This window comes from Parabacteroides sp. AM08-6, from assembly GCF_003473295.1.
GTDB lineage: Bacteria > Bacteroidota > Bacteroidia > Bacteroidales > Tannerellaceae > Parabacteroides.
This window is the reverse complement of the sequence record NZ_QRMP01000014.1, coordinates 1-57,671: the sequence shown is the minus strand read 5'-3', so window position 1 is coordinate 57,671 and position 57,671 is coordinate 1. Positions and strand designations below refer to the sequence as shown.

Annotated in this window: 51 protein-coding genes and 1 riboswitch (1 of these 52 running past the window's edge); of the genes, 32 read left to right on the top strand and 19 right to left on the bottom strand. The window is 42.2% G+C overall.

Annotation, left to right across the window (positions count from 1 at the left end; all coding sequences use genetic code 11):
- From DW103_RS10600 to rho, 7 genes are all read left to right on the top strand, one after another.
- On the top strand, positions 1–835 hold the end of the coding sequence (locus DW103_RS10600) for a family 20 glycosylhydrolase (RefSeq protein ID WP_122275950.1). Its footprint begins 1,340 nt before the window's first position; the window shows 835 of its 2,175 coding nt (coding positions 1,341–2,175); its start codon lies beyond the left edge, outside the window; it ends in the stop codon at positions 833–835.
- Positions 836–859: 24 nt separating this feature from the next.
- Positions 860–3,103, top strand: coding sequence for a GH92 family glycosyl hydrolase (locus DW103_RS10595; protein ID WP_122275902.1), 2,244 nt, complete (start codon positions 860–862; stop codon positions 3,101–3,103).
- An 84-nt stretch (positions 3,104–3,187) separates the two neighbouring features.
- Positions 3,188–4,945 (top strand): aspartate--tRNA ligase, encoded by a 1,758-nt coding sequence (aspS, locus tag DW103_RS10590; protein ID WP_122275900.1) that lies wholly within the window; start codon positions 3,188–3,190, stop codon positions 4,943–4,945.
- Positions 4,946–5,057: 112 nt separating this feature from the next.
- The gene (locus DW103_RS10585; protein WP_122275898.1) at positions 5,058–6,155 is read left to right on the top strand and encodes a Nif3-like dinuclear metal center hexameric protein; all 1,098 of its coding nucleotides are present in this window, start codon (positions 5,058–5,060) and stop codon (positions 6,153–6,155) included.
- Position 6,156: 1 nt separating this feature from the next.
- Complete coding sequence (locus DW103_RS10580) at positions 6,157–6,921, top strand: zinc ribbon domain-containing protein (RefSeq protein ID WP_122275896.1); 765 nt, start codon at positions 6,157–6,159, stop codon at positions 6,919–6,921.
- 4 nt (positions 6,922–6,925) lie between these two features.
- Positions 6,926–8,260: a tRNA lysidine(34) synthetase TilS gene (gene tilS / locus DW103_RS10575; RefSeq protein WP_122275894.1), complete on the top strand. Its 1,335-nt coding sequence runs from the start codon at positions 6,926–6,928 to the stop codon at positions 8,258–8,260.
- A 179-nt stretch (positions 8,261–8,439) separates the two neighbouring features.
- Entirely contained in the window at positions 8,440–10,467 is a 2,028-nt protein-coding gene (gene rho / locus DW103_RS10570; RefSeq protein WP_122275892.1) for a transcription termination factor Rho, read from the top strand.
- Between the two features lie 146 nt (positions 10,468–10,613).
- Here rho and DW103_RS10565 read toward each other — a convergent pair whose 3' ends face one another.
- The 4 genes from DW103_RS10565 to proS all read right to left on the bottom strand — a co-directional run bounded on the left by DW103_RS10565 (position 10,614) and on the right by proS (position 16,270).
- Positions 10,614–11,264: an HAD family phosphatase gene (locus DW103_RS10565; protein WP_122275890.1), complete on the bottom strand. Its 651-nt coding sequence runs from the start codon at positions 11,262–11,264 to the stop codon at positions 10,614–10,616.
- A 6-nt stretch (positions 11,265–11,270) separates the two neighbouring features.
- Positions 11,271–13,034, bottom strand: a complete 1,764-nt coding sequence (locus DW103_RS10560; protein WP_122275888.1) for a glycosyltransferase family 39 protein — start codon at positions 13,032–13,034, stop codon at positions 11,271–11,273.
- A 95-nt stretch (positions 13,035–13,129) separates the two neighbouring features.
- On the bottom strand, positions 13,130–14,689 hold the full coding sequence (locus DW103_RS10555) for a DUF4435 domain-containing protein (RefSeq protein ID WP_122275948.1): 1,560 nt from the start codon (positions 14,687–14,689) through the stop codon (positions 13,130–13,132).
- A gap of 99 nt (positions 14,690–14,788) precedes the next feature.
- On the bottom strand, positions 14,789–16,270 hold the full coding sequence (proS, locus tag DW103_RS10550) for a proline--tRNA ligase (RefSeq protein WP_122275886.1): 1,482 nt from the start codon (positions 16,268–16,270) through the stop codon (positions 14,789–14,791).
- A 103-nt stretch (positions 16,271–16,373) separates the two neighbouring features.
- On the opposite strand from proS, the gene DW103_RS10545 reads away from it, so the two are divergent.
- Positions 16,374–17,477 (top strand): Gfo/Idh/MocA family protein, encoded by a 1,104-nt coding sequence (locus DW103_RS10545; RefSeq protein WP_122275884.1) that lies wholly within the window; start codon positions 16,374–16,376, stop codon positions 17,475–17,477.
- A gap of 129 nt (positions 17,478–17,606) precedes the next feature.
- On the top strand, positions 17,607–17,963 hold the full coding sequence (locus tag DW103_RS10540; protein WP_122275946.1) for a lipocalin family protein: 357 nt from the start codon (positions 17,607–17,609) through the stop codon (positions 17,961–17,963).
- Between the two features lie 13 nt (positions 17,964–17,976).
- On the opposite strand, the gene DW103_RS10535 is transcribed toward DW103_RS10540, so the two are convergent.
- The 6 genes from DW103_RS10535 to DW103_RS10510 form a co-directional block, all read right to left on the bottom strand.
- Positions 17,977–18,447, bottom strand: a complete 471-nt coding sequence (locus tag DW103_RS10535; RefSeq protein ID WP_147381202.1) for a hypothetical protein — start codon at positions 18,445–18,447, stop codon at positions 17,977–17,979.
- 209 nt (positions 18,448–18,656) lie between these two features.
- Positions 18,657–19,058, bottom strand: coding sequence for a D-Ala-D-Ala carboxypeptidase family metallohydrolase (locus tag DW103_RS10530; RefSeq protein ID WP_122275880.1), 402 nt, complete (start codon positions 19,056–19,058; stop codon positions 18,657–18,659).
- Between the two features lie 7 nt (positions 19,059–19,065).
- Complete coding sequence (locus tag DW103_RS10525) at positions 19,066–19,248, bottom strand: hypothetical protein (protein ID WP_370453477.1); 183 nt, start codon at positions 19,246–19,248, stop codon at positions 19,066–19,068.
- Positions 19,249–19,262: 14 nt separating this feature from the next.
- A complete protein-coding gene (locus DW103_RS10520) occupies positions 19,263–19,472 on the bottom strand; it encodes a DUF4248 domain-containing protein (protein WP_199653004.1) in 210 nt (69 codons plus the stop codon).
- 45 nt (positions 19,473–19,517) lie between these two features.
- Positions 19,518–19,970 (bottom strand): HU family DNA-binding protein, encoded by a 453-nt coding sequence (locus tag DW103_RS10515; RefSeq protein ID WP_122275876.1) that lies wholly within the window; start codon positions 19,968–19,970, stop codon positions 19,518–19,520.
- Positions 19,971–20,082: 112 nt separating this feature from the next.
- Entirely contained in the window at positions 20,083–20,451 is a 369-nt protein-coding gene (locus DW103_RS10510) for a hypothetical protein (protein ID WP_122275874.1), read from the bottom strand.
- Between the two features lie 782 nt (positions 20,452–21,233).
- On the opposite strand from DW103_RS10510, the gene DW103_RS10500 reads away from it, so the two are divergent.
- Genes DW103_RS10500 through DW103_RS10475 form a run of 6 tightly spaced genes read left to right on the top strand, consistent with a single transcriptional unit; the run spans position 21,234 to position 24,675 of the window.
- On the top strand, positions 21,234–21,968 hold the full coding sequence (locus DW103_RS10500; protein ID WP_122275870.1) for a hypothetical protein: 735 nt from the start codon (positions 21,234–21,236) through the stop codon (positions 21,966–21,968).
- Between the two features lie 39 nt (positions 21,969–22,007).
- Positions 22,008–22,526 (top strand): hypothetical protein, encoded by a 519-nt coding sequence (locus DW103_RS10495; protein WP_122275868.1) that lies wholly within the window; start codon positions 22,008–22,010, stop codon positions 22,524–22,526.
- A 1-nt stretch (position 22,527) separates the two neighbouring features.
- Positions 22,528–22,830: a hypothetical protein gene (locus DW103_RS10490; RefSeq protein ID WP_122275866.1), complete on the top strand. Its 303-nt coding sequence runs from the start codon at positions 22,528–22,530 to the stop codon at positions 22,828–22,830.
- The gene (locus DW103_RS18460; RefSeq protein WP_233545667.1) at positions 22,805–23,128 is read left to right on the top strand and encodes a hypothetical protein; all 324 of its coding nucleotides are present in this window, start codon (positions 22,805–22,807) and stop codon (positions 23,126–23,128) included. The genes DW103_RS10490 and DW103_RS18460 overlap by 26 nt, the downstream gene beginning before the upstream one ends.
- A 12-nt stretch (positions 23,129–23,140) precedes the next feature.
- On the top strand, positions 23,141–23,989 hold the full coding sequence (locus tag DW103_RS10480; RefSeq protein WP_122275864.1) for a DUF4373 domain-containing protein: 849 nt from the start codon (positions 23,141–23,143) through the stop codon (positions 23,987–23,989).
- The gene (locus DW103_RS10475; protein ID WP_122275862.1) at positions 23,980–24,675 is read left to right on the top strand and encodes a hypothetical protein; all 696 of its coding nucleotides are present in this window, start codon (positions 23,980–23,982) and stop codon (positions 24,673–24,675) included. Before DW103_RS10480 ends, DW103_RS10475 begins: the two co-directional genes overlap by 10 nt.
- On the opposite strand, the gene nrdG is transcribed toward DW103_RS10475, so the two are convergent.
- The 3 genes from nrdG to pgk all read right to left on the bottom strand — a co-directional run bounded on the left by nrdG (position 24,644) and on the right by pgk (position 28,923).
- Positions 24,644–25,117 (bottom strand): anaerobic ribonucleoside-triphosphate reductase activating protein, encoded by a 474-nt coding sequence (nrdG, locus tag DW103_RS10470; protein WP_122275860.1) that lies wholly within the window; start codon positions 25,115–25,117, stop codon positions 24,644–24,646. The two genes, DW103_RS10475 and nrdG, sit on opposite strands and share 32 nt — an antisense overlap.
- Complete coding sequence (nrdD, locus tag DW103_RS10465) at positions 25,101–27,194, bottom strand: anaerobic ribonucleoside-triphosphate reductase (protein ID WP_122275858.1); 2,094 nt, start codon at positions 27,192–27,194, stop codon at positions 25,101–25,103. The genes nrdG and nrdD overlap by 17 nt, the downstream gene beginning before the upstream one ends.
- A gap of 123 nt (positions 27,195–27,317) precedes the next feature.
- Positions 27,318–27,532: riboswitch (cobalamin riboswitch) on the bottom strand.
- Positions 27,533–27,651: 119 nt separating this feature from the next.
- Entirely contained in the window at positions 27,652–28,923 is a 1,272-nt protein-coding gene (gene pgk / locus DW103_RS10460) for a phosphoglycerate kinase (RefSeq protein WP_122275856.1), read from the bottom strand.
- Between the two features lie 276 nt (positions 28,924–29,199).
- Here pgk and DW103_RS10455 point away from each other — a divergent pair, with 276 nt between their 5' ends.
- From DW103_RS10455 to DW103_RS10445, 3 genes are read left to right on the top strand one after another with little or no spacing between them, the layout of a single operon-like run.
- Positions 29,200–30,351: an NEW3 domain-containing protein gene (locus DW103_RS10455; protein ID WP_199653006.1), complete on the top strand. Its 1,152-nt coding sequence runs from the start codon at positions 29,200–29,202 to the stop codon at positions 30,349–30,351.
- Between the two features lie 3 nt (positions 30,352–30,354).
- Positions 30,355–31,092, top strand: a complete 738-nt coding sequence (locus DW103_RS10450; protein WP_122275852.1) for an ABC transporter ATP-binding protein — start codon at positions 30,355–30,357, stop codon at positions 31,090–31,092.
- Positions 31,089–32,054, top strand: coding sequence for an ABC transporter permease (locus tag DW103_RS10445; RefSeq protein ID WP_122275850.1), 966 nt, complete (start codon positions 31,089–31,091; stop codon positions 32,052–32,054). Before DW103_RS10450 ends, DW103_RS10445 begins: the two co-directional genes overlap by 4 nt.
- 63 nt (positions 32,055–32,117) lie before the next feature.
- Here DW103_RS10445 and DW103_RS10440 read toward each other — a convergent pair whose 3' ends face one another.
- Positions 32,118–32,582 (bottom strand): hypothetical protein, encoded by a 465-nt coding sequence (locus DW103_RS10440; RefSeq protein ID WP_122275848.1) that lies wholly within the window; start codon positions 32,580–32,582, stop codon positions 32,118–32,120.
- A 37-nt stretch (positions 32,583–32,619) separates the two neighbouring features.
- Entirely contained in the window at positions 32,620–33,696 is a 1,077-nt protein-coding gene (locus DW103_RS10435) for a GNAT family N-acetyltransferase (RefSeq protein ID WP_122275846.1), read from the bottom strand.
- Between the two features lie 119 nt (positions 33,697–33,815).
- Between DW103_RS10435 and panB the strand changes: the two genes are divergently transcribed.
- Positions 33,816–34,643 (top strand): 3-methyl-2-oxobutanoate hydroxymethyltransferase, encoded by an 828-nt coding sequence (gene panB / locus DW103_RS10430; RefSeq protein ID WP_122275844.1) that lies wholly within the window; start codon positions 33,816–33,818, stop codon positions 34,641–34,643.
- Between the two features lie 136 nt (positions 34,644–34,779).
- Here the strand turns inward: panB and DW103_RS10425 are convergent, their stop codons facing one another.
- From DW103_RS10425 to kbl, 3 genes are all read right to left on the bottom strand, one after another.
- On the bottom strand, positions 34,780–35,631 hold the full coding sequence (locus DW103_RS10425) for a histidinol-phosphatase (protein ID WP_122275842.1): 852 nt from the start codon (positions 35,629–35,631) through the stop codon (positions 34,780–34,782).
- 116 nt (positions 35,632–35,747) lie between these two features.
- Positions 35,748–38,180 carry a family 16 glycoside hydrolase gene (locus DW103_RS10420; protein ID WP_122275840.1) on the bottom strand — a complete coding sequence of 811 codons (2,433 nt, stop codon included), beginning with the start codon at positions 38,178–38,180 and terminating at the stop codon, positions 35,748–35,750.
- Positions 38,181–38,558: 378 nt separating this feature from the next.
- A complete protein-coding gene (kbl, locus tag DW103_RS10415; RefSeq protein ID WP_122275837.1) occupies positions 38,559–39,749 on the bottom strand; it encodes a glycine C-acetyltransferase in 1,191 nt (396 codons plus the stop codon).
- Between the two features lie 204 nt (positions 39,750–39,953).
- On the opposite strand from kbl, the gene DW103_RS10410 reads away from it, so the two are divergent.
- From DW103_RS10410 to DW103_RS10395, 4 genes are all read left to right on the top strand, one after another.
- A complete protein-coding gene (locus tag DW103_RS10410) occupies positions 39,954–40,907 on the top strand; it encodes an NAD-dependent epimerase/dehydratase family protein (protein ID WP_122275835.1) in 954 nt (317 codons plus the stop codon).
- 335 nt (positions 40,908–41,242) lie between these two features.
- The gene (mgrA, locus tag DW103_RS10405) at positions 41,243–42,238 is read left to right on the top strand and encodes an L-glyceraldehyde 3-phosphate reductase (protein ID WP_122275833.1); all 996 of its coding nucleotides are present in this window, start codon (positions 41,243–41,245) and stop codon (positions 42,236–42,238) included.
- Positions 42,239–42,268: 30 nt separating this feature from the next.
- Positions 42,269–43,090 carry a polysaccharide deacetylase family protein gene (locus DW103_RS10400; RefSeq protein WP_122275831.1) on the top strand — a complete coding sequence of 274 codons (822 nt, stop codon included), beginning with the start codon at positions 42,269–42,271 and terminating at the stop codon, positions 43,088–43,090.
- A 44-nt stretch (positions 43,091–43,134) separates the two neighbouring features.
- The gene (locus DW103_RS10395; protein ID WP_122275829.1) at positions 43,135–46,032 is read left to right on the top strand and encodes a PD-(D/E)XK nuclease family protein; all 2,898 of its coding nucleotides are present in this window, start codon (positions 43,135–43,137) and stop codon (positions 46,030–46,032) included.
- 8 nt (positions 46,033–46,040) lie between these two features.
- Here DW103_RS10395 and DW103_RS10390 read toward each other — a convergent pair whose 3' ends face one another.
- The gene (locus tag DW103_RS10390) at positions 46,041–47,009 is read right to left on the bottom strand and encodes a GNAT family N-acetyltransferase (RefSeq protein ID WP_122275827.1); all 969 of its coding nucleotides are present in this window, start codon (positions 47,007–47,009) and stop codon (positions 46,041–46,043) included.
- Positions 47,010–47,244: 235 nt separating this feature from the next.
- Here DW103_RS10390 and DW103_RS10385 point away from each other — a divergent pair, with 235 nt between their 5' ends.
- The 9 genes from DW103_RS10385 to DW103_RS10345 all read left to right on the top strand — a co-directional run bounded on the left by DW103_RS10385 (position 47,245) and on the right by DW103_RS10345 (position 57,505).
- Complete coding sequence (locus DW103_RS10385) at positions 47,245–48,051, top strand: helix-turn-helix domain-containing protein (protein ID WP_122275825.1); 807 nt, start codon at positions 47,245–47,247, stop codon at positions 48,049–48,051.
- Positions 48,052–48,071: 20 nt separating this feature from the next.
- A complete protein-coding gene (locus DW103_RS10380) occupies positions 48,072–48,923 on the top strand; it encodes a helix-turn-helix transcriptional regulator (protein WP_122275823.1) in 852 nt (283 codons plus the stop codon).
- 152 nt (positions 48,924–49,075) lie between these two features.
- On the top strand, positions 49,076–50,455 hold the full coding sequence (locus DW103_RS10375; protein WP_122275821.1) for an FAD-dependent oxidoreductase: 1,380 nt from the start codon (positions 49,076–49,078) through the stop codon (positions 50,453–50,455).
- 11 nt (positions 50,456–50,466) lie between these two features.
- Positions 50,467–51,918 (top strand): decarboxylating NADP(+)-dependent phosphogluconate dehydrogenase, encoded by a 1,452-nt coding sequence (gene gnd / locus DW103_RS10370; protein ID WP_122275819.1) that lies wholly within the window; start codon positions 50,467–50,469, stop codon positions 51,916–51,918.
- 13 nt (positions 51,919–51,931) lie between these two features.
- The gene (gene zwf / locus DW103_RS10365) at positions 51,932–53,401 is read left to right on the top strand and encodes a glucose-6-phosphate dehydrogenase (RefSeq protein WP_122275942.1); all 1,470 of its coding nucleotides are present in this window, start codon (positions 51,932–51,934) and stop codon (positions 53,399–53,401) included.
- 18 nt (positions 53,402–53,419) lie between these two features.
- Positions 53,420–54,124, top strand: coding sequence for a 6-phosphogluconolactonase (pgl, locus tag DW103_RS10360; RefSeq protein WP_122275817.1), 705 nt, complete (start codon positions 53,420–53,422; stop codon positions 54,122–54,124).
- Between the two features lie 126 nt (positions 54,125–54,250).
- The gene (locus DW103_RS10355; RefSeq protein WP_122275815.1) at positions 54,251–54,616 is read left to right on the top strand and encodes a BlaI/MecI/CopY family transcriptional regulator; all 366 of its coding nucleotides are present in this window, start codon (positions 54,251–54,253) and stop codon (positions 54,614–54,616) included.
- Positions 54,617–54,638: 22 nt separating this feature from the next.
- Complete coding sequence (locus tag DW103_RS10350; RefSeq protein WP_122275813.1) at positions 54,639–56,249, top strand: M56 family metallopeptidase; 1,611 nt, start codon at positions 54,639–54,641, stop codon at positions 56,247–56,249.
- Positions 56,246–57,505, top strand: a complete 1,260-nt coding sequence (locus tag DW103_RS10345; protein WP_122275811.1) for a DUF4934 domain-containing protein — start codon at positions 56,246–56,248, stop codon at positions 57,503–57,505. Before DW103_RS10350 ends, DW103_RS10345 begins: the two co-directional genes overlap by 4 nt.
- The last annotated feature ends 166 nt before the right edge of the window (positions 57,506–57,671 follow it).

Below are 57,671 nucleotides of genomic sequence, written 5' to 3'. Positions count from 1 at the left end.
GACCCCTGAACATCTGGAATATATGATGTTTCCGCGTGCATTAGCCCTTGCCGAAATAGGCTGGACTCCGCAGGAAGCACGTAGTTGGAAAGATTTTAAACCTCGCATGAATGCCCATATCCCAGTATTACAACAAATGGGATTGCACCCGTTTACTCTTTCCGACGAATTGGAAGTGACGATGCATGTCGATACCTTGAAAAAACAGATAGAAGTTATGCTGGATGCCGAGAAGTATCCGGAGGAAATTCACTATACGACTGATGGTACTATTCCGACTTCCTTGTCTGCGTTGTATGAGGGAGCGATTATAGTGAAGGATTCGGCTTATATAAAAGCTGCCCTATTCAAAGAGGGACAATTACAGGGCAGTCCGACAGAAAAGAAAGTGGATTATCATCGCGGTATCAATAAGCCTATACATTATAATAGTAAGTTGTATAAAGGTTATATGGCAGGCGGTATGAATGCCTTGCTGGATGGTTACCGAGGTGGTCTTACCTATTTGGATGGTCGTTGGCAGGGATACCTGAACGATTTGGACTGTGTGGTTGATATGGAAGAGATGACGGATATTCATAAAGTCTCCATCCGTTTTATGCAACTGACAGGTCCGGGCGTTTTCCAACCGGGACAGGTGGAATTGTTCATTTCCGGCGACGGAAACAACTTTACCTCCTGTGGAATTGTTCCAACAACATTATCCAATACAAATCCGGATTTGTTATTTCAGGAATATACTTTTAACGGTGATTGGAAAGCCCGCTATATACAAGTAAAGGCAACAGAAGTAAATAATGGCTTTATTTTTGCGGATGAAATAGTAATTTGGTAAGTAAAACAACAAAATAATCGTCAGATGAAGAAGCAATTAATAACTATCCTGCTCTGTTGTGGCGCGATAACGGCATTGGCGCAACAGCCGGTAGAGTATGTGAATCCGTTTATAGGAACTAGTAATTATGGTACGACAAACCCGGGTGCCATTTGTCCGCAGGGGATGATGAGTGTGACTCCTTTTAACGTAATGGGTTCGAAAAGTAATAAGTTTGATAAAGACAGCCAGTGGTGGTCTACGCCTTATTCGGCGGATAATCATTTCTTTACCGGCTATGCCCATGTCAATCTGAGTGGGGTTGGTTGTCCTGACCTCGGCAGTCTTTTACTGATGCCTACAACCGGACCATTGATTGTTGATTATAAAGAATATGGAAGTGAATATAGAGATGAAGTCGCCCATCCAGGTTATTACAGTAATATACTGACAAAGTATGCTATCAAGACTGAAGCTACGGCTAGTATGCGAACAGGTCTTATCCGTTTTACTTTTCCGAAAGGAGAGGGGAATATCCTGCTGAATTTAGGTGAAGGGTTGACAAATGAAACCGGTGCGACCGTCCGTATGGTGAGTGACACGGAAATAGAAGGTAGTAAACTGCTGGGTACTTTCTGTTATAATCCGCAAGCCGTTTTCCCAATCTATTTTGTGATGAAGGTAAGTAAAGCCCCGAAACAGATAGGTTACTGGAAGAAACAGCGTGAAATGAAAGGTCCGGAAGCCGATTGGGATATCTATTCCGGTAAGTATAAACTTTATACTAAATATACCCGAGAAATGAGCGGGGATGATATCGGTGTTTGGTTCACTTACGATACGGACGAAAATGAAGTCATAGAGGTCAAAATGGGTGTCTCTTTCGTCAGCATTGAAAATGCCCGTCTGAATATGAATACGGAACAGCCGGACTTCAATTTTGACAAAGTGCGTGCAGCTGCTTCTGCCATGTGGAACAACGACCTTTCCCGCGTGAGAGTGGAAGGTGGAACTCAAGACGATAAGACTATCTTTTATACGGCGATGTATCATCTGTTGATACATCCGAATATTATTCAGGATGTAAATGGTGAGTATCCGATGATGGAAAGCCTGAAAGTGGGCCATACGACCGGTAACCGCTACACCGTATTTTCCTTATGGGATACTTATCGTAATGTTAGTACACTTATGACCCTGCTTTATCCTGAAAAACAGCTTGATATCATTCGTACCATGATAGATATGTATAAAGAAAGCGGTTGGTTGCCCAAATGGGAGCTGTACGGACGAGAAACTTTGACTATGGAAGGCGACCCATCTATCCCGTATATCGTGGATGCCTACAGGCGTGGCTTGCGTGATTATGATGTCGAGACGGCCTATGAAGCTATGCGGAAAGGGGCTACCACTCCAGGGGAATTCAATTTGCTCCGTCCCGATAATAATGACTATATGAGTAAAGGTTATGTTCCCCTGCGCGAACAATATGACAATTCTGTTTCGCATGCTCTCGAATATTATATAGCCGACTGGAATCTGTCTCTCTTGGCGGATGCGTTGGGGAAGAAAGAAGATGCCAAACTCTTCCGCGAACGTGCAATGGGCTACAAACATTATTACAGCAAGGAGTTTGGGACGTTGCGCCCCATTCTTCCCGATGGGACCTTCTATTCGCCTTTCGACCCGAAGCAAGGGGAAAACTTTGAACCCAGTCCTGGTTTCCATGAAGGGAATGCTTGGAATTACACATTCTATGTTCCCCACGATATCAATGGATTGGCTAAGTTAATGGGTGGTCAGAAGCCGTTTGTGGATAAGCTTCAAATGGTTTTTGATAAAGGTTATTACGATATGGCGAATGAACCGGATATTGCCTATCCTTACCTCTTCAGTTATTTCAAAGGCGAAGCTTGGCGTACGCAGAAGCTGGTTCGTGAACTGTTGTCCAAATATTATCATAATGCTCCGAACGGTCTGCCCGGTAATGACGATACCGGGACGATGTCTACTTGGGCTATTTTCTCGATGATGGGTTTCTATCCTGCTTGTCCAGGTGATTTGGATTATGTACTTACTTCGCCTACCTTCAATAAGGTAACTATCTTGTTGGATAAGAAATTCTATCCGAAGGGCGAACTGGTAATTGAGTCACAACATCAAACTCCTCAAGATATTTACATCAAAGAAATCACGGCTGATGGCAAAAAGCTGAAAGGCTATACTATTTCTCAAAAGGACTTGGTGAATGCCGGAACACTTCGCTTTATATTGAAAGATACGCATTAAATACAAAAAGACTTTGCAGTGACCAATGGAGATTATTACTATCTTTGCAGCCATGATTTGTATAAATAGATAAAATAAAATTATATGTACAGAACAAGAACTTGTGGCGACTTACGCCTGGCTGATGAAGGGCTGGTGATAAAGTTGGCCGGATGGGTACAGAAAACCCGTAAGATGGGGGGAATGACGTTTGTGGATATCCGTGATCGGTATGGCATTACTCAGTTGGTATTTAATCAGGAAGTTGATGCCGCACTTTGCGAAAAAGCAAATCATCTGGGACGTGAATATGTCATCCAGATAACCGGAACTGTTCGTGAACGTTCCAGTAAAAACCCAAATCTGCCTACGGGAGAAATCGAAATTATCGTTTCGGAACTGAATATACTGAATGCGGCAGTCACTCCTCCTTTCACTATCGAAGATGAAACGGATGGGGGGGACGACCTGCGTATGAAATACCGTTATCTGGACCTGCGCCGTAATGCTGTTCGCAAAAACCTCGAACTTCGTCATAAGATGGCTTTCGAAGTGCGTAATTACCTCGACAAGCAAGGTTTTCTGGAAGTGGAAACGCCTGTATTGGTGAACTCTACACCCGAAGGTGCCCGCGACTTTGTGGTTCCTTCCCGTATGAATCCCGGGCAGTTTTACGCGCTTCCGCAGTCTCCGCAGACTTTGAAACAGTTGTTGATGGTATCTGGTTTCGACCGCTATTTTCAGATTGTAAAGTGTTTCCGTGACGAAGACTTGCGTGCGGACCGTCAGCCTGAATTTACACAAATAGACTGTGAGATGAGCTTCGTTGAGCAGGAAGATGTACTGAATATCTTTGAAGGAATGGCCAAACATTTGTTTAAGGTCATTCGAGGCATTGATATAAAAGAACCGTTCCTGCGCATGAGTTGGTATGATGCGATGAAACTATACGGTAGTGATAAACCGGACCTGCGTTTTGGTATGCAGTTTGTCGAATTGATGGGTATTATGCAAGGACACGGTTTTTCCGTATTCGATAATGCTGCTTATATCGGAGGTATCTGTGCCGAAGGGGCAGCAAGTTACACCCGTAAGCAACTGGATGCTTTGACAGAATTTGTGAAACGTCCGCAGGTGGGTGCCAAAGGAATGGTGTATGCCCGTGTGGAAGCCGATGGAAATGTGAAATCAAGCGTTGACAAATTCTATACACAGGAAGTATTGCAACAGATGAAGGAAGCTTTCGGAGCTAAACCGGGTGACCTTATCCTGATACTTTCCGGTGATAACGCGATGAAGGTACGCAAACAACTTTGCGAACTCCGTTTGGAGATGGGAAGCCAGCTGGGCTTGCGCGACAAGAATAAGTTCGCTTGTCTTTGGGTTGTCGATTTCCCTTTATTTGAGTGGAGCGAGGAAGACAATCGTTTCTATGCCATGCATCACCCGTTCACTTCTCCGAAGCCGGAAGATATTCCGTTGCTGGATACTGATCCGGGAGCTGTACGTGCTAATGCATACGATATGGTCATTAATGGCGTTGAAGTGGGTGGCGGCTCTATCCGTATCCATGACAGCAAGTTGCAGAATAAAATGTTCCAATTGTTGGGATTTACCGACGAACAGGCTGAAGCGCGTTTCGGCTTCCTGATGAATGCTTTCAAATATGGAGCACCTCCACATGGGGGTTTGGCTTATGGCCTTGACCGTTGGGTATCGCTCTTTGCAGGCTTGGATTCCATCCGCGACTGTATTGCCTTCCCGAAAAATAATTCCGGACGCGATGTGATGCTGGATGCACCGACGCCGATTGACGATTCTCAGTTGGAAGAACTGAATATTGTAGTAAACGTAAAGGAATAATTCGAAAACAATATAAACAAGGGTCCATTTCAAAGCATATATGTTTTGCATTTAAAAAACACCTATGTTTTGAAATGTTAAGACCTTGGTTCTTTTTGGGATAGATGATGAGATGCTAAAAATTAAAGAAATACTGAAAGAAATCGAACAATATGCTCCCCTGCCATTGCAAGAGAGTTTCGATAATGCCGGTGTACAGGTGGGGAATGTGAACCAGTATGCGACCGGTGTACTGCTTTGCCTGGATGTAACTGAAGAGGTGATAGACGAGGCTATCGAACGGGAGTGTAATCTGATTATCTCTCATCATCCTTTAGCTTTCAAATCATTTAAATCGTTGACAGGCTCCACTTATATCGAACGTTGTATGATGAAAGCGTGTAAATATGACTTAGTTGTTTATGCCGCTCATACTAACCTCGATAATGCAGCGGGTGGTGTTAATTACCGTTTGGCTGAACTTATCGGTTTGCAAAATGTCCGTATCCTGAGTCCACAGAAAGGGACTCTGCTGAAACTTGTCACTTTTGTTCCCGAAGCATACTCCGAACTGATGCGCAACACCTTGTTTAACGCGGGTGCGGGTTCGATTGGAAATTATGATTCATGTAGTTTCAACCTGCAAGGAGAGGGTACTTTCCGTGCAAATGAAAGTTGCCATCCATTCTGTGGTGAGATTGGCGAACTGCATTTTGAAAACGAAACGCGTATCGAAACAATTCTGCTGGCTTTTAAAAAAGCAACTGTCACTCGTGCCCTTCTTTCCGTGCATCCTTACGAAGAGCCGGTATTCGATTTTTATCCGCTTGATAACACTTGGGAACAAGCTGGTTCTGGTGTGGTCGGAGAATTACCTGAAGGCGAAGATGAACTGACTTTCTTACAACGCATCAAGGGGCTTTTCCAAGTTGGCTGTGTCAAACATTCACCTCTGACCGGCAAACAGATACGCGAAGTTGCTATATGTGGAGGTAGTGGCGCTTTTCTCATCAAGGATGCAATTAATTATGGCGCAGATGTTTTCATTACCGGAGAGGCCCGTTACAATGATTTCTATGATGTGGAAGACCGCATTTTGCTCGCTGTTATCGGACATTACGAAAGTGAAGTCTGTACAAAAGATATATTTTATAACATAATATCGAAAAAATTCCCTACCTTTGCCGTACATTTTTCGAATGTTAATTCAAACCCCGTAAAATATTTATAGAATGGCTACAGATAAACAATCAGCTGAAAAAGAGATTACGGTTGAAGAAAAGCTCTCGACACTGTATCAGCTTCAGACGATGATGACCGAAATTGATAAAATCAAGACGCTTCGCGGCGAACTTCCTTTGGAAGTACAAGACCTTGAAGATGAAATTGCCGGTCTGGAAACACGTCTCCAGAACTATCAGTCGGAGATTGTGGATTTTGAAAACGCTGTCGTGGAACAGAAACACAGAATTACGGAATCTACCCGGTTGATTGAAAAATATAAGACCCAGCTGGATAATGTCCGCAACAACCGTGAATTTGACAACCTTTCCAAAGAAATCGAATTCCAGGGATTGGAAATCGAATTTTCAGAGAAGAAAATACGTGAGTTCGGCGAAGCTGTCAATCAGAAGAAAGATGAGATTGCAGAATTGACTGAACGTCTGGACGGACGTAAGGCTGACCTGGTTCAGAAGCAGGGAGAATTGGAACAGATTATTTCTGAAACCAAGCAGGATGAAGAAAAATTGCGCGAAAAAGCAAAAAAACTGGAAGCGAATATCGAACCGCGTCTGTTGACAGCTTTCAAACGTATCCGTAAAGGTGCGCGTAATGGTTTGGCTGTAGTTTATGTACAGCGTGGTGCCTGCGGTGGTTGTTTCAATAAAATTCCACCTCAGAAGCAGATGGATATTAAGATGCGTAAGAAAGTTATCGTTTGCGAGTATTGTGGTCGTATCATGATAGACCCTGAACTGGCAGGTGTAGAAGAATAAATGTATGCGCGACCTTGTCCGTGCATATATAGAAAAATATCAGTTGCTTACGGAAAACCGTCCTGTGCTGGTCGGAGTAAGCGGCGGAGCAGATTCAATAGCCTTACTCACCATTTTGGTGAAGTTGGGCTATTCCTGTATTGCGGCACACTGTAATTTCCATCTTCGGGGAGATGAGTCCTTGCGTGATGAGCAGTTCACTGCAGATTATGCCTGCGACTTGGGTGTTCCGTTCCTGAAGGCCGATTTCAATACCGGACAATATGCAGCGGAGCGACATATTTCCATCGAAATGGCTGCTCGTGAATTGCGTTATAACTGGTTCGAAGAACAGCGTTTGGCATTGGGAGCACAAGCGATTGCTGTGGCCCATCATCGGGATGATAGCGTTGAAACCCTGTTGATGAATCTGGTACGCGGGACCGGTATTCGCGGTTTAAGCGGAATCCGTCCGAAGAACGGCTATGTGGTGCGCCCTTTGTTATCTGTCAGCCGTAATGAAATCTTGGATTGGCTTACTGTCCGGCATATCTCTTATATAACGGATAGTACAAATCTTTCCGATGACTACACTCGTAACTTTATCCGTCTCCGTGTACTTCCTTTGCTGGAAGAGATAAATCCTGCGGTCAAAACGGCTATTGCCCGTACTTCGGATCATCTGAGTGCTGCCGAAAACATTTATTTGTATGTGGTGGAACAAGCCAGGAGAGAAGTTGTCCTTTCAGGGAATCGTATTTCTATCGAAGCTCTGATGTGTTATCCTTCACCGGAAACTATTCTATATGAATTGCTGAAACCTTATGATTTCAGTCCGGTTATTGCAAATGATATTTATTCAGCTCTCTCGAAAGAATCCGGTAAAATTTTTTATTCTTCGACTCATCGGTTGGTGAAGGATAGGAAATGCCTTCTTTTGTCTTCCGTGGAAAAAGAATCTGTTTGCGAATATGTCTTGTCGGGAGATGAGGAAAAATGGGAAGGACCTGTTGAACTATCTTTCGACAAAGTTGTTATAACTGAAGACTTCTGTATTCGGAAAGATAAAAATATAGCCTATTTAGACTATGATAAGCTAAGATTTCCTCTTATATTGCGGACTTGGAAAGAAGGAGATTGGTTTATCCCTTTTGGCATGAAAGGACGTAAAAAGCTGAGCGATTATTTTTCGGACCGTAAGTTTAGCCGTTTGGATAAAGAACGAATCTGGTTACTTTGTAGTGGCGATGATATTCTGTGGATTGTAGGAGAACGTCCGGATAACCGCTTTTGTATTGATAAAGCAACTAAAAACGTGTTAGTTGTGAATTTTTTTCCGACAAAAGTATTGAGTGTGTGAAAATATTCTTACATTTGCAAAGATTTCACTCCGCTGATGTATCACTAATTAATCATATTAGCTGAACAATCCGGTTTTCATAAGAAAAATATTAATTATCAAATTTAAAGATACAATGAGGGCGTTTTCACGTGCAGTCTTAGCCGTGTCTACACCATTTATTTTATTTACTTCGCATTATGCAAAAATATAACATTCTAGAACTAAATGAAAAACTCCTTCCTGAATTGCAGAGTATAGCGGAAGAGTTAGGTATAAAAAAAGTGACTTCTTTGAAAAAAGAAGAACTTGTTTATCGGATTCTTGACGAACAGGCTATTTCGTATGCCGGAATTCATGCTGAAAAGGAGAAGGAACAAAAAAAGGAAAAGCAGACCAGGGCAAAGAGAACACCGAAAGCTACAGCCCCAAAAGCTGAAAAAGCCGAAAGTAAAACAAAAATAGCTACGGCTGATGTTCCTGGCGAACCTGTAGTCGAACCTAAAGAACAACCGGAACGTAAGAGACGGACTCGTATCGATAAGAAAGAGAAAGTTGCAGGCGCTGCTGTTCCGACTGCTGACACAAATGAAGTTGTCGTAACAAAGACTGACGCTCCGGTATCGGCAAATGTTCCTGTTTCTGCAAATGCCCCGGTATCCGCGAATGCTCCGGTTGTAACTGAAACTGTTGTTCCGGAGGAAAAGACTCCGGTGGAGAAACCAATAAAAAAAGTAATCAAGAGAGTAGAGAAGCCATTGCTTCCACCGGTTGTTGCTGAGGTTGAAACATCAGAACTTCCTTTTGAAGAGCTTCCTGAAGTCGCGGTGGAACCGATTGCTCCGGAAATACCGACAACCCCTCCGGCAGAAGAAGAACCGAAACGGGTTGTATTCAGACATCCGGATACGAAGTCTGTGCTCGACCAACTTTTCCCCTTCTCTTCCTCAAAGCCGGAATCGAAAGTTCAGGTACAAAATGAACCGAGTAATGCTCCGCAACAAAATAATGCTCGGCAGAACAATAATCGACAGAACAACCATAATAATCAACGTAATAATCAAAACAATAATGCTCCTCAGGAGAAGCCATATGAATTTGACGGTATTTTGATTGGCACAGGTGTGTTGGAGATGATGCCTGATGGTTACGGCTTCCTGCGTTCGTCAGATTATAACTATCTGACCTCTCCGGATGATATCTATGTATCACAGTCGCAAATCAAGCTGTTTGGTTTGAAGACGGGTGATGTAGTAGAAGGGTCTATCCGTCCGCCGAAAGAAGGCGAAAAATATTTCCCGTTGGTAAAGGTTGACAAAATCAATGGCCGTACTCCCGAAGAAGTACGCGACCGTGTCCCGTTTGATCATCTGACTCCGCTTTTCCCAGACGAAAAGTTTATGTTGACCGCCCGCAAATCAGCCAAAGTTTACGATAATATATCTGTACGTGTAGTCGATCTCTTCTCACCGATAGGGAAAGGACAGCGCGGCCTGATTGTTGCTCAACCCAAGACTGGTAAAACAATGTTGCTAAAGGATATCGCTAATGCAATTGCAGCCAATCATCCGGAAGTTTACATGATTATTTTGTTGATTGATGAACGCCCTGAAGAAGTAACCGATATGGCTCGTAGCGTTGATGCTGAAGTAATTGCTTCTACTTTCGACGAACCGGCCGAACGCCATGTGAAAATAGCTGAAATTGTATTGAATAAGGCTAAACGCATGGTAGAGTGTGGCCACGATGTAGTAATCCTGCTTGATTCAATCACGCGTCTGGCACGCGCATACAATACAGTACAACCAGCTTCCGGGAAAGTACTTTCAGGAGGTGTGGATGCCAATGCATTACAGAAACCTAAACGTTTCTTCGGTGCTGCCCGTAATATAGAGAATGGGGGTAGCTTGACTATCTTGGCAACAGCTTTGACGGAAACAGGTTCGAAGATGGATGATGTTATCTTTGAAGAATTCAAAGGCACTGGTAACATGGAGTTGCAGCTCGACCGCAAATTATCAAACAAGCGTATCTATCCGGCTGTGGATATTATGGCTTCCAGTACTCGTCGCGACGATTTATTGCAGGATGAAAGTACATTGAATCGTATGTGGGTGCTTCGCAAATACTTGTCGGATATGAACTCCATCGAAGCAATGGAATTTGTCAAGAAACGTATGGAACAAACTTTCGACAATATGGAATTCCTCGCATCTATGAACGGATAATCAGTTCCATTATAATATAATAAAAAGAAGGTCTATATTGCCTATTGGCGACATGGACCTTCTTTCTTTTAAGAGCTTCGATTTCTTGTCTGAAAATATTATCGGTTGTTTTCTATTTCATACAACGGAAAAGAAATGAAACTTCTCTACCACTCTTTATATTGATTGATGGTTATGTTTTCAAAGTTGGGAATAACTTTGTATACTTTATCTTGTAAAGACTCTTGGCTATTGGTCGTACTGAGTCCGATTACCCGCATACCGGCACTGCTCCCAGCTTGTACTCCGGCAAATGAATCTTCGAATACCAGACATTCGGCAGGAGAAACTTTCAAATCGGAGGCGGCAAGAAGGTAGCACATCGGGTCTGGTTTTCCCCGGGTAATGCGGTCTGCCGTCACAACCGTATCGAAAAGGTTATCCAACTGAAGTAGGTGAAAAGCGCGTTTTACTTTCACATCATCCGAACTGGTGACTAAACCTGTTTTAACTCCATTGTCTTTCAACAGGTGAATGAAATCCATAGCTCCGCGAACAGGAGGAAAAGGCATTTGACTTTCAAATTCCATTGATTCGCGTAACACCATTTCCTTAAATTCTTCTGAATAACCGGAGAAATATTTATCTAAAATATAAGGTAATGTCGTGCCTTTGATATGAGAGGCGAAGTTTTTTATACCCAAGCCATAGCGTTCACCTGCTTCGTTCCAGTAAATATCGTAGATGGGTTCTGTATCGACAATTACACCATCAAAGTCGAAAAGCGCTGTTTTTAGTTGTGTCAATTGTTTGAGCATAATGATTTACTTTCGTGAGAAACTGCAGAGTATAATTTTATAACGTACATCGGCAATCACATTCTTTGTGGAAGTAAGCGGACTGAATGTGTACTTATCTCCATAATTTTTTTGTACGGTTTCAAAATCCCGTCCGGTTGTAAAGAAATATCCGCCTGCAGGCTGTTCTTCTTCAAAATTATGGAATTTGTTGCCCAGATAGAAGTTTAGTCCATACATGTTCAAATAACATTTCAGATTGTTCATCACATACATGTTGGTTTCGTTCAGCGGGTAATCTTTCATCACTTGTTCAGCGAAAGGACGCGATGAACTTCCCTGACGTATACCCCGCATGACAGCTCCGTCTATTAGCAGGTTGATAGCAAAGGATAGCGCAATGGTCGCATATAAAATCTTGATATTGATTTTCTTGAACATCTGGTAATAGACAGTCGCTAAGAAGACCAATAATATAATCAGGATACAAATGGTCAGCCAGTCAGGAGAGGCAAACATATTGGAAACCAATGCTACCGACTCCAATGTAGACTGGCGTTGGGTATATTGGCCGGCGATAGCTACCGGGTCTATTACTCCCGTCATAGTCAGACTTACCACAATCAGCACGACTGCGACGATTGATGCCAGAAAAGCCGCAAATATACGTGTGACTTTCGTTCGGTATTCCGTAATATAAAGCGTGTATTGAGCCAGGAATATCGCGATAAACGGATAAGCCGGCATCAGGTATACGCTTCTTTTACTGGAAGGTATCGAATAGAAGAAAATGATGCAAACGAGTGCAACCAAGCTGAACAACTTCTCCTTTTCCATTGCCCTGATATTGGCCCAACAGTCTTTCGTTATTTCTTTGAACGATTTATCCGGTTTGTGCAATTTGAGTCCGAACAAAGTAAAAAAGAAAAATATCGTCCAAGGGATGAAGCCGGCGGCAAGCGTCATAAAGTTGTACCAAACTCCGTTTTCATGCCCTAAATCATAGTTGACTCCCGGAGTGTCGAAATGGAAGAAACGGCCGAAGTTTTCAGCCAGTACGACATTAAGGAAACGCTCGCCTCCCTGTTTGTAAGCGGCCAGATACCAGAGTAACGGCAGGAATAAGGACGATACCCCGGAATATAACAAAGCCTTGAATATGACCAATAGCGAATATTTACGCAACATCAGCAGATAGACGCCGAATACGAACAAAGGTAAAATAATCCCTACCGGGCCTTTGGTCAACACCGCGCATCCCAATAATATAGGTATTGTAACCGGCAATCCTTTTAATTCCAGTTTATCCTCCCATCGGAATAGTTGGAACAGGCCGATGACAATAAAAGTAGTCAGCAGCATATCCACCCGTGTAGTCATGGCCGCCCGGTGTATTTCAACGCAGGTTATCAGCAACAACGTTGCTATGAAAGCTTGCTGGAACTTGATACGCTTACCGAAGAATACGAGCACGAATCCGATTAGCGTAATAAAAGCTAAAGTCGATGGCAGCCGCGATGTGAATTCGGATACATGTCCTTGCGGATAAGAAAAAATAGTCATCAACCAATGTGCCATAGGAGGTTTGTATGCAAATTCATTGGCATAAACTTGCGGCAAGACCCAATTGCCTGTCTCCAGCATCGAAATAGCGACGGCTGCCTCTCTCGGTTCTCCCTTGGTTGAAAAGTCTCCCAGTCCAATCCAGGGAAGAACGGATATGATACAAATAATAATAACCATCGTTACCGGCTTTTGCAGATAAAGATATTGAAGAGTAGGTGTACGCATATTCTAAAATGAAGGGCTTTGGCCCATTTACTCGTTTATTTTAAAACACAAAAGAACGATTTTTTACGGACTTTTTCTTCATTTTTTCAAACTTTTTATGTCCCTAAAGATTCTTTGATGGAAGAACGGATAATCTCTGCATCTTCTTTGTTTTCTTTCAGGATGCAAAGAATCAGGTTCAAGTAGCTTTCTTTGTTACTGATGCCGCATAAATTGCAGAGCCTGGATTGAGGCAGTATGCCTTTCTGGTTGTAGACGCGGAGGATGTTTTTATAGTCGCCTGTTTCTGCATACTGTATGAATTTCTCTTTGATTCCCTTATAAATTTCCTCCACGTGGACATTCTCCCGGATACTTTCCACGTGTTCGGTCAGCTGTTCGACTGTCGTGATTTTCCGGTCGACGGTTGTTTCCAGCTTCTTGCGAACCCGGTGTTTGGCATGAAGGATGACTTGGCTTTCCAGGTCTTTCAGGAATAACTTGATGATATTATCCTTCGTTTGGGCAAAAATATTTTCCGGGTCTTTCATCAGTCGCTTGGCCACGGTTTTGATAACGGGTTCCAGAAGCAGGAGATTTTCTACTTCGGCAACATCCGGTACATATATGTGTTGTTCGCGCAGATAATCGATTTCTCCTTGTGTGCGCCGGTCGCGGTCGACAATCCCTTTTGAGTCGAGCGTATGGAAATCTTTCAGTTGGGCAAAAGCTTTTGTTGTTTCGATTACTTTCTGGCAACCTCCCATCGGTTTCACCATATAGTCGGGAAATATAAGCGGATAGAGGCGGCTGTCTATACTATTATTGTCGGTCCCTTCGATAAAGAGGATGGGCTTACGGCTACCCAGAATTTCCATGTAGACCTCTTCCGGGAAGCTGTCGTTGCTTTCTATCAGCTCGTAATCCCAGATTCGCGCGTCTGCATTGTAAGAACGTATCCAAATTCGTTTGCTATCCTGACGGGAAGCGGCAAAGTCGATGTCGTGAGTCAGATAGACATAAGTACAATCCGGCCGCATGTTTTCTATTTCGTCCCATAGAAGATTTTTGATGGAATCATGCAACAATATTTCCGGCTCTTCGATAATAAGGAGTGCATCGGGTGGGGCACATAATACAGCCCCGATTAGATAGAATACTAACTTTTCGCCGTCACTCATACGCCCGGCCGTGTAGGAATTTCCGTCACGACTTCTGGATACTAATTCAATGAAACCGGATTTCCGGAGAAGCCTGTTGTGTGGGAACATTTTCTCCCAGATAGCTTGTATGCGGTCTATTTTTGTTACCGGAGGTTGGAGGTCGGGAGTTAGCTTGCAATCTTCCTTATATTGTACGGCAGCTTCAAATTCTTCTGTTTGCAGATGGAGGATTAGTTTTTCGTATTCCGACATGCGCGGCATAAAGATACGTTCGGCAATCATGGACTGAAGCCGTGCCAGTTCGTTTTCTTCTGTCTGGCTATCTTTTTCTTCACTGGTGATGAAGAGAGAATGCATTCCTGAAATACGAATACATTTTTCTTTGTATTGTTCGTACAAGTTTCTGCCGAACGAACTTTTTCCGGCTCCGTTGGCTCCGATTACCACCAGCACCTTCGTGTCTAAAACAACCGGCTCGGATATGTTTTGCTTGGTTGGGAGAATAAGTTCCATACAAGTATCAATTTGTTTCCTTCCCAAAGATAAGAAAAAAAGCATGCCAGTATAAAGACCGGCATGCTTTTTATAAATTTCAATTTTCTATTTCAAATATTAATATGCGCGTGCAAATAATACGCGTTGTGCAGACGGTTTGCCTGTCACCATACATTTTCCCGGAGTTTTGTCGCCGGCGAGAGGAATACAACGGATGGTCGCTTTTGTTTCATTCTTGACCAATTCTTCCGTTTCGGGCGTGCCGTCCCAATGTGCCATGATGAAGTAACCTTCTTCGATTTTTTCTTTGAACTCATCGTACGTATCGACCGTTATCGTATTGGCTGTACGATGCTCGAAAGCTTTCTTGAAGATATTCTTCTGGATTTCTTCCAGGAGGTTTTGCACATACGTTTCGATGCCGTCGCAAGTGACCGTTTCTTTTTCCAGTGTGTCACGGCGCATGACTTCGATGGTGTTGTTTTCCATGTCGCGTCCACCCATGGCCAAACGTACGGGAACTCCTTTCAGTTCGTATTCGGCAAATTTCCATCCCGGTTTTTTATTGTCGGCGTCATCGTATTTAACGGAGATGCCCAATGCCTTCAACTTGGCAACGATACCGGCTATTTTTTCACTGATTTCTGCCAATTGTTCGGCACTGCGATAGATGGGAACGATTACCACCTGGATAGGAGCGAGGTGAGGAGGCAATACCAGGCCGTTATCGTCGGAGTGCGACATGATGAGAGCACCGATTAAACGAGTGGAAACGCCCCATGAAGTAGCCCAAGCATAATCGCTTTTCCCGTTTTTGTCGATAAACGTCACGTCGAAAGCTTTACCGAAGTTTTGTCCCAGAAAATGGGAAGTTCCGGCTTGCAAGGCTTTTCCATCCTGCATCATGGCTTCAATCGTGTACGTATCCAAGGCGCCGGCAAAACGTTCGCTGGCCGACTTCACACCTTTGATGACAGGCATTGCCATATAGTTTTCGGCAAAATCCGCATATACATCCTGCATTTTCTTTGCTTCGACTTCCGCTTCTTCACGGGTTGCATGGGCAGTATGTCCTTCCTGCCAGAGAAATTCGGCAGTACGCAAGAACAGACGGGTACGCATTTCCCACCGCATCACGTTGGCCCACTGGTTGCAGAGGACAGGCAGGTCGCGATAGGAATGTATCCAGTTGCGGTAAGTATTCCAAATGATTGTTTCCGACGTAGGACGAATAATCAGTTCTTCTTCCAGTTTGGCAGCGGGGTCTACCACGACTCCCGTACCATCGTGGTTCGTTTTCAGACGATAATGTGTGACAACGGCGCATTCTTTGGCGAATCCTTCCACATGTTCGGCCTCCTTGCTCAGGAACGATTTGGGGATAAGGAGCGGAAAATAGGCATTTTGATGTCCGGTTTCCTTAAACATATCGTCGAGGATACGTTGCATCTTTTCCCAGATTGCATACCCGTAAGGCTTAATCACCATACAGCCGCGTACGGCAGAGTTTTCCGCCAAGTCCGCTTTGATTACCAAATCCTGATACCATTGTGAATAATTTTCACTTCTCGGAGTCAGTTCTTTCAGCTCTTTTGCCATTTTCTTTTTAATCTATGATAGTTGTTTTTATTAATTCAAAATAACGACGGGCAAAGGTACAAAAATATTTATATCTTTGTAGAAACATATTTATATATAGACCATGAATACTTATCGATTAATTTGTACAGTTGTGATTTCTCTGTTGTTTTTCCTCCCTTCGTTTTCGGATGCTCAGAATAGCAAACCTTTGCGTTTGGGTGTAGCCGGTGTTTCTCATGGACATTTGCATGAAGTGATTGTCCGGATGGATAGGGGAGACTTTGAAGTTGTCGGCGTTGCCGAACCGGATGCCCGGATACGTGAGAATAACGGGCTTCGTAAAAAGCTGGATGCCTCGTTGTTTTACGCTGATTTAGGCGAAATGTTGGATAAGACGAAACCGGAGGTTGTAGTGGCCTACGGTTCCATATACGACCATCTTGCTGTTGTGGAAGCTTGTGCGCCGCGTGGCATTCATGTGATGGTAGAGAAGCCTTTAGCTGTGAATATGGAACATGCTAACCGGATGGCTAAGCTGGCTCGTAAAAATAATATCCTGTTGTTGACAAATTATGAAACGACTTGGTATCACACGAACCATGAAGCTTACCGATTGATTAAAGACCAAAAAGAAATCGGCGAAATCACCCGCATAAATGTATATGACGGCCATCAAGGTCCGTTCGAAATCGGTTGTGGAAAAGAGTTTACCGACTGGCTGACGGACCCGAAATTGAACGGGGGCGGAGCTGTCATTGATTTCGGTTGCTATGGCGCCAACTTGGCCACTTGGTTGATGGATGGGCAGAGGCCGATTCGTGTTTATGGCGTATTGGAACATCAAAAGCCTTATTTATATACGAAAGTGGACGACGATGCCACGATTGTTGTCGAGTATCCTTCGGTCGTCGTGCAAATCATGGCTTCGTGGAACTGGCCGATAAACCGGAAAGATATGCATATTTACGGAAGTAGAGGGTATATTTACCAGGACAATTCGGATGAAATGCGTATCTATGCCAATCGGAAAGAAGTAAAAGAGCAGGCACCTAAACTGCAAGCTCCGTATAATGACTCTTTCTATTACCTGAAAGCCGCTGTTCGTGGTGATATTCAGGTATCACCCAAAGATTTGTCTTCGTTGGAGAACAACCTGATTGTGGTTGAAATACTGGAGTCGGCCATTAAGAGTGCTAAAACTGGAAAGCCTGTCCGGTTGAAGTAATAATATTCTCTTTTATAGGAGATAAATTGGGATGTTGTTTAAAATGAATTTGGTATGGTTTTCCGGGATGGTGGCAACACGAACGGAAGCTTGCTTTTTAATAAACTAATCAATAAATATTTTAAAAACATGAAAACGAAAATTGCGTTAAAAAATGTATGTGGTATTATTGTTTTAATGGCTTTTTCTGCTTGTAGTGAAACAAGCTTGGAGGGGGCATGGGTGGAACCTATACCTGGGATGGAAAATACAACACAAGGCATTAAATTAGAGCGTGGTGGTAAAGCTTCTTCGATTAATATGGCAACCCTTCAATATGAAACTTGGGAAAAGAAAGGGGATAAATTAGTTTTGACCGGTAAAAGTATAGGAAATCATCAAACCTTGTCTTTCAGAGATACGTTGATGATTGAGAAACTAACGAATGATAAGTTAGTCTTGAAACAAAAAAACGGAAGTGTTCACAACTATCAAAAACAAAAATAAAAAACCAGAGCCCCTAACATATTTTGTTGGGGGCACATTTGCTTCGTATGGTATGTTTAAAATATCTCCACAAAACAAACAAAAGAACCGCCAATAGTCCCATAAATCCCCATTTATAAGAATAAACCGAGCGTTCTTTCGATACCGTCTGCGTGCTATTATTAAGTCGTTCAATTTCCTCCGCATATTCATAAACTAACATTTGTAAACTATCGCATGACGCCGTTACAAAAAGCGTATCGTGCAAAAAACGGATGGAGGCTGTAGCTTGGCCGTCTTTTTGCATATAAACAGCTTTTTCCGGTAATTCCCGCAATTCGGTGGAAGGAATAGCTAAACAGGCATGGCTTTCCGGAACGGTAGCAGCGCGAATAGATAAGGTTTCTTTCTGTTTTATGTCTTCGGAACGGCTTGTTTCTATGCTTTTTGATGAAGAACAAGAGATAAATGAGAAAAAAATAAGAAGTAAAAAATTGTATTTCATGCTATTGGAATTTCTGTTGAATTTTAACATATTTATTCTCTGTTGTAGAACATTACTTATATCCTTTGATTATTAAAAAAAAGAGCCTACCTTTACAATATTAAAAAATTTAAATATTTGGTCATCATTAGTTGACTAATCTTTTGAATTCTTTAATTTTTTCATAGTTAAGGTTTTAGTATGGCTCACCGTGAGGCGAGCCATATTTTTTACTTATATAACACCCGTCCCCGATTAAACCCTTCTCGGAAAGAAAGATGCAGGAAACATTTCCTGCGGTAGACAATTGCTTGGTCGAAAGCAAGGCCGGAAGCCAGCAACACAGACAGCAGATGTTCAGGGCCTTCAGCCGTGTAACAGTCGGCAGCTTCCCCTTTTGTGTGCTGGGAAGACGGGACACCTCCGACAAGTAAATTAACATCGGGGCTGCGATAACCGCTGGTAATCGCTATCGGAGCATTCAGGCAGTCGCGAAGCGGTTGTAAAAGGTTTACGACGAGTGATTTCAGTGCGACTGTTTCCCGATAGCCGGGCACATTGTTGAGCGCATGCTCGATTGCAGTGCGGCTGTAAGTAAATTCCTCAAGCGAGAAGTTGTTAGTTATTTTCATGATTGTTTTAACGATTGTTTTTATATTTGTAATCCACTCCGAAAAGAGCACCGGAAAAAGTGCAAGTTTCACCGAAAGCAACCAACACAGACGGATGGATTTCGCCGGCTGGAGGGAAGAAAAAGCCAGAAAAGAGCAGTGCCAACCCTGCAAAGGTCAGCACTGTTGCAATGAATAATTGTAATTTCAATGTAAATACTTGTATTACGGTTCACCTAAATACTGGAAAATTAAAGACACCTGAAGCGGAGTAAGTAATTTTTGTCCGTTACGATAACCAGCTTCGATTAAAGCTTGGTTTAATTTGTCATTGTAATTAATCCAGCGCTTTAACTGAACGCCAGCCGAGGCTTGGGTATTGTGCGGAAAATACATCGCGCAAATTTCCTTCATAGAATAAGTAGTAGCTTTCATTATTACAAAGTTAACGAATTAAACGGAGATTAACAACTTTTCGGCCTATAGAATATCCGGATTTTCATCGCCTCCGGTGTTGTCTCCTTCCGGTTTGGCGGGGTCTTTCTTTTCGGCAGAAACAAAATTGACAATAGAACCCAGATTTTTCAACGCACTGCCCGGTGAAAAGAGAACACGCGCTTTCTTGATGTCCGAACGCGTAAACGCATCTTTGGTTTCGCTGCCCGTGCTGGACATGGAAAGGCGGAAATTTCCAAGCTCGCCGACTTGAATGATGCGACCCGCTTTGAGTGCCATGGCTACTACGCAATTCAGGTTGTCCAGAATTGACTTTACATCGGCCGAGGACATGGCAGAACGCATTTCGATTAATTCGCACAACTCGTCGATATACATGTAACCATTGTAACTCGGGATTGCGTAAACCTTTTCTTTGGCTGCTCCGCCCTTCAAGTCGGAGACTTTTCTAATGACTAATTTATACCCTTGTGACATTCAATGAATAATTTAATAATAAGTGATTAATTTGATTGACAATGCAAAGTTACGCCAGCCTGAAAAGTCACAGTTGGGTTTTGTTGGCTTTTGTATACGTCTATTCGCATAATTAAGGAAACAGCATGCAGCGCGTATAAAATATCCAAAGGATAAAATAAACATAGCATCGGTTGTGGTTATTAATGCTAATAGTCTTGCGTCGTTTGTTTAAGTAAGAGAGGAGGAGCACACTTCCATCGCGGAATAAGATAAAAAAAGAACTGTGATATTTCCCATACTCTATGATTTCCTGAAAACTAAAACGTATCTCATTCTTGCAATCCTGCCCGATAATAACTCCATTCTCCACATAATGTATTGAATGGAAAGCCGCAAAAGCCCTTAATTCCCACATCAAGTCCGAAATGTACAGGCTGTCAGCCGCTGTACCTTTACTGTATTTGTATTTAAGGTCACTGTAATTAAACTTTGTCTGCATATTGCTGTTTTTTTTAGCGTATGATAAAAACAACGTCTATTCATCACGAACCGGCGTTGCCACACTTAACCGAAATGTACATCCGGTATCTTTCAAACCTTTTTATAGTGTTTATTAAAAGAGGCGGCAGGACACAAAAAAAGGCGTGAAACTGCCGCCACATTATCCTGGTTCAGGCATATCCCGTGCCCACATACGGATAATAGACAACAGCTCACGCCATATCATAAAATACACTCCGTGTATATATACAATCGACGTGAGCATTTTGTTGCTATCATCTCGGTATGCAAAAAGACTTGGGATAATTTGAACCACGAGATAATATCGTAAAATGCTTATTTTGACACATCGCACCGGATTGTCGCTACAACCCTTAATTGGCAATGATGTAACAAAGATATACATATTTTGCGAGAAACAAGAATAAGAAAATTTTTATTTCATTCGAATGTATTTTTTTTTCTTTCGAAAGAAAATTGAAATCCATCCGAAAGAATTTTAAAATCCATCCGAATAGTATAATCTTTACATGTTGTATTATATTGTTATAAAACATGTATATACATTATTATATAGAAAGATTAATCATTTATGTACTTTTGTGTAATTAATAGTTAAGTGTTTGTAAAAATATATTTGTAATTGAAATATATTTGTTTATTATGAACATTTTAATGACCTTTGTATATCGATATGACTAAAACATGATGTAGCTACATTGTTTTTCTAAATAAATTTACAAACAGGACTTTATTAGTCCATATATACATCTATTAATTATGTTAAATGATAAAAGTAAAAGTACCGAAATCGCAACATCAATGACAAATGGCCTTACCACCTTAAAGTCTAATGCAGAAAGCAGTCTTGCTGTGATTAAAACCGGAAAACGTATGATTGAATCAATCGGACGCGAAGGAATGAACGAAGTGTTGGCCGACCAAGTACGTGCCTACATCAGCTATTGCAATGGAGAAATGCAGCGGCTTCACAACCTCCGCAAGCCATTCACCACCCGCCTGACGGAAATCCAGAAACAGTTTGTCAAACTTGAAAAAGACATCGACCCGAATGTGTCCGGAAGCCCGGCATTCGAAGCCTCATCCTTGCTGCGTGGCTATTTGCATAAACAGATAGACGACGCGATGGCAGCCGAGCAGCGTCTTGTTAAAAACCGTCAGGCTACAGAAAACCGCCTTCGCAAACGAGACGACATCGACGAAACCCGGCTGGAAACCCTTCTTCAGCGTGCGGACAACCGCCTGCTGAAAGGACAATCTGAAATTAGACTGGCCGAAGTGCCGGTAGACCTTATTCCTGTTGTAACCGAGCCGGAAGGATACATTGATTTACTGCGCTATTGGTGGCAAGAAATCGGCCGCAACCTGCCTGATAGCGACCTTGAACGCATTTTCCGTCCGGCTATTTCATTCGCAAAAAAGCAAGCAAAAAAAGGAAACAAAGTGGAAAGTATTTACGTAGAATATCGTCCCGAACCGAAAATTGCCGCATAATTTTTATCAAACCAATATTTACCCTCTAATAATTTAATAATGAACGAAATTACAAAATCATTTGAGTTGATTTCCATCAAAAACAATCACCTTAAAACGCGTTATGAAGAAAACGTTTTCGCAACAAACGATACGCATGTTATCACTTATGAGAACACTGCACCGATACATCCGGATTTATTTAATTCCATGCAACGTCTAACCACGCATGTTGCCGCGATAACAGGTATGATGATTTTCGACGACAATATACGCGTTGGCGGTTTCCAGCGACAAAACATCGGTGATGCGCAGTTGGTAACCATATACGCCTACATTATTTTATCGGCCGCAAACCGAAAGAAAGCAGAAGACACCGAACCGAAGACAACCGGAAATATGGCCGTACGTCTTTACATCGGCCGCGATGAATACCCGGATATAGACCTCCTGCTTGAAGACCTCTCGCAGTGCGAACGCGAAGCTAACCTGTACATTTCGCAAGGCAAATCCTTCGCGCAGGAAAAATCAATAAAATTGGACAACGAAGATATGAACCTTTTAAACCCGGCAGCTTGACATGAAAAACACAAAACATGAAAAACACGTTTTACCCCCTCCAAGCCTGAAAACATTGCATTTGAACGGTTTGTTGTTGGGTGACCAAGCAGCCGAATGCCTTTATCATCTAATTGCAGGCGAACGGGGTTCACGCAATTATGTCTTCTCTAAATTCAATGAATACGGCTATTTCTACGAACCGTTTATCCGTCGCTGGATAGTGTTCGACAACCGCGCGGGTGACTGTTACGTGGAAGTCTGCGACACGGACAAGCAAGCGGCCAAAATACTTGAAGATGGCGAACAGCTACTCGCCGCTTAGCGCGTTGGTTAAAAAACATACGGGGTACGAAGTGGTAGCAGAATACCGCTTCCACCCCTCGCGCGAATGGCGTTTCGACTTTGCAATACCTGCGCAGCGCGTAGCGATAGAAATGGAAGGAGGCGTCTTCAACGGAGGCCGCCACATCCGTCCAGACGGTTTCTTTAGAGACATGGAAAAATACAACGAAGCCGCGGCATGCGGCTGGCTGCTCATCCGGGTTGTTCCTTCCGAACTGCTCACTCTCAAAACTTTACAACTAATTGTCCGGGCCTGTAAACGAACCGGAAACCTATAAATCGTTATCATTATGGCACGTCCTATAAAGAAAGGGCTGGATTATTTCCCTTTCGATACTAATTTTTTTAGCAATATACGTGTGCTTCGCCTGATGAATTGCTATGGGGCAGAAGGAATAAACACGTACATCGCCCTCCTCTGCGATATTTACAGGGGAGACGGTTATTTTTTGAAAATTTCCGATGATTATTTCTTTATCCTTTCCAAGCAAATAGAGATAAAAGAAGAAGTTATTAAAATGATTATTCAAAAGTGCGTCGAACTGGGATTGTTTGACGAGAACCTTTATCAGACATTAGGAATACTGACGTCCAAAAGTGTGCAGAAACGGTATTTAGCGGTCACAAAACGCTCTGCAAATCCGATTATACCGGAATTCAACTGCATTAATGGTGAAAATATTGGAGTTATTGCATCAAAAACCCCTGTTTCTGCAACAGAAATGCGACAAACAAAAGAAAACAAAACAAAAGAAAAGGAAACAAAACAAAACTCTCTCACTTCGTTCATTCCTGTCTGTGTGCGCGGGAAATGGCCAGAATGGAAAGATGAACTTTTAGGAGATGAAGATTGGCGTGCGGCGGCAACACGCCAGTCGGGGGGAGGATTGGAGTTCAACAATTGTCTTCCTTCGCTATTGGATGAGTTTTGCGATTATCTTGTTTCCAGCTCGGAAGAAGACAGTGTCGAAACAAAGAAAGATTTCGCACGCCGCTTTCATTACTGGTGGCAATATCATAAGATAAAAAAAATTTCCGCCCGCGCAGAACCATCGACAAAGCTTTCGCGGATTGAAGAAATAAATAGAGTTGGCGATGCATCGCTGGAAATAGCAAGAAAACTATTAAAATGTGCATAGAGTCGCGTTTGGCGTTGGCTTTGCAAGCGGAGCGGGTGTGTAATCTTCCGGGCGAAACGTTGTTGGTACGCACATCTGCTCTGCTCCGTCAAGTGTATATTCTCTGCGGTTTCCGTATGCCTGATGCGAAAGATTTCGGTATTTTCACGGCTAAATTGGCCTCAGACCTTTTTGAGTCTTTTTCCTTCTTGACTCTGGAAGAAATAAGACTCTGTTTTGAATGGGGTGCAAAAGGCGAATATGGCGAGTTTATGGGATTGAACCTTCGCACACTGACACACTGGCTGAAAACGTACAAGACGAGCGACATCCGCTATCGTGCCGTCGTCAGCCTTGAGAAACAACGGGCGAAGACCGCCTTACCACCTGTCAGCGAGGCGTATAAGGAAGAGCGCGAACGTGTCTTTTTGCAACAGATATTCGAGCAATATCGCAACGGTTACCCGCTGGAACGGCTTTACCCGTCACGCGTCTATCTTTCGCTTCAAAAACGAGGCATTCTTCGCAACACTCCTGCCGAGAAACACCATGCAATGCAGGTCTGTGCCGGCTGGCGTCCGGCCAGCAACTTAAAGATGGACGAGGATACACGGCAAACAATCGTCAAACAGCAGGCCATGGCATGGTTGCTGAAAGGCTTCTTTGACGGGTTGATTAAGGAAGGGAGAGGGCTAAGCGCCGGGTGATGTCTTCCATTTTGCCTTTTTCAATACGATAGAGACGCTGATTTGTCTCTGCCGATTTCAATCCGCCCAGATGTTCGACGTAGGGACCTAATTTGATATAATTAAAAAAGTTCAAAACGATATCCGGAGGAAGTTCGGGCTTGCCTGAGTACCAGCCGACTTTTACCGGAGCAATGGATTGACGGTACAGGTATTCTGCCAAATGCTCTATTTCGGCAGGCGACGCATCTCCTCCCATGAAACAGATACAGGTGATGGCCTTTCCGTACTTCCGCAGAAGCAGGGAAAGACTTTCTTCTGTCAATGGTTCGCCGACATCTTCCATCAGATGCGGACTGTGGCAACCTTTACAACGGTTCGGACAGTTGGATAGGTTGACTGCCAATGTTATCTCGTCCGGTATTTCTTGGAAGACGATGTCATAATCAGCGTATCGAAGCATAATATCTGTGAGCGGCCTCCACTTGCCGGGGTTGTGAGAAATTACTGATACGTTTCATATAACCAATCACGCGGGTCAGATAGTCTATGTTCCGGCTGTGACAGACGGGACATTCTTGCAAATATCGTTTGTCTATATGGTTGCAGTCGTTGCATACGGTGTTGGGGATATTGAAGGTGAAATAATTGCAACCTTCCGTCGCGGCGACACGAAGCAACTGGCGGTATTGTGCCTGGTTCAGGTGTTCTTCCAGATTCATGTGCAAGGCTGAACCGCCGGTCAGATGCTCGATATAGCGCCGGCCGTGGAGACGGAATTTGTCGATGACGTTCAAGGAGGTGTCTTCCACGATATAGAAATAGCTGTTGTAGCATTCGCGGAATGTCTGGAAACCGGCTTCTTTATCCCATTTGGCATGTTTCACGCCAACGTTCTCGGCCGGTATCATTTCGCAGTTGAACAGTATTTCCTTGCTGCGGTATTTCTTGTTATACTTTTCTATCATGCCGAGTATTTCCTGGACAAAGGCTTCGTATTTGGGGTTGTCGTTGATGTCGATTCCCATGAATTGAGCGGCTTCCACCAAGCCGTTGACTCCGATGGTCAGATACTGGCGGTCCATATTGATGTAGCCGGCATCGAACAGGGGAAGCATGCCTTTGGCGTGCAACTGTTTCAGGTTCTCATTGTAAGCCAGTTGTACTTTGTGAACCAAATCGATGACTTCTTCCAAGAAGAAAGGATAAAGCAGACCTGATTTTACGGCGTGCTGGATACAGCGGTTCAGGTTGATTGTCAGTACGCTCTTGGAACCGGTAGATACGCCGCCGGCTCCAAGTGTGTAGCTGAAACCGTTGTCTTGTATCTCGTTGCGCAGGCGGCAACAGCTACTCAGTGAGTCGGCATTGTCGCTCATGTAGGTGAAGAAGGAGTGGCCTTCGGCATACATTTCGGCTGTGAAGTCACCATATTCCTTGTCGAGGACATCGCCGTCTTTTGTCAGAAGTGCCATTGTCTCGACCGGGAATGTGAGGACGTTGCGGGTTCGTTCCTTATTGAACCATTTCATGAAACGCTTTTGCAGCCAGTTGAGAGAGTCCCAGTCGGGCTTGCTTCCGTCGGGGAATACAAAGTGCTCGAAAAGGCTGTTGAAATAATATTTGTCGTAATAAGCCACATTCCAGAAAACGGCTTGGAAGTTTCTGGCTCCGGTGGGCTGGTTGATGGAATAAACAATCTGTTCGAAACAATCGGTAATCATTTTATCTATCGTGCGATGCTTATTGGACAGGTCGACCTCTTTGCCGGCATATTTATAATATTCTTTCCCGTATTCCAGTCCGATGAAATAGTTCATATACATCAGGAATTCCGGTGTAGCGCATGCGCCGCTCAGCATGCTTGAAACGATAAATACCATGTTGATGAAACCTCCGCAGAAGGATTTCAGGTTGGTGGGAGCGGTGGAGTTGCCGCCTACGGCCACCGTCCCTCCTATCAGCCAGGGATACATGGTGATGCTGGCGCAATAGTTGGCGAGGTTTGTCTCGTCGTTTTTATAAATGAAATGATGGTTTAGCAGTTCCAGATAACGGTCGGAGACTTCCTTGCCGTACATATCCTTCAACCGGTCGGTCAGCAGACGGCGGTTCAAACGGATAAAGTTCGATTTCGGCAATTCACCGATAAGCGTGGCGATATTCTTGTTTTCCACATTGGCGTTCGCATCATACTTGCTTCCTGTGGCCGGATTGGCGGCATCGCAATAATCCAGCAAGAAACGGAGCTTATCCCTTACTTCCCGGTCTTCCAGATGTTTCTGGCGATACAACATGTACGACTTGGCCACGGCGTAATAATGCTCCGCCATCAGAGCTATTTCTACTTGGTTCTGAATGTCTTCCACGCTTGTCCCGTCATTGATACTGATACGGCTGAGGATGTTTGTTATTACTTCCTGCGTTGCGAAACTCCCTACTGATAAAAATGCTTTCGATATTGCATTTTTGATTTTGTCAAGAGAAAATACTTCTTTCTTCCCGTCTCTCTTGATGATAAATATTTCTGTATTAATCATACTTATATTTTAAGATTTAACGATTATCGTTCAAGTACAGTCCGGAAGCTGATGCGCGTAGGTGAGTAATAAAATGGATCTTATAAAGGATTCATTCCACTGCTTTTCGCCCGAAAGCTCTGGATCATGTATGATTGATACGGCAGGTCTTCTGACTTGTTTCAGTTGCAACACCTTCCCGGCTTTTTAAACCAGTGGCAAATAGATTGTTACAACATTCTCCCATTATAAGGAGTAAAACTTACAGCTACGGGGATAGTCCCTGATTTTCACAGGATTCCCTTTTAATTCTTCCTCACGGCTGGCGTGATTCGGAAACCAGTATCGGCAACAAAGGTAAACATTAAATTGAGCTTACAAAGAAGAGAACAGAAAAAATAGTAGTGATTTAAAACAAGAAACTCCAGCGAAGTGATTTCACCGGAGTTTCGTATTTAAAAATGGATTTGTATCTGAATTATTTGTACGGTTCGCCTTTTATTGCAGCAATACCCGGAAGAACTTTGCCTTCGATAGCTTCCAGCAAAGCACCACCACCTGTTGAAACGTAGGATACACCGCTTGCCAGACCGAACTTGTTTACACAAGCAACGGAGTCGCCGCCACCTACTAATGAGAATGCTCCGTTCTTGGTAGCTTCTACGATAGCTTCGCCTACTGCACGGGAGCCGTCTGTGAAGTTTTCGAATTCGAATACTCCGGTAGGACCGTTCCAAAGGATAGTCTTCGATTTTTTGATAACGTCGGCATAGATTTCGATAGTTTTCGGACCTATGTCGAGACCTTCCCAATCGTCAGGTATTTTGTCTACGTCTGCATAAGCTGTTTTGGCATCGTTGCTGAAATCGTCGGCGATTTTAGCGTCTACTGCCAATACCAGGTTGACACCTTTTTCTTTTGCTTTCTTCATCAGGTCGAGGGCCAAATCCAGTTTGTCTTCTTCGCAGATTGATTTACCGATTTTGCCGCCCATGGCTTTTGTGAAAGTGTAGGTCATACCACCTGTGATAATCAGGTTGTCTACTTTGTTCAACAGGTTTTCGATGATTTCAATTTTGGAAGAAACTTTAGAACCACCCATGATAGCAGTAAACGGACGTGTAATGTCGTTCATTACTTTTTCAACGGCTTTTACTTCTTTTTCCATCAGGTAACCGAACATCTTGTGGTCGGCGTCGAAATAATCAGCGATAAGAGCTGTGGAAGCGTGCGCACGGTGAGCTGTACCGAATGCGTCGTTTACATAGCAATCGGCATAGGAAGCCAATCTTTTTGTAAACTCTTTCTGGCTTTCTTTCACTGCTTTCTTGGCAGCTTTCTTTTCTTCGTCGGTTGCATCTTCAGCCAAACCTCTGGGTTTGCCTTCTTCTTCTGCATAGAAACGAAGGTTTTCAAGTAATAAAGCTTCACCCGGTTGGAGAGCGGCAGCTTTGACACCGGCTTCTTCACCGATGCAGTCGTTGGCGAACTGAACGTCTACACCCAACAGTTCGGAAACATGTTTCAGGATGTGTTTCAGTGAATATTTATCCGTAACGCCTTTCGGACGTCCCAGGTGAGAACCGATAATGACACTGCCACCGTCAGCTAAAATCTTTTTCAGAGTAGGAAGGGCGGCACGGATACGAGTGTCGTCTGTGATGTTGAAATTTTCGTCCAATGGAACGTTAAAGTCAACTCTAACAAATGCCTTTTTGCCGGCAAAATTGAAATTGTCAATTGATTGCATAACTCTTATATTTAAGTTTTGTAGTAAAATATCACGCTTAGCGCTCGCAAACTTACACAAAAATATTTTATTTCAATGTTACATTTAAGTAATAATTCAGTTGAAAATCCACATTCAGAGATTGTTTGTGCGAAGTTCTTTTATATTCGGGTGCATGTAATATCTTAGTTGCGCATACTGTAATAATTTTTTTTTAAAACTTTTAATAGACAGTAATAGAGTCTGTCTTTATATTTGCAATCTGCTATTGATAATCATTTTTGTATAAAAATTTTTATAACAATGCAAACAAGAAAACTTAATCTACTAATTGTACTCCTATTTGTATTATTGCCTTTGAGTACGCGCGCCAACGGTGCAGAGAAAAACATGATGTTGTACACTCCCTACACGAAAATTACTGTTCCACCGGGAGAATCTATTAGTTACAGTATTGATGTCATCAATAATTGTGACGAAGTGAAAAACGCTACTATTTCCGTTGAAGGAATGCCTCGGGGATGGAAATACGAAGTAAAGGCCGGTGGCTGGACTCTAAATCAGTTGTCTGTATTACCGGGAGAAAAGAAGACTTTTACCATGACAGTGGAAGTGCCGATGAAAGTAAACAAGGGAACTTATCATTTCACGGTTGCTGCTTCCGGCTTGGCGGAGTTGCCGCTTACGGTAACTGTTTCCGAACAGGGTACTTACCAGACCGATTTTACTACCAAGCAGCCGAATATGCAAGGCAATTCGAAATCGACTTTTAACTTTAATGCGACATTGAAAAACCAGACAGGCGACCAGCAATTATATGCTCTTATGGCAACTGCCCCGCGTGGCTGGAATGTTATTTTTCGGGTTGGGGGCAAGCAGGCGACTTCTGCTCAGGTAGAAGCGAATGCCACGGAAAATATTAGTATTGATATAACACCGCCGGCCAATGTTAAAGCCGGAAGCTATAAAATTCCTGTTCATGTGACGACCAGTTCGACTTCAGCCGATTTGGAACTGGAAGTGGTGGTGACCGGTTCGTATGAAATGGAGTTAACCACTCCTCAAGGACTTTTGAGTTCGGAAATCACGGCCGGCGAAACGAAGCGTATAGATTTAATTGTACGAAATGACGGTTCGGCGGAATTGAATGATATATCCTTATCGGCCAATAAGCCTGTAGACTGGGAAGTTTCCTTTGAACCTTCTAAAATAGAAAAATTGCCGGCCGGTAGTTCTGTAAATGTAAATGCGACGATTAAAGCTTCGAAAAAAGCACTTCCCGGCGATTATGTAACAAAAATGACGGCGAAGACACCGGAAGTAAATCAAACGGTTGAATTTCGTGTCATGGTTCGTACCCCGATGATTTACGGATGGTTGGGGATTTTAATTATAGTCGTTGTGTTGGGTGGTGTTTATTACCTGTTCCGTAAATATGGAAGGAGGTAAGCCATGTGTCAGCATGTGATTGAGCTTGCAGGTTTGACGAAAAAGTATGGTGATTTTACGGCTGTAGATAATTTAAACCTAAATATCCGTCAAGGAGAAATCTTCGGATTGTTGGGACCGAATGGTGCCGGAAAGTCAACAACCATACTGATGATGTTGGGATTGACGGAACCTACATCCGGCTCGGTGAAAGTTTGTGGTGTCAACTCCACGACCCAGCCGATAGAGGTAAAACGAAAAGTCGGATATTTACCTGAAGATGTCGGTTTTTATGATGATATGACCGGTATCGAAAACTTGGTATATACAGCGGCTTTAAACGGTATTCCGAAGAAAGAAGCACGAGAAAAAGCAGAGCAATTGCTTGCCCGTGTCGGTCTATCCGGACAAGGGGAAAAGAAGGCCGGTAAGTATTCGCGTGGTATGCGTCAGCGTTTGGGGCTGGCTGATGTCCTGATTAAAAATCCGGAGGTTATTATCCTGGATGAACCGACTTCCGGAATCGACCCGGCCGGTGTCCGGGAATTTATGGAATTGATTATGCAGTTGAGCCGGGAAGAGGGGCTGACTGTTTTATTCTCTTCCCATCATTTGAATCAGGTGCAACAGGTGTGCGACCGCGTTGGATTGTTCGGAGGCGGTAAACTTTTGGCGGAAATCGAACTTACGGATTTGCATAAAGTGGAGCATGGACTCGACAATATTTATAATCAGTATTTTGGAGGAGGAAAGGGCGTATGAACAAATTAAGTAATACCAATCATCCTTTTTGGGTTATAGTGAATAAGGAAATTGCCGATTGTGTAAGAAGTTGGCGTTTCATCATCTTGATTTTTATTATAGCCTTGACCTGTATGGGCTCTTTGTATACTGCTCTGACGAATATTGCGGCTTCGATTAAGCCCAATGACCCGGATGGTTCGTTTCTCTTCTTGAAACTTTTTACGGTATCTGATGGAACTTTGCCTTCTTTTGTGGTATTTATCAGTTTCTTAGGACCGTTATTAGGTATTTCATTAGGGTTTGATGCTATTAATTCGGAACAGAATAAGGGGACGCTAAGTCGAATTCTGTCCCAGCCGATACATCGGGACTATCTGATTAATGCTAAGTTTGTGGCTGCTTTGATAGTTATTGGTGCTATGCTGTTTGTATTGGGTTTTCTGGTGATGGGGTTTGGATTGATTGCAATAGGGATACCACCGACTGCGGAGGAGTTTATGCGTATTATCTTTTTCCTTGTGGTGAGTCTTTTTTATGTTGCATTTTGGTTGAACTTATCAATATTTTTCTCGATACGGTTTAAGCAAGCGGCGACATCTGCGTTGGCTTGTATCGCTATCTGGTTGTTTTTTAGCGTCTTTTATAATATGATTATTAATTTGGTTGGAAAGGCGTTAAGTCCTGCGGGCATGGCTTCCGAATATCAGATAATCAGTTATCAGCGGTTTATGTTGAATTTATTGCGTTTTGCACCGAGTGAGCTGTTTAATGAAGCAACGATGACATTGCTAATGCCGTCGGTACGGAGTCTTGGCCCGTTGACAATGGAGCAAGTGCATGGTGCAATACCCAGCCCTCTTCCTTTAGGCCAAAGTCTTTTGGTTGTATGGCCGCAACTAACGGGATTAATTGCAGCTACTGTCATTTGTTTTGCTTTATCCTATGTCTCTTTTATGAGAAAGGAAGTTCGGTCAAGATAAAAGATTGAACGACATAAGAAGTTTGGGGCTTTGTCTGTTATTATTCGGACAAAGCCCTGATTCTTATTCTATCAATTTAAAACGCATCCGGAGTCGTCCTTCTGTATAATCGTAAGTAAGCATCTTGAAATGGCCTATTTCTGAAGTGTTACTGACATGTGTGCCGATACAGGCACAGGCATCGTAATTGCCAATGCGTACGATACGAAGCATATCGCTGGCATCATCCGGAAGCTTACTAAGGTCTACGATTGCTCCGGCTTCGGTTTTCGGGATAAATTCGATGGTAACTGGCAAATGCTGGTCGATTATTTCGTTTACCCGGCGTTCCACTTCAGCCATCATTTCTGCGGAAGGTTCTTCCTGCAACAGATAGTCACATTTACTCTTCTTTCTTTCTATATGAGCATTTTTCGAACGCGGACAACCGAACATACGAACCATTGTTTGATTTAAAATATGTTCTACTGTGTGCATGGGAGGATACTCCTGCTTGTTGTGTTCGTTCAATTGGATTTCTAGTCCCATATTAATTATTTTGATGGATTAAATTATATTGTAGACATTATAAATTAAACTCTTTTTTCAGCAGGCTGTACACATTGATATCTGTATATTGGCCTGAAACCAGTAATTCGCCGTCGCGCTCGATTCCCTCCTTGAGAAATCCTAACCGTTGCGGTATTGCATTGCTATCTTGATTGTTTACAGCACAACGTATTTGAATACGATTAAAATCTTTTTCTTCAAACGCAAGATGACAAAGAAAACGAACCGCTTCCGTTATAACCCCTTTGCCCCGGTGGGCAGGGAGCAGCCAATAGCCTATTTCAGTACGGTGATTATTCAGGTCTGAGAAATGAAAGCCAATCAGACCGCAAACTTCCGTATTATTATTAATAATGAAAACCAAATCTCGTTCTTTGTAAGGCACTTCCTGTACAGATTTCAAGAAGATTTGTTCGTCTTTTACATTCTTCAAATTGTCTACAAAGGGTAACCAAGTTCGCAAATCATCGCGATTGGAGTCGATGGCTTTGTAAATAGCTTCGGCATCTTCGAAAATGGCTTCGCGGATAGTATAACCGGAAATAGGTAATACGTTGGAATGGGGTAAGATACATTTCTCGAAAGCCTTCCGTTCTTTATTTCCTCTGTAAAGGACTTTGCCGCTATATTTGAAACCGAGAGAAGCTATCAGATGAAGCATATACTTATTATCGTAGTTTGTGTCTATCCGGAAATTGTAAATGCCTTTGCTCCGACTTAGTTCTTCAGCTTGTTGCATAAAAAGACGGGCTATGCCTTGGTGTTTCATATCGTCGGTGACAGCCAGACGATGTACGATGACATAAGGCAGGCTATTTCTCCATTTCCCATCAATCTCTTCATAAGCGGGTTCGCCGTCAAATGAGATTACCCCGTATGCTATTATTCTTTTCTTCAGACAGAGTACATATCCGTTTTGGGCTTTAATATCTCCCCGGATGTCCTCGACACTTGGGTAATATTCATCCCATTGCTTACTTTTTAGCAAGAACATTTGAGATTTTGCTTGTAAAATAATCTCCCAGATATGTTTAATGTCGCCTGATTTGGCTTTGCGGAAATTCAAGCTCTGGGTTTGTATCGCTGTGTTCATAATTTTATTCTTTTTTCGATTTCCAAAGATAACTGTAAATTTGGTTCATTCCGAAATCTTGAGGATTTAAAATATTAATATGTATATTTGCCCCCCAGTAACATTAAATAATTATCATTATGTCAGTTGCAAAGAGGGATTTAGAGGATAATAGAAAGGTGACGACACATCGTCTGTTGGAAATGAAACAACGTGGGGAGAAAATATCCATGTTGACCGCTTACGATTATTCGATGGCTCGGCTTATTGACCAGGCAGGTATGGATGTTATTTTGGTAGGCGATTCGGCTTCCAATGTCATGGCTGGTAATGTCACGACTTTGCCAATCACTTTGGAACAGATGATTTATCATGGTAAATCAGTGATGAAAGCTGTCAAAAGGGCGCTTGTTGTAGTAGACTTGCCTTTTGGTACTTACCAGGGAAACTCAAAAGAGGCGTTGTCATCTGCCATTCGCGTAATGAAGGAAACGCATGCCGATTGCATCAAGTTGGAAGGTGGTTCCGAAATTCGGGAGTCGGTTGAACGCATATTGTGCGCCGGTATTCCTATAATGGGACATTTGGGGCTGACACCTCAGTCTATCAACAAGTTCGGAACTTATACCGTTCGTGCCAAAGAAGAAGCGGAGGCGAAGAAACTTATCGAAGATGCCCATTTGCTGGAAGATATAGGCTGTTTTGCGATTGTGCTTGAAAAAATACCTGCTAAACTTGCAGCCCAAGTCGCTTCCGAATTGACTATTCCTATTATTGGTATCGGAGCTGGCGGTGGTGTGGACGGACAGGTACTCGTTATGCACGATATGTTGGGTATCAATCAGGGTTTTTCTCCTCGTTTTTTACGTCGTTATGCCAATATCGGTGAAGAAATTACTCGTGCTGTGCAGGCTTATGTCGAGGATGTAAAGACCAGTGATTTCCCGAACGAGAAAGAACAATATTAGTATTATAGAATTAATTGAATATGCCAATTTACCGATGGAAGGCTTTTTCCTATGGTAAGTTGGCGTATTTTATTTTGAGACATTTCCTCTATAAATGGGGAAAATAAGAATGAATATGCTTATTCATGCCGGAATATCAGTTCGTTATTCCGACATCCTCCCATTTGCCGTTTATTAGTTCCCGGGTGGTTTTGAAGCCTGTTTGTTTCAACAATTCGAATGCTTCTGTGCGTCCGTCGTTTACCAAGTCCGGATAATGGCAGTCGGAATTGACCATTACGGGGATGTTTAGCTCACGCAAGCGGCTCAGGTAGTTGATATGCGGATAAATTTGTTGTTTCTTTAGTAAATTCTTCGTGTTCACTTCAACCATCAATCCTTTTTCCGCAATCAGTTCCAGACAGTCGTTTAAGGGCTTCCGATACCAGTCCGCATCAAGGGAGAAACCTTCGCATTTATGTCCGTTCATATATATTTTGTCCATGTGGCCTACTATATCGATGCCGCCGGCTTCAATCATTTTCAACGTGGAAGAGAAGTAATGGGCAACCAGCTTGCGGATATCGGCTCCGTAATATTTCTCCACAGAATCTTTATAATCGCTGAAGGAACCATCGATACAGACCATATTTTCTTCTTCCAGAGGCAGTGCAATGGGCAGAAAATGGATGGAACCGATGCGGTAATCGAGCGGCAGTTCGCGGAAATAGGGGATAGAGGCATTGTAGGTTTCATCCAGATAATCGATTTCCAGCCCGACGTATATTTCCAGTTGTCCGGCATATTTCTTTTTCAGGCGTTCTATTTCCATCAGATATTCCGGCATATCGTCTTTGGACATGTTCCAGAATGTCTCGAAGGGCAGGGGAGAATGGGATGAAAACCCATATGCGCGAAAGCTATGGGAAACCGCGAATTTAATAAAGTCTTCGGGAGTGCTTCGTCCGTCGCAAAAGGTACAATGGCTATGATAGTTGCTAAGTTGCATATCGCTTGTCGTTTTGTGATGGCACAAAGATAGGGAAAAGTAATAGATTTTGTTCTTCTCCCAAATAAACTCTTCGAAAAATATGTTGTCGGATAACAAGCAAAACGGGCATCCGGTTAATTCGTTAATTTTAAAATTGTATAAGAATGGGGCGGGAAACTGTAAGTCATGTTTGCCGCTCCTTGCAGAGGATGTTTTACCGGAATTATTTTGCGCGGTTGTCCGGGTGTATTCCGGTCGTCCAAATTTCCGGACAGGGTGATTGCTTCTGCTTGTCCGGAAACTTTGCATCCTTTTATTTCAATCTTGGCAGGAACAGTTTGCCGGTGAATATTGGCGACATGGAGAACCAATGTTTTCCCGTCTTCGCTTTTGGTAGCCGTCACATCCAGGTTGTCGCTCGAATGGCTGCTGATGAGCAGGGGAAGATGATTTTCGGAAGCCATTTGCTGGGCGTAATAGGGAGGCATTCCCCAGACTTGCGTCGGGGTAAAGAAAACTTGTCCCTGGTCCCAACCGTTATCATTTTGCAGATAAGGTTGCAGTGCGTTGGCGGCACAGGAAGTCAACACGAAGTTTCCGCAACGGCGTACTGCGTTTTGCAAGGTCACGTGTCCCAATGCCCGTTGCATGTTATGCAGGTTTCCATTCTCTTCGAATATGGCGCACTTCATTTGTGTATCCGGGTTCCATTGTTGGAATAACGCCTGCATCTTTTTCAGTTCTTTTTCAACAAGGAGGCCGGAATTGGTGTCGTCTGCCCACGGATGATAATCCCAGTAGGCTGCTTTCCCGTTTAACGCCTTAAATACAGTTTCCATATTCGGAGAATCAGGTCTCCACCAAGCCGAGTTAATTACTTTGACGGAAGCGTCTTTGCGGTGGATGGCGTCATATAAAAGGTTGAAACGTTCGATATAATGCCTGTATCCTGCCGCATCGTCCGCTTGAATAACTTCTTCGTTCCCGATTTCGATATATTCGACGGCATATGGGGCAGGATGCCCGTTTTCCGCCCGCTTTCTTCCCCATTCCGAGGTGACAGGTCCGTTCAGGTATTCCACCATGTCGGAAATATCTTCCGGCGTTTCTTCTATGTTGACGGCGAAGGCGGCTTTGAAACCGGCGACTTCGCAGAATTGCAGGAATTCTTCTATCCCGAAACCGTTTGTGGAGTAGGGATTCCAGTGTCCGCGGTAAGGAGGTCGCTTGTCCGGGTCGCCAATCATTTTCTTGAATCGATATTCGGGGGCATTCACCATCGTACCTCCATAGCGCAGGAAGGTCAATCCCTGTCTTTGCATGGCTGTTCCGATGTCATTACGGAATGGTAGGCCGTGAAACTGTTTGTCGCCGGTACTCATCAATACCACTTGGTCAATCCATATCCGGCCCGGTTGATTGATGTAAATAGCTAATCGGGCTTTCGGGTCTGTATCGTTAGCCGTTAAGGTAAACGGATATTTTGTCCATTCTCCGGTGATAGATGGAATAGTTTGTTTGGCATATTCACGCGTTCCGTCCGCATTTTGCAAGGCTACAGTTACCGGACCTTTGAAATCAGCGCCTTTCAGATACAGCCGTCCCTGGAATGTCTCATCTGTTGAAATCGCTATTCCCCAATGGTTCAGGCTGCTGTTGGCGATGCCTGCGGTTCCTTCTTCCGTCAACATTTGGATGCTTTGCGAATAGTCTCCGTTGTATGCCTCTTGGTTGTCATGGACGAACTTGACTTTCGAGTCGGCAGTTTGAATGGCATCCCAATGCCGGCTGATTGAGAGCTTTTCTGTACCGTTCCACTCCACCGGTTGTTTCTTTCCATCTTTTTCAATACATAGATTCCGGAACTCGACATCACTGTTCCAAGTTCTTAAAGATACTTTCCCTTCGACTATGGGAGTTTCTTTATCCTCATAAACGAATAAACGCTTGTTGTTCAGAAATACTTCGATTTGCTTGTCTTTCATTGAGACTTTCAGCTTATTCCAAGTTCCGGGCGAACATTTTACAGGAACTTCTTTCAGAGGTTGCCAGTTGTGAAGATGCTTTCCGAATACGACTTTCGAACCGTCGGCAGCCAGGCTGATTTCGTAGCCGTCGAAGTTGTCGGCCCCTTTTCCGGGATTGCCTACACGAACCAGCAGGCCTGCATTGTCTCCGGCCTTTCCACTGAACCGGAGTTCTGTCTCCACAGAGCCGTCTTTCATTATCGTCCCTTCGTATACTAATTTAGCACCCGGATGAGCGTTTACCAGGAGCCTGTCTTTTTGCTTCTTCCAAAGACCTTCATACGGCGTGTGGTTTTCGAAAACAAATCCTCCATCCGGTTCTTCGAAACTTTCGCCGAAAACCTTCTGGTCGTATAAGCCTCCGTATATTTCGTGATTGACGTCTTCGATGCAAGCTCCGTACAGGAAAGAGGGAATCCGGTTCTCTATTTTGGACGCATCTATTGTTATAGAACCTTCCTGTGCATACAATCCTTCCGGCATTCCGGCCCATAAGCTGCCACCAAGCAGGGCAAGCAGTTTCCATTTGTTTATTTTCATGGTACAATGATTGTTTACTGCAAATATAAGTGATTTCTTTAGAACTTGATACGACAATGGATGTAAAGTGCCCGGCGTTATTCTTGCTTTGTCGCCGTTAAGTAAAAGGGGAAGAAGATTGGCGGATTTGATTTAACCCAGTCAACCTGACTTATATATAAGACGGATAGTAGTCAACGATTTTCGTTAACATACACAACGATAATCGTTAACATACAAGAAGTTCCAGTGCCAATAGGGTGACACTGCAATGCCAATAAGGTGGCACTGTAGTGTCATGCCGATGGCACTGGAGTGCCACAGGCATGGCATTACCAACGACAAAGGGCACGCTATCCGTCAGACAGCGTGCCCTCTTTTTATCCTTGCGGGACTCGTTTACTTAATTACCTTCAATTCTTTTCCTACTTTGATAAAGGCGGCGATAGCTTTGTCCAGATGTGCCTTTTCGTGGCCGGCGGACAATTGTACGCGGATGCGGGCCTGTTCTTTCGGAACTACCGGATAATAGAAACCGGTTACGTAAATGCCTTCTTCCTGCATGCGGGCGGCAAAGTCTTGCGACAATTTTGCATCGTACAACATGACTGCACAGATAGCGGACTGTGTCGGTTTGATGTCGAAACCGGCTTCCAGCATTTTATCGCGGAAATAGCTGACGTTATTTATCAGTTTGGTATGCAAGGCATCGCTTTCTTTCAGCATCTTGAACATTTCCAGACTTGCGCCTACGATAGCGGGAGCCACTGAGTTGGAGAACAGGTAAGGACGTGAACGCTGGCGCAACATATCGATAATTTCTTTTTTACCGGTAGTAAAACCGCCCATTGCACCACCGAATGCTTTACCCAGCGTGCCGGTAAAGATGTCTACGCCTCCGTAGCAATTGAACTGTTCGGCAACTCCGTGACCGGTCGGGCCAACTACGCCGGCGGAATGGGATTCGTCTACCATCACCAGCGCGTCATATTTTTCCGCCAATTCGCAGATTTTGTCCATTGGGGCAACATTCCCGTCCATCGAGAATACGCCGTCTGTTGCGATGATGCGGTGGCGCTGGGCTTGTGCTTCTTTCAGGCAACGTTCCAAATCCGCCATATCAGCGTTGGCATAGCGGTAACGCTTCGCTTTGCAAAGACGGACGCCGTCGATGATGGAAGCATGGTTCAGGGCATCGGAAATGATGGCGTCTTCTTCGCTAAACAGAGGTTCGAACAACCCTCCGTTCGCATCGAAACAAGCAGCGTAAAGAATGGTATCTTCGGTTTTGAAATAATCGGAGATAGCAGCTTCCAGCTGTTTGTGAAGGTCTTGCGTCCCACAGATAAAACGAACGGACGACATGCCGTATCCGTGTGTGTCCATTGCTTCTTTGGCTGCTTTAATCAGACGTTGGTTGTCCGACAAGCCCAGATAATTGTTGGCACAGAAGTTCAAAACGTCGCTTCCGGCGTTTACTTTGATGTCTGCTCTTTGGGGAGTTGTGATAATACGTTCATTTTTATACAACCCGGCTGCTTTGATGTTAGCCAGTTCCTGCGTAAGGAATTCTTTTAATTTACCGTACATAACTTTGTTTTTTGTTAGTATTTTTTATTAAGTTGACAATCTATTCAGATTAGTGGCAACTAAGTTGAAAAATGTTTGCCGCAGTGACAAAGGTCATATTTTTTTTGAATATATTGCTTAAAAAATACGAGAAAATCATGCAAGAACTATTTTATTCTCTATACCTTTGTCACACAAAAAACTTATAAAGAACATAAAAACGCAATGAAGAATGTATTAGTTATTGGTTCTACCGGTCAGATTGGCTCAGAGTTGACCATGAAGTTAAGAAGTATCTATGGTGGAAACATTGTAGCAGGTTATATCCCCGGTGCAGAACCGAAAGGTGAATTGTTGGAATCGGGACCTTCTGCGATAGTCGATATTACAAACGAGCAGCAGATTGCCGAAACTGTGTCGAAATATAATATAGACACAATCTATAATCTTGCAGCCCTTTTGTCTGCCGTAGCCGAGGCGAAACCGCAGTTGGCATGGAAGATTGGTATGGGCGGTCTGTTCAATGTACTGGAAGTGGCTCGTGAAATGCATTGTGCCGTATTTACTCCGAGTTCAATCGGTGTTTTCGGCAATAATACGCCAAAAGACAAAACTCCTCAGGACACTATTCGTAATCCGCGTACAATGTACGGTGTAACAAAGGTTTCCGGTGAACTTCTGAGTGATTATTACAATATTCGTTTTGGTGTAGACACACGTTCGGTACGTTTTCCCGGACTTATTTCTTACGTAACTCCTCCGGGTGGCGGAACAACCGATTATGCTGTCGATATTTATTATTCTGCGGCAAAGGGTGAAAAATTCGTTTGTCCGATAAAAGCCGGTACTTTCATGGATATGATGTATATGCCGGACGGTCTGCGTGCAGCGATTGAAATTATGGAGGCTGATTCTACTAATTTTGTGCATCGTAATTCATTCAATATTGCATCCATGAGTTTCGATCCGGAAATCATCTATAACAATATTAAGAAATATATTCCTGATTTCCAGATGGAATATGATGTAGACCCGTTGCGCCAGGCTATTGCCGACTCTTGGCCTAATTCGCTGGACGATACTTGTGCCCGTGCTGAATGGGGATGGAAGCCGGAATATGATTTGGATGCCATGACTCAGGATATGTTGGCTAAATTGAAAATTCGCTTCAATCGATAACTTATACATATTATAATAGAAGATGTTTCATTTTGTTATTTTAATGTAATGGATATGACCCCTTAAATCTGCAAAAAGATATGTTTTATAACATGTTTCTGTTAAACATGGTTAAAGATATGAGATTTCCAAGCGAAAAGTTATGCTACATAACATAAAAGCTCTATATTTGCACTGTGTTTTTCATGGTATTAGATTTAAGGTTAACAATGAAGATTGGCTGTCCGTGAGGATAGCCTTTTTTATTTCTGCATATTTCCTTTTCTGTCAGGCAACTTCCTTCTCTTTTCCGAGTAATCTTATTATATTTGTATATTGAACTAATAGATTATATCATGGAAACTTACAAAGCAAACGAAAACCGTTATTCCAATATGGCTTACAAGCGTTGCGGGCGCAGCGGATTATTGTTACCACCAATATCTTTGGGGTTATGGCACAATTTCGGGAGTGTGGATGTATTCAGTCAATTTATTCAGATTGCTTATACGGCTTTTGATAATGGAATTACGCATTTCGATTTGGCAAATAATTATGGCCCGGTATATGGCTCTGCAGAGGAGAATTTTGGGCGGATACTGAAAAAAGGATTGGGAGTTTATCGGGATGAGCTTGTGATTTCCACGAAAGCCGGCTATGATATGTGGCCAGGTCCGTATGGCAACTGGGGCAGCCGTAAGTATCTGATGGCAAGTCTGGAGCAAAGTCTGAAGCGGATGGGGTTGGATTATGTGGATATTTTTTACTCCCATCGTCCTGATCCTGAAACACCTGTAGAGGAAACAATGGGAGCATTGGCCGATATTGTTCGTCAGGGAAAAGCTTTGTATGTGGGAATATCCAATTATAATGCGGAACAAACGAAAGAGGCTTTGGCCATATTAAAAGAATACCGCGTTCCCTGCCTCATACATCAGGCCCGTTATTCGATGCTGGATCGTTGGACGGAACCGGATTTGCTCCCTTTGTTGAAAGAGGAGGGAGTGGGGATGATTGCTTTTTCCCCGTTGGCACAAGGATTGCTGACGGATAAATATTTGGATGGTATTCCTGAAAATTCGCGTGCAGCAAAATCAACCGGCCATTTACAGCGTGAGCAAGTGACTGAAAGAGTTGTAAATAAAATCCGCCGATTGAATGAAATTGCTGTTTCCCGCGGGCAGACATTGGCAGAGATGGCGATTGCTTGGTTGCTGAAAGATGAGCGTGTGACAAGTGTTCTCGTCGGCGCCAGTTCGGTCGGACAATTGATGGATAATCTGAAAGCTTTACAAAATGTGGAGTTTACAAGCGAGGAGCTGCAACGGATAGAAATTGTTCTTTCGGAATAATCTTTGTTTGTATTTCGAATTTTAAAGTCAATGATGAAAAGACTTATATTATTTCTGTCGTGTATATATCTTGTGATTGATATTTGTGCGGAAAGTGAGATGCGGGCGAATCTGTCTGCAGGTGGAGGTGTGAATGCCTTGAAGTCCGTTGTTTACGATGCCGGTGGCATCGTTAGAGGTGATACGTCCCAAAAAGAATTGACTTTGATTTTTACTGCTGCCGGACAAGCGGATGGTGCTTCGAGTATATTGAGAACGTTGGACAAACAGCATGTGAAAGGCGCTTTCTTTTTTACGAGCGGCTTTTTCCGGAAATTTCCGGATGTTATCAAGGCTATTCAAAAAGATGGACATTATCTGGGTGGACATTCAGACAAACATCCTTTGTATTGCGATTGGGGAAAGAGAGATTCAACTTTGATTACAAAAGAGGATTTTATTACGGATATAATGGCGAATTATAAAGTTCTGGCTGAAGCCGGTATTGAATATGAGAAGGCTCCTTTCTTTATTCCTCCTTATGAATGGTATAATAAAGAGGTTGCCGGCTGGGCAAAGAGCTTGGGAATACAAATCGTTAATTTTACTCCCGGAAGCGGTTCGAATGCTGATTATACAACGCCGGATATGAAGAATTATAAGAGTAGTCAGGAAATTTATGAGCGTATCATGGAATATGAGGCGAAGAATGGTTTGAACGGACATTTACTTTTAGTGCATTTGGGTACGCATCCTAATCGAACGGATAAGTTTTATAATCGATTGGATGAACTAATCCGGGCTCTGAAAAGAAAAGGATATAAATTCGTTCCGCTGGAAGAATTAATTGCTTTTTTTAATGATGACATATGAATCGGCAATTTTTTATGTAAGTTTGTGTATAAATTGAAAAATGAATGGTACCATTCCTATATCAGATAGCATCCCTTTTTTATAAAGAATATGGAGCGGAAATCAGCCGGCTGGCTTTTGTGTTTCCGAACAGACGTACGGGACTTTTCTTTCAGAAATATCTTTCGGAGGTTGCCGAAAAGCCATTGTTTTCGCCTACTGTCCTGACGATAAACGATTTGTTTGTGCAACTGAGCGGCAAACAGACGGCAGACAGGATTAGTATGTTGTTTATGTTGTATGATATTTATCTCCGTCATAGTGGTTCATCGGAAACATTTGATGAGTTTCTTTATTGGGGTGAAATGTTGCTGAACGATTTTGACGACATCGACAAGTATATGGTGGATGCCCGTATGCTTTTTATGAATGTGACCGATTTGCGCGAGATAGAGAATGACTTTAGTTTCCTGAGTGAGGGACAAATTCAGGCTATCCGTACTTTCTGGTCGTCTTTTTATCCGAAAGGGGATGCACCGAATCAAAAAGAGTTTTTGGCTATCTGGGAAATTTTATATGCTTTATATACGGATTTGAGGGCGGCATTATCAGACGAAGGACAGGGGTATGAAGGCATGATATTCCGGGAAGTGGTGGAAAATCTGAAGCAGGGTAAATGTTGTGAGTTGCCTTATGCAAAGGTGGTATTTGTCGGGTTGAATGCTTTGTCCGTTGCCGAAGAAACATTTCTTACCGAACTTCAAAAACAGGATATTGCTGATTTTTACTGGGATTATGCTTCCCCTAAAGTCACAGACCCGGATAATAAGGCCTCTTACTTTGTGGAACGAAATCAGAAATTATTCCCTTCCAAACTGACAATAGATGCCGGCTCGACAGGAAAAAGCCGAGAAAAGGATACTCCTGCAAAAATAGAAGTAATCGGTATTCCTTCCGGTGTCGGACAGGCCAAACAAGTACATACAATCCTGAGTGAGCTTTGCCGGAAGGATGAGATGAGTCCGGAGGAGGCTTTGCGTACGGCTATTATTCTTCCGGACGAACATTTGCTGATTCCGGTGTTAAATGCAATACCTGAACAAATCCGCCGGATTAATGTGACGATGGGATACCCATTGGCGGGGACTCCGGTTGCTTCCTTGATGGAGTATATCTTGGCCTTGCAGAAAAACATTCGTTATGTGGAACGGCAACCGCTTTTTTATTTCCGGGATGTTTTGCCTATTTTGAACCACCGTTATATTACAACGACTGCACCGGACATTATGGCTGCTTTGGTTAAGGACATATCGGAAAATAATAAGATATACATCAGTTCTGCTGATTTGAATAAAACTTCTTTATTATCAATCCTGTTTACTCCTGTGACGACAGTTGATACATTTGCGGATTATTTGATTCGTGTTTTACAGGAATTGAATAGAGTCATGTCGTCCTTATCCGGCGAAGAGGAGGAAGACGATGCGACACAACGTACAAATGACCTTGAACAAGAATTTATTTTCCATTATTTTGTAACGGTCAACCGAATGAAGGAAGTGATGCAGGAAGCACATGTCGAAATGAAAATCGACACTTATTTTCGTCTCTTGAAACGGGTGACGGATACGATAACCATTCCTTTCCACGGTGAACCTCTTTCCGGTTTACAAATTATGGGAGTACTCGAAACGCGGGCACTCGATTTTGACCGTTTAATCATATTATCAATGAATGAAGGTGTTTTTCCTCTCAGAAAAACGGCTAATTCGTTTATTCCTTATAATTTACGTCGTGGTTTCGGGTTGCCTACTTATGAGCATCAGGACAGTGTCTGGGCATATCATTTTTATCGTTTAATCTACAGGGCAAGCCACGTGAGTTTGTTGTACGATACTCGTAGTAATGGATTGCAAACCGGTGAAGTCAGCCGTTTTGTTCATCAGTTGCATTACCATTATGAGGAACCGATAGAAAACAAATTAGTGGTTTACAATGTTTCCTCTTCCAAAACTCCGGTATTGCAAGTCGAGAAAAGTGATGAGATATTATGCCGCTTGAATGCTTTTCGTAAAGGAGGTTCGCGTGCTATTTCAGCTAGTGCTGTGAATACATATCTGGATTGTCCGCTGAAATTCTATTTCTCTGTTGTTGAAGGTATTCAAGAGGAAGATGAGGTAAGTGAGACGATAGAAAGCAATGTATTCGGCAGTATTTTGCATAAAGTAATGGAAGAACTTTATTTGCCTTTCTGCGGTAAGATGGTGACGGCTGATTTGCTGAAATTAATTAAAAAAGATACAACCGTCTTAACCGGAACTATTGCACGTGCTTTTGCTGAAATCTTTTTTAAAACAGATGTTGCACGACCTTTGACCGGACAGAATTTCCTGATAGGAGAGATGATACGGAAATATGTTGAGAAAATATTGGAGTGTGATATTAAATTGACACCTTTCCGTTATGTCGAATCAGAAAAAAAGATGAATCGATTGTTCTGTCTGACAGATAAGAGTGAAATTCAGTTGAAAGGTTTTATTGACCGTATAGACGAAGTGGATAATGTTGTTCGGATAATTGATTATAAGAGTGGGAGCGGAACAACTGTTTTTACTTCCATAGACAATTTGTTTAATAAAGAGGAAACGGAACGTTCAAAAGCTGTTATGCAAGTATTTATGTATGCTTGGATGTATGACGAAGTTCCTACCGGAAAATTTATACAACCAGGTATTTATTATATGCGTACTTTGTTTTCATCCTCATTTAATCCGATAGTTTGTCAACGTGTCGATAGAACGAAAATAGAGCCGGTAACAGACTTTGCCAATTATTATGCTGAATTTGAAACCGGACTTCGTAAATGTCTGGATGAAATATTCAGTGCGGATGTGCCTTTTGTACAGACACCGACCGGAAAAGCTTGTGCTTATTGTCCTTTTAAAGATATTTGCGGGAAATGAGGAATCTCTCAATCCAGCATCAGGCTCATATAGGCTTCACGACTCTGATAATCAAGTAGAATACGGGTAAGTGACTGTGTGTCCATTTTTTTTAGTTCTCCAATGTCAAGGACTGAATTCTCGTGGGTAGAAGCCCAATGATGGATAAGTCGGTCTCTGTCGAGTACACATGCCATTCCCAACGGATAAGTACCCGGTCCTAAGAAAGGGGTACGATAAATGGCTTTGGATACGTTATTTTGTAAAGTCGCTTCCTGTAATAATAGTTTCTGAACATGCGCATCGTCATAAAGCAATTCTGTGATATAAATGGACTTGTTTTCTTGTAGAATAGGCTTATCTTTGTCAAGTGGGCGAATAAATGCCATGCCAACAGGTTTTTCTTCATCATTTAACGCAGTAAGAACTTGACCGCCTGAAAGTTGAATGTCTCGAAGGATTGTGATGAAATCATCGTAGGTATGTAGCATGCAGCAAGTACGTTCGCGTAATTTGCGGTTAAAAAATTCATAAAGGGAATCCACGGAGGGAACTTCAGGTGTTACAACCGTCAAGTATGGTTCCCATACAGGTTTTTCAGGGCGGATATAAGTCTCTTCCGAATAATCGAAAGCTTCTGTATATCCAGCTTCCCGGTAATAATCGAACAGCCACGGATCGGCAGGTATAATAGCTGTGAGCGCATATTTCCGGTATTTCATTACTTCAAATGCGTTTTGCAGCAATTGGCGCATCAACCCTTTCCCTCGTTCGGACGGTAAGGTGCAGGCTGCATAAATATAAGCGACAGATATTTCTGTCCCATAATAAGTCATGGTATAGGGTAATACTTGTAGGGCGGAGATGATTTTTCCGTCTTTTTCAATGGTTAGCACATTGTCCTTGTTATAGACCCGGTCGAAAAACAGTTTGATGAATTCGTCACTGTCATTGAAAGAGGTACGCCAGAGGTCTATTATTTGTTGTTTCTTATCCATTGTTATCTTTTCGTTTTAGAATTGCAAATATAAAACTAATAAATAAGGATGAAAGTTTAAAACGAAAAGAATAAAGGTGAGTGAGAGTTGCCGGAAGAAACATAAAAAGTATCTTATTATCATAAAATGTTATTAATAACGTTATAACTTAATCCAAAAAATAGAGCGTATTAAACTAATAACTATCTTTAAATGTTCGAAGTGTGATAATTTTAACTGACTAAAAATAAGCAAAATGAACATTGATAAAATATTACCGATTGATTTGTATCATACAGTGTCGACGTCGGAACTGACGTTGGAGAATTCGCTACGGATTATTCAGGTTGAAGCTGGACAACAGGTTGATTTATTATCATTTGAGTCTGGTACGCTGGCGGTTGTCTGTACCGGAGGCTTTTTTTCATGCAATGTATTTGATGATATTTTTAAAATAGAAAATGGCCAGGTTCTCTTGGTTGCAACAGAAGATATAATGGAAATTACCCCTTTCCCGGAGACTGGTTTCAAGGGTTTTGTTATTTATGCCAGTGAAACTTTCTTGTTGAACAGGCAAAGGTTGGTATATCGGAATATCTCTTCCGAAGAAATAGAAGAAATGCAGGTTTATATCCGGCTGATTAATTCGCAACTGGCCCGAATGAGTGATTTGCGATCGAAAATAGTAGAATCATTACTCCGCGCTTTAATACTGAGTTTACAACAAGATGGGCATATCGCTGACGACAAAGACAGTAAAATACCGCCTCTGTTTTATGAATTTGCTTCCCTTATTAGTCGTTATCATCATTCTCCTGTGTATTTTTATGCAGAGAAGTTGGGTATGACTTCGCAGGAATTGAATAATCGATGCAAAGCTTATTCGAAAATATCGGCTGCTGAATGGATAAGCAAATATGTATTACTCGAAGCGAAAGATTTATTGACAAAAACACGTTTACGGCCTTCGCAAATCGCTATCATGCTTCAATTTTCCAACTATGATACTTTTTCACGTTGGTTCAGAAGGCATACAGGTGAATTGCCTAGTAACTGGAGATAACTTAATAAAAAAATAATACTATGAATTTGACATTTGAGAACACTAGGATAAAAGGACGGATTATTTTAACAGACTCGTTGCATGAGGAACCGACTTTATTGAAAGATAAAACGCTGTATAAGTTTATCTGGGTGATTTCCGGTGAAATAGAACTGGATATCGATCATCAGCAAATAATATTGAAGGAGGGGCAATTAGTTCCGTTGTCCCATTTGCATCATCTTGAAATTCTTAGGGTGGATGGAGAATATTACGCTTTAATGTTTAACAGTAACTTTTATTGCATACATGGTAATGATCATGAGGTCTCATGCAATGGATTATTATTTCATGGCTCTTCGCATGTGTCAACATTTACTTTGTCGGAAGATGAAAAGAGAAAAATTGGAACTTTAACGGGTATAATGACAGAAGAGTTTGCCAGTGGAGACCATTTGCAGGATGAAATGCTTCGTGTACTGTTGAAGCGCTTTATTATATTATGTACGCGTATGGCAGAGGAACGGCAAGGGGTTGTGCGTGAAAATAGCTTTCAGTTTGAAACTATTCGTAAGTTCCATGTATTGGTAGATACTTATTTTAAAGAGAAGAAGCAGGTGCAGGAATATGCGGATATGCTGAATAAATCACCAAAGACACTTGCAAATATCTTGTCTGCATATCAGCAGCCATCAGCCATTCGCATTATTCATAACCGTATTCAGGCAGAGGCTGAACGTTTACTGCTTTATACGTCGAAAAGTTCTAAGGAGATAGCTTTGATATTGGGTTTTGAAGATCAGGCTACTTTCAGTCGTTTCTTTAAAAACGCAGTAGGACTGAGTGCAACGGAATATCGCCGGATGTATAAAAAGGATTTAGTTATAAAATAGGGAAAATTGCCAACTTAAAAGGAAAATCAGTATCCTCTGAATTTTAAGGTGTCTGTATTTTTGTAGAATAAAAAAACAGATGAAATATTGGAAACAATTGACTTAAAAGAAATGTTTCTTAAATAGTAAAACTAAAAGGAGGATGACTGAAAATGAAAAAGTATGATGCAATTATTATTGGATTTGGAAAAGGTGGTAAAACGTTGGCAGCCGATTTAGGGAATCGTGGATGGAGCGTAGCTGTCATTGAGCGTTCGAGTTCTATGTATGGAGGAACTTGTATAAATATCGGATGTATTCCGACCAAGTTGCTGGTACATTTGTCACAGACGGCTCATTATCACGAATTTACTACTTTTGAACAATACGCGAATGCTTTTCATCAGGCAATAGAGGAGAAAAGAAATATAACCTCTATGCTCCGCCGGAAAAATTTTGAAAATCTGGATACAAAAGATACGGTAACTGTTTATACAGGAATTGCATCATTCCGTTCTCTTTCAGAAATAGAAGTCCGGACTGAGAGTGAAACTTTTGTACTTGAAGGAGAAAAGATTTTTATTAATACCGGGGCTACTACTGTTATTCCCCCGATAAAAGGTGTATCGGATAATCCGTTTATTTATACCAGTACATCCATTATGGAATTGGATAAATTGCCTCGTCATCTGACTATTGTTGGAGGTGGCTATATCGGTCTTGAGTTCGCTTCTATTTTTGCGAACTTCGGAAGTAAAGTGACCGTTTTGGAAGATGGAGATAAATTTATTCCTCGGGAAGATCGGGACATTGCCGAGGCCGTTAAAGCTGTTTTGGAGAAAAAAGGTATTTCTATTCAATTAAATGCAATTGTACAGGAAATAGAACATGATGCGGATAAAGCAACAATTATTTACCGGAATGCTCAGAATGGAGAGACAACCCGTGTAGAAGCAGATGCTGTCTTATTGGCAACCGGACGTCGCCCGAATACCGAAGGATTGAATCTCGAAGCTGTTGGTGTTAAACTGACGGAACGAGGTGCAATCGAGGTGGATGATCATTTACATACTAGTGTCAACAATATTTGGGCGATTGGGGATGTTCGTGGTGGATTACAATTCACCTATCTCTCGTTGGATGATTACCGGATTATTCGTGACGAGCTTTTTGGAAACGACCGCCGGAATACAGGTGATCGGGAAGCAATTGCCTATTCTGTCTTTATCGATCCGCCTTTGTCGCATGTCGGTATGACTGAAGAACAGGCCCGTCATACGGGACGCAATATAAAGGTTGGTAAAATATTGGCGGCTTCAATGCCCCGGACGCTTACTGTCGGGCAAACAGATGGATTATTGAAAACGGTCATTGATGCAGACACAAACCAAATCCTGGGATGTACGCTTTTCTGTGCAGAATCCAGTGAAGTTATCAATATAGTATCATTGGCCATGCGTATGAATAATAATTATGTATATCTCCGGGATAATATATTCACCCATCCTTCGATGAGTGAATCTCTAAATGATTTATATTCAAGTATAAAATAAAAAACATAAATATGAAAGCAGATATTGGATTAATAGGTCTGGCCGTAATGGGCGAGAACCTGGCATTAAATATGGAAAGCAAAGGCTTTACTGTAGCAGTATATAATCGGAATTTTCCCGGTGAGGAAGGTGTCGTAGAGAGTTTTATTAAAGGACGTGGAAAAGGAAAACATTTTATTGGCACACATTCTATCGAACAATTAGTCGAATCGGTGAAACGCCCTCATATCATCATGATGATGGTAAAAGCTGGAGCTCCGGTGGACGAGTTGATAAGCCAACTTGTTCCTTATCTTTCACCCGGTGATGTGATTATTGATGGTGGTAACTCTGATTTCCATGACACTGAACGCCGTGTGATGCAGTTGCAGGAAAAAGGTATCTATTTTGTCGGGACCGGTATATCGGGTGGGGAAGAAGGTGCTTTGCATGGTCCTTCTGTCATGCCCGGAGGAGCTCCAGAAGCTTGGCCGTTGGTGAAAGATATATTACAGGGAATTTCAGCGAAGTTGGATGATGGAACTCCTTGTTGTGAATGGATTGGTAGCGGTGGTGCCGGACATTTTGTGAAAATGGTTCATAATGGTATCGAATATGGTGATATGCAACTTATATCCGAGGCTTATGCTTTGCTTAAACATCGTAAGGGATTGGATAATGACGCTTTAGCCGTTGTTTTTGATGAATGGAATGGAGGTGAACTGGATAGTTTTCTAATTGAAATCACAGCAAATATTCTCCGTTTCCGGGATGAAGATGGCAAACCGCTTCTGGATAAAATTCTCGATATTGCCGGACAAAAAGGAACTGGTAAGTGGAGTGCTCTTGCTGCTATGGATGAGAATGACCCGTTAACACTGATAACAGAGGCTGTTTATGCTCGTTTGCTGTCCGCTTTATATGCCGAACGCAAAAAAGCTTCAGGATTATATCCCGAACAAGTGGAAGTAAACGAAAATCTTTATATAGAAGAAGTTCGCCAAGCATTGTATGCAGCTAAACTGATTTCTTATGCACAAGGCTTTTCGTTGATACGTCGTGCTTCCGAGCATTATGGATGGAACTTGGATTTCGGAACGATTGCTCGTATTTGGCGTAAAGGCTGTATCATTCGTTCCGCTTTTCTCCAAAAGATAACGGAAGCGTATACAAAAAATCCGGAGTTAGAAAATTTACTGTTCGATGACTTTTTTCGTAGTAAAATACAATTGTCGTTGTTATCTTGGCGTAAAGTTGTAGCTGAAGGGGCTTTAAGCGGGGTGGCCTTACCGGCTATGAGTTCGGCATTGAATTATTTTGACGGTTTGCGAACCTTGCATTCTTCGGCAAATTTAATTCAGGCACAACGCGATTATTTTGGTGCACATACTTATGAGAGAACGGATTACGAACGTGGACATTTTTTCCATACTAATTGGACCGGTGAAGGAGGAAGTACTGTTTCTGGAACTTATAATGCTTAACAGAGGAGGAAAAATGAAAACTGCAAGTAATCAATTATTAGTTATATTCGGAGCTTCCGGCGACCTGACGGGGCGCAAATTGCTTCCTTCTCTTTATGAATTGCATTTACGGGAATTGTTGCCCGAACGTTTTTGCATTCTTGGTGCAGCCCGTACGGAATATACTGACGATGAATATCGCGCATTCGAAAAAGAACATATTATCGACGCTCTGAAAAAAAAGGAGATAGATGAAAAAGAATTGGATAATTTTTTGAAACGTGTGTTTTACCAGGCTTTTGACTCGACAAATTCCGCTGAGTATTTTAAACTGAAGGAGCGTATCCATACACTGCGTCGGGAAGAACAATTGCCGGATAAGATTATCTATTATCTGGCTACACCGCCTTTGATGTACGAACTTATTCCGACTTGTCTGAAAGAGAATGGATTGAATGTTCCGGAAGAACCGGATGGTTGGCGCCGGGTTATCGTCGAAAAGCCGTTTGGTACAAGTCTTGAATCGGCTCAGCGCCTGAATAAGCATTTATGTAGGATATTCGATGAACAGGAGATTTATCGTATCGACCATTATTTAGGAAAAGAAACGGTTCAAAATATTCTGGTACTTCGTTTTTCCAACGGTATATTCGAACCACTTTGGAACCGGAACTATATCGATTCCATCGAAATTAGCGCATCCGAAACATTGGGAGTCGAAAATCGGGGAAAATATTATGATGGTGCTGGAGCTTTGCGTGATATGATTCAAAATCATTTGATGCAATTGATGGCTTTTACGGCAATGGAATCGCCCTCCGTATTCGACCCGGAACCGATTCGGGATGAGATTGTGAAAGTATTCCGTGCCCTGCGTCCGTATAAAACGCATGATATGGATAATCTTATTGTTCGTGGTCAGTACGAAGGTTACCGGGAAGAGAAGAATGTCGCTCCCGACTCGACAACCGAGACGTATGTCGCTATGAAGATGTTTATTGATAACTGGCGTTGGAGTGATGTCCCGTTCTACATCTTTACCGGAAAAAAATTACCGGAAAAAACTTCTGAAATAGTTGTGAATTTCAAATCGACACCTCACCAGCTTTTTGCCGGACAATGTTCGGGAGGATCTTGTAATAAATTGATTATCCGTATTCAACCGAACGAGAGTATTACGCTTAAATTCGGTCTGAAAATGCCTGGAGCTGGCTTTACTGTTAAGCAGGTTGGGATGGATTTTCGTTATGATTCACTTTCGAAAGGTTATTTGCCTGATGCCTATGAACGTTTATTATTGGATGCCATGTTGGGCGATTCAACTTTGTATGCTCGCAGCGATGCTTTGGAGGCTAGTTGGAGGCTTATTGATCCTATCCTTCATCACTGGAAAGACGAAGGTGATAAAAATCTCTTTTTTTACGAACCTGGCCAGAATGGTCCTATTGAAAAAGCTAAATTAGGGATGGTTCCGAAGGATTGCCCTTGTCGGTCTTGTGGATAATGATAAAAGCAAAATAATATGATAATAGAAAATTTTAAAGAGAGTAAAGATGCTCTCCGGTCAATGACTTCCTGCTTGATGCAGTACATGGACCGGAAGGGTGATGGCGTGCCTTTCAATTTGGCCCTTTCGGGGGGTGAAACGGCGAAAAAGATGTTTGTTCTCTGGGTGGACGAATATCGGAATAAAATCAATTGGAATAATATTCGTTTTTTCTGGGTAGACGAACGTTGTGTACCTCCCACGGATCCCGACAGTAATTATGGTCATGCCAATGATTTGCTTTTTAAACCATTGGATATTCCTGAAGAACATGTGCATCGTATCCATGGGGAAGTAGAACCGGGTACTGAAGCGATGCGCTATTCGCGTATCGTGAAAGAATTTCTTCCACGTCACGGACAGCTTCCTTATTTTGACTGTATTATCCTTGGTATCGGTGGCGATGCGCATACAGCCTCTATTTTTCCGGATACGTTACCGCTTCTGACGGATAGCCGGAATTATGCAGTTTCTCAACATCCGGAGTCTCATCAATACCGGATTACTATGACAGGTCCGCTGATATTAAATGATTCTCCACTTTTAGTACCTGTTTTGGGTGCAGGCAAAGCTAGTGTTATAACAGAATTGAAGAAAGGTTATTCGGCTTCCAATGCGACCCCTGCCGCTTATATACTTTCCCATGCAGTGGATGCAACTGTTTATACAACGCTAGAATAAAAACTGCGACCATACAAATTCAGAATTTGATGAAAAATGAGAAAAACTACTTTTTTTAGTTTATTAACTAGTTGCGTTAGTTCTAAAACTAAAAAAAGTAGTTTATTTGTTGAAAAAATAATACAGATGAAACGACTAACTGCAAAAGAGGAAGAAATAATGGGCTTTTTCTGGGAAAAAGGACCTATGTTTGTGAAACAACTACTTGGTTATTATGATGAACCGAAACCACATTTCAATACCTTATCAACAATTGTCCGCGGACTTGAAGAAAAAGGTTTTCTGAATCATCATATATATGGAAATACCTATCAATATTATGCTTCCGTCACAGAAGAGGAATACAGTAAGGGTACTTTAAAGAATGTCGTTGCAAAGTATTTCAATAATTCTTACTTGGGAGCGATTTCTTCATTAGTCAAAGAAGAGGAAATTTCGGTAGATGAACTGAAGCGACTTATACAAGAAGTTGAACAAGTGCATAGTAAGTAAACTCGAAAAGAAGCATGAAAGTATGGGAACATTTTTAGTATTCATTCTGAAGTCGGCAATTTGTCTGGTGGTTTTTTATCTGTTTTACCGCTTGTTGTTGGGACGTGAAACTTTTCATCGTTTTAATCGGCTTGCCTTGTTAGGATTGCTCGTTTTCTCGGTTGTTGTCCCTTTTATCCGGTTTGCAACAGATACGCCGATAGTTATTCAGCGACCGGTACAAAATTTGGAATATTTGTTGCTAATGGCTCAAGAGCAGATGGATACGGAAGTTGAACCGTCCGGTTTGTCAGTATGGTTGACCGTTATATTTTTAGTTTATATCGCAGGTTGTTTGTTTTTTTCTATGCGTTTTTTATATTCTCTTTGGCAAATTATCAGGACAATTCATTCTGGAGAAAAGAAACAATTGGCGGATAATATATGCTTGGTGATAATCGAACAGCCGATAAGCTCGTTTAGTTGGAGTCGATATATTGTAATTTCTCGAATCGATATGGAAGAAAACGGACAAGAAATTATGGCACACGAAAAGGCTCATATTCAATCCAAACATTCGTATGATTTATTATTGGCTAGCCTGTGCACCATTTTGTATTGGTTTAATCCGGCAGCTTGGTTACTGAAACAGGAATTGCAAAATATTCACGAATATGAAGCTGATGAAGCGGTTTTAAATAATGGAATTGATGCCAGGCAGTATCAATTATTATTAATAAAAAAGGCGGTTGGCATACATCGTTTTACCTCTGTAGCCAATAGCTTTAATCACAGTATACTTAAAAAACGAATTACTATGATGTTAAAACAAAAGTCGAATCCATACGCAAAGTTGAAGTATCTGTATATCTTTCCGCTTGCAATGGTAGCAATGCTTGCTTTTGCCCATCCGGAAATCTCACAGGAACTGGAGAAAATATCGGCAGTCAATGTGATTGAAACTCCTTTTATTTCACAAATGAACTTGCGTGGAAATGTAATGAATGAAACAGTGGAGCATCCTCTTTCCCCATTGGATGTAAATCAGGAAAAGAAAAAAAAGAAAAAGGTCGTTCCGGCTTCAAACGACACTACTATGGTTGTCGCATATAGCAAAAAAGAGGTAACTAAAAAGCAAGATACAATTCCTTTAAAAGGTAAAATTCGAAAAATAGAAAATCAATCCAAACAACCATTATTTATTGTTGACGATGTGGAAAAAACTGATTTTGATTTGAACTCGCTGGATGTATCCCAAGTAAAGAGCTTTTCAATTCTTAAAGGAAAAAGTGGTAAAGCCATTTATGGTGATAAAGCCGAAGCTGGTGTTATTCTTATTCAAACAAAAGATGTGTATCCGGATAAATTAAAAGGAAATCCTCTCTCGGTTGTGGCTATCGATTCAGCCAAGCAACCCAGATATGAAGTTGAAAAAATGAAAGGTCTGCAGCGCAAATTTCTAAATTATAAAAAGACGTATGAAGGAGAACCGATTCTGATTGTAGATGGCAAAGAAATGGTCGACACTAAATTGGGGGATATTGACCATGCAAAAATTTCAAGTATCACTATTCTGAGAAAGGAAGATGCCGTTAAGGAATATGGTGAGAGATGTAAACATAGAAGTGTAATAATTATTAGTTTGAAGAAATGAAGAATAAATGTAAAGCTGCAATTTCGTGTGTATGTATTTCTGTTTTTTTGCTTTCCTGTAATACACAAACAAGCCCGGATACAAAAAAGTTTGATGTTGTTCCGGTGGAAGCGGGGCTAGGAAACCTGACAGATTTGAAAGCCTCTGAGTATTTTCATAAAATCAGTTATGTCCCATTGGAAACGAATGAAAACTGCTTGATTGGCAGAGAGCCTGCAGTTCATTTGTTTGGTGATAAAATATTAGTTACATCCTTTCCTAGGCAATGTATGTTGTTCGACCGTTCCGGCCGTTTCATTTCTTCAGTCGGCCATGTTGGTGAGGACCCAGAAGGTTATAGTAAAACTGACAATTGGACAAATGAGCGAACAGGCACGATTTATTTCCCTGGTTGGAATAAAAACCTAATCACTTATCAGGATGACGGCACTTTTAGAGGCATCGTGCGCATACCGGAAGGGAACAAAACTCCAACTGGTGAATTTGAGTTCCTGAATAATGGAACGATAGTTCAGTATGCAAATGAGTTATTTGGTAATACTGAATATCTTTTATTCTTTCGGGATGGTGAACTGATTAAGAAGATAGGAATTCATGAAAAGGATAGTGTCCAGTTTGACATTAGCAATGTCCAATCATTTTCAATCCTTAAAAGTGAAATTGCAAAAGCGTATACACCAGCGGGTATGGGAGGTGTTTACCTTATAGACTTTAAGGAGGCGGACAAAGGGCTTATTTCATTGGTGAACACAAATCATCTTTGGCGTATTGAAGATGATATATTTTTCAAAACAACATACAATGATACCATTTATCAAGTTTTAGATACAGCCCTGATACCGGTAAAAGCATTTGATTTAGGCAAATATCATTGGGAGTACAAAGATCGTTTCGACAAAACCCGTAAGGATGTAATCCTTATGACACAAATATTGGATAGCCGTAATTTGATGTTATTCCGTTTTGCGATAAATGTATTCAACAAAGTAACCCCTTATAATGCAATTCTGAATAAGACGACAGGCGAGTTAAAAATAGCTGACTCCAACAACGGTATCGAGGACGACCTGACAAACTTTATCCCTTTGCAGCCTCTGACTGTTTCAACCTCCGGCGAATATGCCAGTCTGCTATCCGTTGATAATATCCTCACCTGGTTTGATGAACATAAAAATGTATCAGGCTTGCCTGCTGAAGTTGAAAAGTTAAAGCAAATAGGCGAAGAGGATAACCCTGTAGTAGTAATCATGGAATGATATGGCATGCTTGTTAGTCATAAGCTGTACGAATATTTGAGTTTTTCTCTGTTCCTTCAATAAAAGTTATGAATAAAAAAACGTAAAGCTTGCATATAATAAAAACAGTACATATCTTTGCACCTGCATTACAGAAGTAACGCACCGGATGATTCGCTAGCTCAGC

What these genes read in the sequence shown, in the direction of transcription:
- DW103_RS10595 (WP_122275902.1), top strand. Translation starts at nt 860, where the DNA reads ATGAAGAAGCAATTAATAACTATCCTGCTCTGTTGTGGCGCGATAACG.
- aspS (WP_122275900.1), top strand. Translation starts at nt 3,188, where the DNA reads ATGTACAGAACAAGAACTTGTGGCGACTTACGCCTGGCTGATGAAGGG.
- DW103_RS10585 (WP_122275898.1), top strand. Translation starts at nt 5,058, where the DNA reads ATGCTAAAAATTAAAGAAATACTGAAAGAAATCGAACAATATGCTCCC.
- DW103_RS10580 (WP_122275896.1), top strand. Translation starts at nt 6,157, where the DNA reads ATGGCTACAGATAAACAATCAGCTGAAAAAGAGATTACGGTTGAAGAA.
- tilS (WP_122275894.1), top strand. Translation starts at nt 6,926, where the DNA reads ATGCGCGACCTTGTCCGTGCATATATAGAAAAATATCAGTTGCTTACG.
- rho (WP_122275892.1), top strand. Translation starts at nt 8,440, where the DNA reads ATGCAAAAATATAACATTCTAGAACTAAATGAAAAACTCCTTCCTGAA.
- DW103_RS10565 (WP_122275890.1), bottom strand. Translation starts at nt 11,264, where the DNA reads ATGCTCAAACAATTGACACAACTAAAAACAGCGCTTTTCGACTTTGAT.
- DW103_RS10560 (WP_122275888.1), bottom strand. Translation starts at nt 13,034, where the DNA reads ATGCGTACACCTACTCTTCAATATCTTTATCTGCAAAAGCCGGTAACG.
- DW103_RS10555 (WP_122275948.1), bottom strand. Translation starts at nt 14,689, where the DNA reads ATGGAACTTATTCTCCCAACCAAGCAAAACATATCCGAGCCGGTTGTT.
- proS (WP_122275886.1), bottom strand. Translation starts at nt 16,270, where the DNA reads ATGGCAAAAGAGCTGAAAGAACTGACTCCGAGAAGTGAAAATTATTCA.
- DW103_RS10545 (WP_122275884.1), top strand. Translation starts at nt 16,374, where the DNA reads ATGAATACTTATCGATTAATTTGTACAGTTGTGATTTCTCTGTTGTTT.
- DW103_RS10540 (WP_122275946.1), top strand. Translation starts at nt 17,607, where the DNA reads ATGAAAACGAAAATTGCGTTAAAAAATGTATGTGGTATTATTGTTTTA.
- DW103_RS10535 (WP_147381202.1), bottom strand. Translation starts at nt 18,447, where the DNA reads ATGAAATACAATTTTTTACTTCTTATTTTTTTCTCATTTATCTCTTGT.
- DW103_RS10530 (WP_122275880.1), bottom strand. Translation starts at nt 19,058, where the DNA reads ATGAAAATAACTAACAACTTCTCGCTTGAGGAATTTACTTACAGCCGC.
- DW103_RS10520 (WP_199653004.1), bottom strand. Translation starts at nt 19,472, where the DNA reads ATGAAAGCTACTACTTATTCTATGAAGGAAATTTGCGCGATGTATTTT.
- DW103_RS10515 (WP_122275876.1), bottom strand. Translation starts at nt 19,970, where the DNA reads ATGTCACAAGGGTATAAATTAGTCATTAGAAAAGTCTCCGACTTGAAG.
- DW103_RS10510 (WP_122275874.1), bottom strand. Translation starts at nt 20,451, where the DNA reads ATGCAGACAAAGTTTAATTACAGTGACCTTAAATACAAATACAGTAAA.
- DW103_RS10500 (WP_122275870.1), top strand. Translation starts at nt 21,234, where the DNA reads ATGTTAAATGATAAAAGTAAAAGTACCGAAATCGCAACATCAATGACA.
- DW103_RS10495 (WP_122275868.1), top strand. Translation starts at nt 22,008, where the DNA reads ATGAACGAAATTACAAAATCATTTGAGTTGATTTCCATCAAAAACAAT.
- DW103_RS10490 (WP_122275866.1), top strand. Translation starts at nt 22,528, where the DNA reads ATGAAAAACACAAAACATGAAAAACACGTTTTACCCCCTCCAAGCCTG.
- DW103_RS18460 (WP_233545667.1), top strand. Translation starts at nt 22,805, where the DNA reads ATGGCGAACAGCTACTCGCCGCTTAGCGCGTTGGTTAAAAAACATACG.
- DW103_RS10480 (WP_122275864.1), top strand. Translation starts at nt 23,141, where the DNA reads ATGGCACGTCCTATAAAGAAAGGGCTGGATTATTTCCCTTTCGATACT.
- DW103_RS10475 (WP_122275862.1), top strand. Translation starts at nt 23,980, where the DNA reads ATGTGCATAGAGTCGCGTTTGGCGTTGGCTTTGCAAGCGGAGCGGGTG.
- nrdG (WP_122275860.1), bottom strand. Translation starts at nt 25,117, where the DNA reads ATGCTTCGATACGCTGATTATGACATCGTCTTCCAAGAAATACCGGAC.
- nrdD (WP_122275858.1), bottom strand. Translation starts at nt 27,194, where the DNA reads ATGATTAATACAGAAATATTTATCATCAAGAGAGACGGGAAGAAAGAA.
- pgk (WP_122275856.1), bottom strand. Translation starts at nt 28,923, where the DNA reads ATGCAATCAATTGACAATTTCAATTTTGCCGGCAAAAAGGCATTTGTT.
- DW103_RS10450 (WP_122275852.1), top strand. Translation starts at nt 30,355, where the DNA reads ATGTGTCAGCATGTGATTGAGCTTGCAGGTTTGACGAAAAAGTATGGT.
- DW103_RS10445 (WP_122275850.1), top strand. Translation starts at nt 31,089, where the DNA reads ATGAACAAATTAAGTAATACCAATCATCCTTTTTGGGTTATAGTGAAT.
- DW103_RS10440 (WP_122275848.1), bottom strand. Translation starts at nt 32,582, where the DNA reads ATGGGACTAGAAATCCAATTGAACGAACACAACAAGCAGGAGTATCCT.
- DW103_RS10435 (WP_122275846.1), bottom strand. Translation starts at nt 33,696, where the DNA reads ATGAACACAGCGATACAAACCCAGAGCTTGAATTTCCGCAAAGCCAAA.
- panB (WP_122275844.1), top strand. Translation starts at nt 33,816, where the DNA reads ATGTCAGTTGCAAAGAGGGATTTAGAGGATAATAGAAAGGTGACGACA.
- DW103_RS10425 (WP_122275842.1), bottom strand. Translation starts at nt 35,631, where the DNA reads ATGCAACTTAGCAACTATCATAGCCATTGTACCTTTTGCGACGGACGA.
- DW103_RS10420 (WP_122275840.1), bottom strand. Translation starts at nt 38,180, where the DNA reads ATGAAAATAAACAAATGGAAACTGCTTGCCCTGCTTGGTGGCAGCTTA.
- kbl (WP_122275837.1), bottom strand. Translation starts at nt 39,749, where the DNA reads ATGTACGGTAAATTAAAAGAATTCCTTACGCAGGAACTGGCTAACATC.
- DW103_RS10410 (WP_122275835.1), top strand. Translation starts at nt 39,954, where the DNA reads ATGAAGAATGTATTAGTTATTGGTTCTACCGGTCAGATTGGCTCAGAG.
- mgrA (WP_122275833.1), top strand. Translation starts at nt 41,243, where the DNA reads ATGGAAACTTACAAAGCAAACGAAAACCGTTATTCCAATATGGCTTAC.
- DW103_RS10400 (WP_122275831.1), top strand. Translation starts at nt 42,269, where the DNA reads ATGATGAAAAGACTTATATTATTTCTGTCGTGTATATATCTTGTGATT.
- DW103_RS10395 (WP_122275829.1), top strand. Translation starts at nt 43,135, where the DNA reads ATGGTACCATTCCTATATCAGATAGCATCCCTTTTTTATAAAGAATAT.
- DW103_RS10390 (WP_122275827.1), bottom strand. Translation starts at nt 47,009, where the DNA reads ATGGATAAGAAACAACAAATAATAGACCTCTGGCGTACCTCTTTCAAT.
- DW103_RS10385 (WP_122275825.1), top strand. Translation starts at nt 47,245, where the DNA reads ATGAACATTGATAAAATATTACCGATTGATTTGTATCATACAGTGTCG.
- DW103_RS10380 (WP_122275823.1), top strand. Translation starts at nt 48,072, where the DNA reads ATGAATTTGACATTTGAGAACACTAGGATAAAAGGACGGATTATTTTA.
- DW103_RS10375 (WP_122275821.1), top strand. Translation starts at nt 49,076, where the DNA reads ATGAAAAAGTATGATGCAATTATTATTGGATTTGGAAAAGGTGGTAAA.
- gnd (WP_122275819.1), top strand. Translation starts at nt 50,467, where the DNA reads ATGAAAGCAGATATTGGATTAATAGGTCTGGCCGTAATGGGCGAGAAC.
- zwf (WP_122275942.1), top strand. Translation starts at nt 51,932, where the DNA reads ATGAAAACTGCAAGTAATCAATTATTAGTTATATTCGGAGCTTCCGGC.
- pgl (WP_122275817.1), top strand. Translation starts at nt 53,420, where the DNA reads ATGATAATAGAAAATTTTAAAGAGAGTAAAGATGCTCTCCGGTCAATG.
- DW103_RS10355 (WP_122275815.1), top strand. Translation starts at nt 54,251, where the DNA reads ATGAAACGACTAACTGCAAAAGAGGAAGAAATAATGGGCTTTTTCTGG.
- DW103_RS10350 (WP_122275813.1), top strand. Translation starts at nt 54,639, where the DNA reads ATGGGAACATTTTTAGTATTCATTCTGAAGTCGGCAATTTGTCTGGTG.
- DW103_RS10345 (WP_122275811.1), top strand. Translation starts at nt 56,246, where the DNA reads ATGAAGAATAAATGTAAAGCTGCAATTTCGTGTGTATGTATTTCTGTT.